At 66.1% G+C, this 57,671-nt stretch carries 49 protein-coding genes and 1 pseudogene (2 of these 50 cut by a window edge); 25 read left to right on the top strand and 25 right to left on the bottom strand.

The genetic code is table 11. The features are described 5' to 3' along the window. Together ACMAUO_RS00510 and guaA are read right to left on the bottom strand one after the other, a co-directional pair. Positions 1–1,944: the 5' portion of a site-specific DNA-methyltransferase gene (locus ACMAUO_RS00510; RefSeq protein ID WP_420355053.1), read on the bottom strand. The gene continues 33 nt to the left of window position 1, outside the view; only the first 1,944 of its 1,977 coding nucleotides appear in the window; the start codon lies at positions 1,942–1,944; the stop codon falls past the left edge of the window. 279 nt (positions 1,945–2,223) lie between these two features. Further along, positions 2,224–3,843, bottom strand: a complete 1,620-nt coding sequence (gene guaA, locus ACMAUO_RS00505; RefSeq protein WP_420355052.1) for a glutamine-hydrolyzing GMP synthase — start codon at positions 3,841–3,843, stop codon at positions 2,224–2,226. 186 nt (positions 3,844–4,029) lie between these two features. Here guaA and ACMAUO_RS00500 point away from each other — a divergent pair, with 186 nt between their 5' ends. The 4 genes from ACMAUO_RS00500 to ACMAUO_RS00485 all read left to right on the top strand — a co-directional run bounded on the left by ACMAUO_RS00500 (position 4,030) and on the right by ACMAUO_RS00485 (position 7,511). After that, entirely contained in the window at positions 4,030–4,515 is a 486-nt protein-coding gene (locus tag ACMAUO_RS00500) for a hypothetical protein (protein WP_420355051.1), read from the top strand. Between the two features lie 126 nt (positions 4,516–4,641). Next, positions 4,642–6,606, top strand: a complete 1,965-nt coding sequence (locus tag ACMAUO_RS00495; protein ID WP_420355050.1) for a CocE/NonD family hydrolase — start codon at positions 4,642–4,644, stop codon at positions 6,604–6,606. Between the two features lie 54 nt (positions 6,607–6,660). Then, on the top strand, positions 6,661–7,158 hold the full coding sequence (locus ACMAUO_RS00490; RefSeq protein WP_420355049.1) for an NUDIX hydrolase: 498 nt from the start codon (positions 6,661–6,663) through the stop codon (positions 7,156–7,158). Next, entirely contained in the window at positions 7,155–7,511 is a 357-nt protein-coding gene (locus ACMAUO_RS00485) for a response regulator (RefSeq protein WP_420355048.1), read from the top strand. Before ACMAUO_RS00490 ends, ACMAUO_RS00485 begins: the two co-directional genes overlap by 4 nt. Before the next feature lie 7 nt (positions 7,512–7,518). Here the strand turns inward: ACMAUO_RS00485 and ACMAUO_RS00480 are convergent, their stop codons facing one another. The 3 genes from ACMAUO_RS00480 to ACMAUO_RS00470 form a co-directional block, all read right to left on the bottom strand. After that, positions 7,519–8,979, bottom strand: a complete 1,461-nt coding sequence (locus ACMAUO_RS00480) for an ArnT family glycosyltransferase (protein WP_420355047.1) — start codon at positions 8,977–8,979, stop codon at positions 7,519–7,521. Beyond that, positions 8,976–10,067, bottom strand: coding sequence for a glycosyltransferase (locus ACMAUO_RS00475; protein ID WP_420357155.1), 1,092 nt, complete (start codon positions 10,065–10,067; stop codon positions 8,976–8,978). Before ACMAUO_RS00475 ends, ACMAUO_RS00480 begins: the two co-directional genes overlap by 4 nt. A 68-nt stretch (positions 10,068–10,135) precedes the next feature. Beyond that, complete coding sequence (locus tag ACMAUO_RS00470) at positions 10,136–10,630, bottom strand: Lrp/AsnC family transcriptional regulator (RefSeq protein WP_114727977.1); 495 nt, start codon at positions 10,628–10,630, stop codon at positions 10,136–10,138. A gap of 162 nt (positions 10,631–10,792) precedes the next feature. Between ACMAUO_RS00470 and trxB the strand changes: the two genes are divergently transcribed. The 3 genes from trxB to ACMAUO_RS00455 all read left to right on the top strand — a co-directional run bounded on the left by trxB (position 10,793) and on the right by ACMAUO_RS00455 (position 12,983). Continuing rightward, positions 10,793–11,752, top strand: a complete 960-nt coding sequence (trxB, locus tag ACMAUO_RS00465; protein ID WP_420357154.1) for a thioredoxin-disulfide reductase — start codon at positions 10,793–10,795, stop codon at positions 11,750–11,752. Between the two features lie 91 nt (positions 11,753–11,843). Further along, positions 11,844–12,731, top strand: coding sequence for a LysR family transcriptional regulator (locus ACMAUO_RS00460; protein ID WP_420355046.1), 888 nt, complete (start codon positions 11,844–11,846; stop codon positions 12,729–12,731). Between the two features lie 36 nt (positions 12,732–12,767). Next, on the top strand, positions 12,768–12,983 hold the full coding sequence (locus tag ACMAUO_RS00455) for a hypothetical protein (RefSeq protein WP_420355045.1): 216 nt from the start codon (positions 12,768–12,770) through the stop codon (positions 12,981–12,983). 126 nt (positions 12,984–13,109) lie between these two features. Here the strand turns inward: ACMAUO_RS00455 and ACMAUO_RS00450 are convergent, their stop codons facing one another. The 4 genes from ACMAUO_RS00450 to ACMAUO_RS00435 form a co-directional block, all read right to left on the bottom strand. Then, positions 13,110–13,379 (bottom strand): hypothetical protein, encoded by a 270-nt coding sequence (locus ACMAUO_RS00450; RefSeq protein ID WP_420355044.1) that lies wholly within the window; start codon positions 13,377–13,379, stop codon positions 13,110–13,112. 126 nt (positions 13,380–13,505) lie between these two features. Further along, positions 13,506–13,805, bottom strand: a complete 300-nt coding sequence (gene ihfB / locus ACMAUO_RS00445) for an integration host factor subunit beta (RefSeq protein ID WP_420355043.1) — start codon at positions 13,803–13,805, stop codon at positions 13,506–13,508. Positions 13,806–13,825: 20 nt separating this feature from the next. Then, positions 13,826–14,764, bottom strand: a complete 939-nt coding sequence (sppA, locus tag ACMAUO_RS00440) for a signal peptide peptidase SppA (RefSeq protein WP_420355042.1) — start codon at positions 14,762–14,764, stop codon at positions 13,826–13,828. A gap of 36 nt (positions 14,765–14,800) precedes the next feature. Then, a complete protein-coding gene (locus tag ACMAUO_RS00435) occupies positions 14,801–15,286 on the bottom strand; it encodes a Ros/MucR family transcriptional regulator (RefSeq protein ID WP_420355041.1) in 486 nt (161 codons plus the stop codon). 140 nt (positions 15,287–15,426) lie between these two features. On the opposite strand from ACMAUO_RS00435, the gene ACMAUO_RS00430 reads away from it, so the two are divergent. Then, complete coding sequence (locus tag ACMAUO_RS00430; protein ID WP_420355040.1) at positions 15,427–16,377, top strand: ribokinase; 951 nt, start codon at positions 15,427–15,429, stop codon at positions 16,375–16,377. A gap of 10 nt (positions 16,378–16,387) precedes the next feature. Here the strand turns inward: ACMAUO_RS00430 and ACMAUO_RS00425 are convergent, their stop codons facing one another. Further along, positions 16,388–17,800 carry an amidohydrolase family protein gene (locus ACMAUO_RS00425; RefSeq protein WP_420355038.1) on the bottom strand — a complete coding sequence of 471 codons (1,413 nt, stop codon included), beginning with the start codon at positions 17,798–17,800 and terminating at the stop codon, positions 16,388–16,390. Between the two features lie 136 nt (positions 17,801–17,936). On the opposite strand from ACMAUO_RS00425, the gene ACMAUO_RS00420 reads away from it, so the two are divergent. From ACMAUO_RS00420 to ACMAUO_RS00400, 5 genes are all read left to right on the top strand, one after another. Then, positions 17,937–20,123, top strand: a complete 2,187-nt coding sequence (locus ACMAUO_RS00420) for an FUSC family protein (RefSeq protein ID WP_473965172.1) — start codon at positions 17,937–17,939, stop codon at positions 20,121–20,123. A gap of 248 nt (positions 20,124–20,371) precedes the next feature. Next, positions 20,372–21,724 carry a guanine deaminase gene (guaD, locus tag ACMAUO_RS00415; RefSeq protein WP_420355037.1) on the top strand — a complete coding sequence of 451 codons (1,353 nt, stop codon included), beginning with the start codon at positions 20,372–20,374 and terminating at the stop codon, positions 21,722–21,724. Positions 21,725–22,129: 405 nt separating this feature from the next. Next, the gene (locus ACMAUO_RS00410) at positions 22,130–24,337 is read left to right on the top strand and encodes a methyl-accepting chemotaxis protein (RefSeq protein WP_420355036.1); all 2,208 of its coding nucleotides are present in this window, start codon (positions 22,130–22,132) and stop codon (positions 24,335–24,337) included. 144 nt (positions 24,338–24,481) lie between these two features. Then, positions 24,482–26,572 carry a S46 family peptidase gene (locus ACMAUO_RS00405; protein ID WP_420355035.1) on the top strand — a complete coding sequence of 697 codons (2,091 nt, stop codon included), beginning with the start codon at positions 24,482–24,484 and terminating at the stop codon, positions 26,570–26,572. 186 nt (positions 26,573–26,758) lie between these two features. Continuing rightward, the gene (locus ACMAUO_RS00400; protein ID WP_420355033.1) at positions 26,759–27,193 is read left to right on the top strand and encodes a hypothetical protein; all 435 of its coding nucleotides are present in this window, start codon (positions 26,759–26,761) and stop codon (positions 27,191–27,193) included. Positions 27,194–27,250: 57 nt separating this feature from the next. On the opposite strand, the gene ACMAUO_RS00395 is transcribed toward ACMAUO_RS00400, so the two are convergent. Next, entirely contained in the window at positions 27,251–28,207 is a 957-nt protein-coding gene (locus ACMAUO_RS00395; protein WP_420355032.1) for a hypothetical protein, read from the bottom strand. A 435-nt stretch (positions 28,208–28,642) separates the two neighbouring features. Then, positions 28,643–29,080 carry a Fur family transcriptional regulator gene (locus ACMAUO_RS00390; RefSeq protein WP_420355031.1) on the bottom strand — a complete coding sequence of 146 codons (438 nt, stop codon included), beginning with the start codon at positions 29,078–29,080 and terminating at the stop codon, positions 28,643–28,645. Positions 29,081–29,253: 173 nt separating this feature from the next. Between ACMAUO_RS00390 and ACMAUO_RS00385 the strand changes: the two genes are divergently transcribed. Beyond that, the gene (locus tag ACMAUO_RS00385) at positions 29,254–29,874 is read left to right on the top strand and encodes a hypothetical protein (RefSeq protein ID WP_420355030.1); all 621 of its coding nucleotides are present in this window, start codon (positions 29,254–29,256) and stop codon (positions 29,872–29,874) included. A gap of 167 nt (positions 29,875–30,041) precedes the next feature. Beyond that, positions 30,042–30,617, top strand: coding sequence for a hypothetical protein (locus tag ACMAUO_RS00380; protein ID WP_420355029.1), 576 nt, complete (start codon positions 30,042–30,044; stop codon positions 30,615–30,617). 26 nt (positions 30,618–30,643) lie between these two features. On the opposite strand, the gene ACMAUO_RS00375 is transcribed toward ACMAUO_RS00380, so the two are convergent. From ACMAUO_RS00375 to ACMAUO_RS00360, 4 genes are all read right to left on the bottom strand, one after another. Next, complete coding sequence (locus ACMAUO_RS00375; protein WP_420355028.1) at positions 30,644–32,065, bottom strand: GGDEF domain-containing protein; 1,422 nt, start codon at positions 32,063–32,065, stop codon at positions 30,644–30,646. Positions 32,066–32,416: 351 nt separating this feature from the next. Then, positions 32,417–33,910 (bottom strand): helicase HerA domain-containing protein, encoded by a 1,494-nt coding sequence (locus ACMAUO_RS00370; protein ID WP_420355027.1) that lies wholly within the window; start codon positions 33,908–33,910, stop codon positions 32,417–32,419. Further along, entirely contained in the window at positions 33,907–35,145 is a 1,239-nt protein-coding gene (locus ACMAUO_RS00365; protein WP_420355026.1) for a TIGR03862 family flavoprotein, read from the bottom strand. The genes ACMAUO_RS00370 and ACMAUO_RS00365 overlap by 4 nt, the downstream gene beginning before the upstream one ends. A gap of 56 nt (positions 35,146–35,201) precedes the next feature. Then, positions 35,202–36,623, bottom strand: a complete 1,422-nt coding sequence (locus tag ACMAUO_RS00360) for an amidohydrolase family protein (RefSeq protein ID WP_420357152.1) — start codon at positions 36,621–36,623, stop codon at positions 35,202–35,204. A 233-nt stretch (positions 36,624–36,856) separates the two neighbouring features. On the opposite strand from ACMAUO_RS00360, the gene ACMAUO_RS00355 reads away from it, so the two are divergent. Continuing rightward, positions 36,857–37,291 (top strand): hypothetical protein, encoded by a 435-nt coding sequence (locus ACMAUO_RS00355; protein ID WP_420355025.1) that lies wholly within the window; start codon positions 36,857–36,859, stop codon positions 37,289–37,291. 121 nt (positions 37,292–37,412) lie between these two features. On the opposite strand, the gene cysE is transcribed toward ACMAUO_RS00355, so the two are convergent. Together cysE and ACMAUO_RS00345 are read right to left on the bottom strand one after the other, a co-directional pair. Continuing rightward, positions 37,413–38,207, bottom strand: a complete 795-nt coding sequence (cysE, locus tag ACMAUO_RS00350; RefSeq protein WP_420357151.1) for a serine O-acetyltransferase — start codon at positions 38,205–38,207, stop codon at positions 37,413–37,415. Between the two features lie 175 nt (positions 38,208–38,382). Then, positions 38,383–39,618 (bottom strand): UbiH/UbiF/VisC/COQ6 family ubiquinone biosynthesis hydroxylase, encoded by a 1,236-nt coding sequence (locus tag ACMAUO_RS00345; protein WP_420355024.1) that lies wholly within the window; start codon positions 39,616–39,618, stop codon positions 38,383–38,385. 247 nt (positions 39,619–39,865) lie between these two features. Between ACMAUO_RS00345 and ACMAUO_RS00340 the strand changes: the two genes are divergently transcribed. From ACMAUO_RS00340 to ACMAUO_RS00330, 3 genes are all read left to right on the top strand, one after another. Beyond that, positions 39,866–40,204 (top strand): P-II family nitrogen regulator, encoded by a 339-nt coding sequence (locus tag ACMAUO_RS00340; protein WP_420355023.1) that lies wholly within the window; start codon positions 39,866–39,868, stop codon positions 40,202–40,204. Positions 40,205–40,227: 23 nt separating this feature from the next. Next, positions 40,228–41,586 (top strand): ammonium transporter, encoded by a 1,359-nt coding sequence (locus ACMAUO_RS00335; protein ID WP_420357150.1) that lies wholly within the window; start codon positions 40,228–40,230, stop codon positions 41,584–41,586. A 341-nt stretch (positions 41,587–41,927) separates the two neighbouring features. After that, on the top strand, positions 41,928–42,440 hold the full coding sequence (locus ACMAUO_RS00330; protein WP_420355022.1) for a hypothetical protein: 513 nt from the start codon (positions 41,928–41,930) through the stop codon (positions 42,438–42,440). 43 nt (positions 42,441–42,483) lie between these two features. Here ACMAUO_RS00330 and ACMAUO_RS00325 read toward each other — a convergent pair whose 3' ends face one another. Genes ACMAUO_RS00325 through ACMAUO_RS00315 form a run of 3 tightly spaced genes read right to left on the bottom strand, consistent with a single transcriptional unit; the run spans position 42,484 to position 45,402 of the window. Continuing rightward, positions 42,484–43,449, bottom strand: coding sequence for an aspartyl protease family protein (locus ACMAUO_RS00325; RefSeq protein ID WP_420355021.1), 966 nt, complete (start codon positions 43,447–43,449; stop codon positions 42,484–42,486). Next, on the bottom strand, positions 43,433–44,395 hold the full coding sequence (pip, locus tag ACMAUO_RS00320; RefSeq protein WP_420355020.1) for a prolyl aminopeptidase: 963 nt from the start codon (positions 44,393–44,395) through the stop codon (positions 43,433–43,435). Before pip ends, ACMAUO_RS00325 begins: the two co-directional genes overlap by 17 nt. Continuing rightward, positions 44,392–45,402, bottom strand: coding sequence for a tyrosine recombinase XerC (locus ACMAUO_RS00315; RefSeq protein WP_420357149.1), 1,011 nt, complete (start codon positions 45,400–45,402; stop codon positions 44,392–44,394). The genes pip and ACMAUO_RS00315 overlap by 4 nt, the downstream gene beginning before the upstream one ends. A 69-nt stretch (positions 45,403–45,471) precedes the next feature. On the opposite strand from ACMAUO_RS00315, the gene ACMAUO_RS00310 reads away from it, so the two are divergent. Both ACMAUO_RS00310 and ACMAUO_RS00305 read left to right on the top strand, forming a co-directional pair. Next, positions 45,472–47,724, top strand: a complete 2,253-nt coding sequence (locus ACMAUO_RS00310; RefSeq protein WP_420355019.1) for a primosomal protein N' — start codon at positions 45,472–45,474, stop codon at positions 47,722–47,724. 10 nt (positions 47,725–47,734) lie between these two features. After that, positions 47,735–48,067: pseudogene (locus ACMAUO_RS00305) on the top strand (transposase); the annotation flags it as partial. A gap of 529 nt (positions 48,068–48,596) precedes the next feature. Here ACMAUO_RS00305 and ACMAUO_RS00300 read toward each other — a convergent pair. Beyond that, complete coding sequence (locus ACMAUO_RS00300) at positions 48,597–48,788, bottom strand: hypothetical protein (RefSeq protein ID WP_420355018.1); 192 nt, start codon at positions 48,786–48,788, stop codon at positions 48,597–48,599. Between the two features lie 247 nt (positions 48,789–49,035). On the opposite strand from ACMAUO_RS00300, the gene ACMAUO_RS00295 reads away from it, so the two are divergent. Further along, positions 49,036–50,157: an L-dopachrome tautomerase-related protein gene (locus ACMAUO_RS00295; RefSeq protein WP_420357148.1), complete on the top strand. Its 1,122-nt coding sequence runs from the start codon at positions 49,036–49,038 to the stop codon at positions 50,155–50,157. A 113-nt stretch (positions 50,158–50,270) separates the two neighbouring features. On the opposite strand, the gene ACMAUO_RS00290 is transcribed toward ACMAUO_RS00295, so the two are convergent. The 3 genes from ACMAUO_RS00290 to ACMAUO_RS00280 form a co-directional block, all read right to left on the bottom strand. Then, a complete protein-coding gene (locus ACMAUO_RS00290) occupies positions 50,271–51,056 on the bottom strand; it encodes a siderophore-interacting protein (protein WP_420355017.1) in 786 nt (261 codons plus the stop codon). A gap of 19 nt (positions 51,057–51,075) precedes the next feature. Beyond that, positions 51,076–51,663 (bottom strand): PadR family transcriptional regulator, encoded by a 588-nt coding sequence (locus ACMAUO_RS00285; RefSeq protein ID WP_420355016.1) that lies wholly within the window; start codon positions 51,661–51,663, stop codon positions 51,076–51,078. A gap of 296 nt (positions 51,664–51,959) precedes the next feature. Beyond that, positions 51,960–53,054: an NADH:flavin oxidoreductase/NADH oxidase gene (locus tag ACMAUO_RS00280; RefSeq protein WP_420355015.1), complete on the bottom strand. Its 1,095-nt coding sequence runs from the start codon at positions 53,052–53,054 to the stop codon at positions 51,960–51,962. A gap of 88 nt (positions 53,055–53,142) precedes the next feature. Between ACMAUO_RS00280 and ACMAUO_RS00275 the strand changes: the two genes are divergently transcribed. From ACMAUO_RS00275 to ACMAUO_RS00265, 3 genes are all read left to right on the top strand, one after another. After that, on the top strand, positions 53,143–53,505 hold the full coding sequence (locus ACMAUO_RS00275; RefSeq protein ID WP_420355014.1) for an ArsR/SmtB family transcription factor: 363 nt from the start codon (positions 53,143–53,145) through the stop codon (positions 53,503–53,505). Between the two features lie 225 nt (positions 53,506–53,730). Then, the gene (locus ACMAUO_RS00270) at positions 53,731–56,691 is read left to right on the top strand and encodes a two-component regulator propeller domain-containing protein (protein ID WP_420355013.1); all 2,961 of its coding nucleotides are present in this window, start codon (positions 53,731–53,733) and stop codon (positions 56,689–56,691) included. 196 nt (positions 56,692–56,887) lie between these two features. Next, positions 56,888–57,671, top strand: the 5' portion of a protein-coding gene (locus ACMAUO_RS00265; protein ID WP_420357147.1) for an alpha/beta hydrolase. It continues 167 nt past the right edge of the window; the window shows 784 of its 951 coding nt (coding positions 1–784); its start codon is at positions 56,888–56,890; its stop codon lies off the right edge, out of view.

Raw genomic sequence — 57,671 nt, 5'->3', positions numbered from 1 at the left:
CTGGCGAAACACCTGCTCGACGTTGATCTTCACAGCATCCGATACAAAGCCGTTATCACGGAAAACAACGCGCGCCGGTTCGCGACCAGCAAGCTCCTTCACCAACCCTTCAGTCACGCCGGTATCGAAGCAGGCGATCAGGGCATTTTCATCTACGAAGAAGACATTCTTGCCCTGCACCGCCTCGCGCTGGATCGGAAGCGTCAGGTCCACGCCCCAATCGACCAGCACCTGGAATAGCAAATCCTCGGGAGTTCGATCCGGCTTAATGTTATCGACTGCCTGAAGCAGATCCTTTTGATCGACCTGATCGGGACGATAGTACACCTCCTGCATGTTCGATGTATCTACCTTGAGAACGCGGAAACCGATATCAACACGATCGTTGACACCTTCCTCCTTTATCTTTCTCCCGGCCCGCTTTATGCGCTCTTTGGCGATCGATGCGATCGTTGGCACCAGTTTTAATTTCGCGCAAAAATTATAACCAGCTTTCTGATTCTTGTCGGATTCGTCCAATTCCTCCGGCAACTGGACAAGGATAAATCGGACCTCGCTGTCATGTTCTTTATTGAACTCCATCACGCCATGAGCAGTTGATCCTGATCCAGCAAAGAAATCTAAAACAATGTCTCCTTTATCTATCTGAGCTATTTCGCAAAGATATTTGATAAGGGAGGTCGGCTTTGCAAAAGAGAAAGGGACGCCCAAATCTGCCAATTCACGAGAACTGTTTTGATTGATATGTTGCTCAATCAGGCTATTAGGCTTTGCAGACGAATTGGCAATGACGTCATTGAGATAAGTTTTAGTGTATACGTTCCAATTGACTGATTCTCCATCCGCTCCCACCAGATTGGAAGAACGTACCTTCTTGACAACTATTTCATTTCGTTTCGAGAGATAAGCATCTCTACTCCATCGCCACACTTTGTCATCATTTGACTCTGGAAGTACCTGCGCCCCATCAACGCGCTCGTCAGGAAAAACATTTCCTGGAGGGATTAGTAGCGTTCCATCAGGTGCCTCAATGAAGTACCTCTGATTGGGACGGGAGTCCAAGCTCGACATATAGAGACGTACAAGCTGATACTTCTCGCCAGTGCGAGGTCCTTCAGTTTCTACTTGGTCATAAGCATCATAGTTTATACCACCGAAAAAAACGGGGCATTTTTCTCTTGTTTTTGCGTAGGTCAGTATGTAGTCAAAATTCGGAGCCCAAAAATCCCCCTTATTGTTGGCTTTTTTCGAAACCCGGCATGCGCATCCGAGAAAATTGTCAGTGCCAAACACATCATCGCATAGCTTTTTTAGATTTGATTGCTCATTATCAGAGATAGAAATGAAAATCACACCATTCTCTGACAGTAGATTTCGCGCAAGCCTCAAGCGAGAATACATCATACTTAGCCAATCCGAATGGAACCGACCATTGGATTCCTGGTTTGCTACCAATCGATTGCCGTATTCATCTGCTTGAAGAGTGGATATCATGTATTCGTCAAAATCGCCGACAAAATCATCGTCGTATATAAAATCATTTCCTGTATTATATGGGGGATCAATATAGATTAATCTGATCGCTCCGAGATACGCCTCCAAGAGCAATTTGAGAGCTTCAAGATTATCTCCCTCGATGAATAGATTTCTGGTCTGATCGAAATTGATGCTTTCATCGAACGAAGGTCGTAGCGTTTTAGCGATCGGCGCGTTGGCATTTAGCAATGCCTCTCTCTTTCCCGGCCAATTCAGAACGAACCGTTCCTCCGGTCCCTCGACGATCTGGGCGCTCAGTTCCTGCCGAAGCTGATCGAAGTCGACTGCCAGACGCAGCTGCCCGGTTTCATCGTCGTGTGCCTCAGTCACACAGCCAGGGAATAGATCACGGATTTTCGCGATGTTCTCTTGGGTCAGATCGGGACTATGCATTTTCAGCTTTTCCATACGTGCCCTCTTATTTCCTCGCCTTGGCGCCGACGGCTTCGCCTATGGTCAGTCGTTCCAGCTTCTGCTTTGCTACGCGCTTAAAGTGCTCGACATAGTATCAAGAGAAATCATGGCGTCAGACTCATTGAGTGCCATACATTACGCCACAAAAAATTGCTGCCTGGCGATACCGTTCGGTGCCTGAAAATGCCGGACCAAAACATAAAAAAGCCCGCATTTCTGCGGGCTTTTAGGCACTTTCATGTCTGTTGATACCAGCCTATGCCAGACGCGGGATCATTCCCACTCGATCGTGCCGGGCGGCTTCGACGTGATATCGTAGGTGACGCGGTTGATGCCACGCACTTCGTTTACGATGCGGCTGGCGACGCGGTTCAGGAAGCCGATGTCGAACGGATAGACATCGGCCGTCATGCCGTCGGTGCTGGTGACCGCGCGCAGGGCGCAGGCGTAATCGTAGGTGCGGCCGTCGCCCATCACGCCGACGGTGCGGACCGGGAGCAGCACCGCGAAGGCCTGCCAGATCGCGTCATACAGGCCGGCGCCGCGGATTTCCTCCAGGAAGATCGTGTCCACCTGGCGCAGCAGGGCCAGCTTGTCGCGGTCGATCGCGCCGGGGATGCGGATGGCCAGGCCCGGGCCGGGGAACGGGTGGCGGCCGACGATATTTTCGGGAATGCCCAGTTCGCGGCCCAGTTCGCGGACCTCGTCCTTGAACAGTTCGCGCAGCGGCTCGACCAGTTGCATCTTCATGCGGTCCGGCAGGCCGCCCACATTGTGGTGCGACTTGATGGTGACCGACGGGCCGCCGGTGAAGCTGACGCTCTCGATCACGTCCGGATACAGCGTGCCCTGGGCGAGGAACTCGGCACCGCCCAGCTTCGCGGCCTCTTCCTCGAACACCTCGACGAACAGGCGGCCGATGGTCTTGCGCTTTACCTCCGGGTCCGTCACGCCTTCCAGGGCCGACAGGAAGAGGTCCGACGCATCGCGGTGGATCAGCTTGATGTTGAAGCGGCCACGGAAGGTCTTGACCACCTCATCGGCCTCACCGGCCCGCAGGATGCCGGGGTCGACGAAGATGCAGGTGAGTTGGTCGCCGATCGCCTCGTGGATCAGCACCGCCGCCACCGAGGAATCGACGCCGCCCGACAGGCCGCAGATCACCCTGCCCTTGCCGACCTGCTGGCGGATGCGGGCGATTTCCATGTCGCGGAAGCCGGCCATGGTCCAGGTGCCCTGGCAGCCCGCCACGCCGTGGGTGAAATTGCGCAGCAGGGCCGCGCCGTGCGGCGTATGCACCACTTCGGGGTGGAACTGCACGCCATACAGGCGCCGCCCCTCGTCCGCGATGATGGCGTAGGGCGCGCCCTCGCTGACGGCCACGGCACGGAAGCCGGGCGGCAGCTTCGTCACGCGGTCGCCATGGCTCATCCAGACCTGCTCGCGCCCGCCGCGCGTCCAGGTGCCACGGAACAGCGCGCAATCCTCGACGATATCGACATGCGCCCGGCCGAATTCACGATGCGCGTGGGTTTCCACCGCGCCGCCCAACTGGAGGCACATCGCCTGCTGCCCGTAGCAGATGCCCAGCACCGGCACGTTCAGGGCGAACACAACGTCGGGGATGCGCGGTGCGTTGTCGTCCAGCACGCTGGCCGGGCCGCCCGAGAGGATGATGCCGCGCGGGGCGAAGGCGCGGATCTTCGCCTCGTCGGTGGAGAACGGCCAGATCTCGCAGTAAACGCCGCTCTCGCGCACGCGGCGGGCGATCAGCTGCGTGACCTGGCTGCCGAAATCCAGGATCAGAATCCGGTCCTGATGCAACGCCGCGTCCAGCGTCGTCTCCTTGGGCAGGGTCTGGGTGGAACCGGCGGTCTTCACATCGTCGCTCATCGTTGCTCTTTCGGTCGCGGCGTTACGGTCGCAGGGCGCGCTGCGCGGACCGGGCGGGCCGTGCAGGAGCCGGATATGCGTCGACACAGACTATAGTGCAAGCCCGCAGCGGGCAGCACCCTATGGTCCGCCGGCCCGCCCGCGCCCATATTGGCGGACAGACCCAAGGTGTTACGGAGCCCGAACGTGCCCCTCTTCCGACTGGACCGCCCTCTGCTTCCCTCGCGTGCGTACGGCCATGCTCGCGCGGCGATCGCCGGTGCCTTCATCATTGCCCTGTCGGCGGCGGGCCTGTCGCCGGCCGGGGCGGCCGCACCGGCAATCGACGCCGCCAAGGACCCGGTGGGCATCTGGACGGGCACGCTGGTCGTCGATCGCGGCATCTGCCCCGAGACGCGCGCGCCCTCCACCTTGCAGATCGAAAGCAAGCGCATCGCCTTCACGCCCGCCGACGGCGTTCATACCCTGCGCGGGCAGCGCGATGGGGCGTCGGGTCCGTTGCACGCCCAACTCGTGCTGAGCGACATGAACCGCAAGCCCTTTCCCATGGTGTTCGAAGGCACGCCCGACGGTGCCGCCATCCAGGGCACCTACGGCACGCCGCGCTGCCGGGCCCATGTCGTGCTCACCCGCCCGCAATCGCGCGCCATGGAGCATTTCATGGGCCACTGAAACCGCCTCGCCAGACGCATGCGCCGCGATGAAGGCCGGTTGCCTGATCCATTCGGTTGCGACATGGTGCCAGCACGCAAAAAACGTGACATCTCCGCAACGGCGGACAGAGCAGGAGCGCCTGGCTTGACCCTTCCTTTCCATCGCCTGGGCGGCGTGATCGGCCTGGCGGCCGCCCTGTGCCTGACCAGCAGCCTGGGCCATGCCGCTCCGCCTCCGCCGGCTGCTCCCGCCGCCGCATCGTCCCTGACGGTGCAGACGGGCAGCGACATTCCCGCCCATGTCACCTTCCCCACCGCCGCGCGCGACTACGTCAAGCGCGAGGTCATGATCCCGATGCGCGACGGGGTGAAGCTGCATACGGTGATCGTGATTCCGCGTGATGCCCATGAGGCGCCGATCCTGCTGACGCGCACGCCCTATCATGCCTCGCAGCGGCTCAACCGGGTGGAGGACGCGCCGACCATGCGCGCGCTGCTGCCCCAGGGCGACGATGTGTTCGTCGAGTCCGGCTATATCCGCGTGTTCCAGGATATTCGCGGCAAATACGGCTCGGAGGGCGACTATGTGATGACGCGCCCGGTGCGCGGCCCGCTGAACCCCACCCACACCGACGAAGTCACCGATGCGTGGGACACGATCGACTGGCTGGTACACAACCTGCCGCAGTCCAACGGGCGCGTGGGCATGCTGGGCTCGTCCTATGAAGGCTTCACGGTCGTCATGGCGCTGCTGAACCCGCACCCGGCGCTGAAGGTCGCGGCCCCGGAAAGCCCGATGGTCGATGGCTGGATGGGTGACGACTGGTACCATTACGGTGCCTTCCGCCAGGGTGGGCTGGACTATTTCACCGACCAGATGACGGTGCGCGGCTCGGGCTCGTCCATTCCGCGCGTCGATCGCGACGACTACACCAACTTCCTGCGCGCGGGTTCGGCCGCGCAGTTCGCCTCCGCCGCCGGGCTGGACCAGTTTCCGTGGTGGCAGCGCATGCTGGCCCATCCGGATTATGATTCCTTCTGGCAGGATCAGGCGCTGGACAAGCTGATCACCCGCCATCCGCTGACCGTTCCCACCATCTGGGAACAGGGGTTGTGGGACCAGGAAGATATGTGGGGTGCCATCCATTCCTGGCAGGCGCTGAAGGCGACCAGCCCGAACGTGCCCAACGTGCTGGTGATGGGCCCGTGGCGCCACAGCCAGGTGAATTACGATGGCTCGGAACTCGGCCCGCTGCACTGGAATGGCGACACCGCGCACCAGTTCCGCGCCGAGGTGCTGCTGCCCTTCTTCAACCAGTATCTGCGCCCCGGATCGCCCGACGCGCACCTGCCGGAAGCCATCATCTACAATTCCGGCGAGAACCACTGGGACCGCTTTCCGCACTGGCCGCTGGCATGCGACGACAAGGGCTGCGACCAGAAGCTGAAGCCGCTCTATCTTCAGGCCGGCTACAGCCTGTCGTTCGACCACCCGGCCACCGGGCAGGATTCCTACGTGTCCGACCCGGCGCATCCGGTGCCGTTCGTGGAGCGCCCGTTCAATTTCGCGAGCGACGGGCCGCGCTGGAAGACCTGGCTGGTGCAGGACCAGCGGCCCGCCGAGAGCCGCCCGGACGTGCTGACCTATGAAACGCCGGTCCTGACCAAGTCGGTCCGTGTCAGCGGCGTGCCGGTGGCCGACCTGTTCGCGGCGACCAGCGGCACCGATTCCGACTGGGTGGTGAAGCTGATCGACGTGATGCCCGCCACCGACGGCGACCGGCCGGAAATGGGCGGATACGAACTGGCGGTGTCGATGGATATCTTCCGTGGCCGCTACCGCGAAGGGTTCGACCATCCGGTGGCCGCGGTGCCCAACGCGACGGCGCGCTATCGCTTCACGCTGCCGGCGGTCAACCACGTGTTCAAGCCCGGACACCGGATCATGGTGCAGATCCAGTCCTCGCTGTTCCCGCTCTATGACCGCAACCCGCAGACCTTCGTGCCCAACGTGCTGCGTGCCACGGCGCATGATTATGTCGCCGCCACCCAGACCATCCATCGGGGTGGGGAGCAGTCGACGGCCATCTGGCTGCCGGTCGTTCCCTGACTGACCCGGCCGGTATGGTGGCGCCGGAGGCGGGCATGCGGTTAAGATCGCCGCATGACCGCTTCTTCCATCGTCTCGGCTGCCATTCTGTCCGTTGTTGTCCGTGGGCCGCGCCTGCTGCTGATCCGGCGCGCCAACCCGCCGGATCAGGGGCTGTGGGGCTTCCCTGGCGGGCGGATCGAGCATGGCGAGACCCTGTTCCAGGCGGCGGAACGCGAACTGCGTGAGGAAACCGGCTTCGTGACCCGCGCGCAGGGCGTGCTGACGGCATTCGACGTGCTGGACCGCCTGCCCGAGGGCGGCCTGCGCTTTCATTATGTCATCGCCGTCGTGCGCTGCGCCGATTCCGGCCAGACCGACATCCGTGCCGCCGATGACGCCGTTGCCGTCGACTGGTTCACCCTGGAGCAGATCCGCGCCGCACCCGAACGCATGAGCCCGGGCCTGCTGGAACTGGGCACGCTGGCGCTCTCCGACCGGGGAGTGGCGCCATGGCCCGTTCCCGGCGGCGACCCCCGCCGTCTTATCCCCGCAGAGGACCATGCATCATGACATCTGGCCGCCATATCCTGCTGGTGGAAGACGAATCCGCCATTGCCGACCTGATCTGCACGGCGCTGGAATCCTCCGACCTGCGCGTTACCGCCTGCGCGGGCGTGCAGTCGGCCCTGGACGCGATGGAGCGGGGTGCGGTCGATCTGGCCATTCTCGATCTTTCGCTACCCGATGGGCCGCCGGACCGCCTGGTCGCCCGGTTGAGGGCGGCGGGCGTTCCCCTGATCGCCATCAGTGGCGACCCGGCACGGCTGGCGGCCTTCGCGCCCGGCCCTACATTGGAAAAACCCTTCCGGGTCCGCGCATTGATGGATCTGGTGCGCGCCACGCTGGCCGGCGCGGCGGGATAGGGGCGCGCTATTCCCCTGCCGGCAGGCGCGCGGCGCCGGCAAGTGAGCCGGACGCCAGCGTGACGCGGAAGATGGCATAGCGTTCCGCCACATTGCCCTTGCGCGCCCGCTCGACGGTGCCGATCCGCGTGGCGCTGCTGAATGGCGACAGATCGAGATCGCGCAACCGCCGCATGCTGCACAGGAACACGCCGCTGCCCCCCGCCGGGCGGGGCAGGTCGAACAAGGCCCAGCGCGGCTCGATGCCGATTACGGTCCGGCGCGGGAGGGCCAGGGCCAGTTCCGAGGCCAGCCCGTATTCGTCGGCCGCCACGAACGTGCCGGGCGCGGCCAATTCGTCGACCGCCCGTGCCAGCCCCTGCCAGCCGGCCATCTGCCGCAAAGTGATGTCGAGATGCGGCGAGAGCGAAACCGGCGCGAGCGTGGACTGGACATAGACCAGCAGCGTGAGCGCGAACCCCAGGGCCGCGCCCGCGCGCCAGAAGCGCCAGACGGGTGACGCGGCCAGAATGGCCATGGCGGGATAGAGCAGCACCGGCCAGTTGGCCTGCACGCGGTCGCCCAGCGCGTGCTGCGCGAACACGAGGCCGGCCGGCACGATCCACCATAGCAGCACCGTCGCACCCGGATCGCGGCCGGCCCGGCGCCACGCCCGCCACAGGCCGCCACCGAACGCCAGCGCGACCAGCGGCGTCATCAGGCCAAGCTGCCCGCCCGCCAGTTCCGAGAGGAACTGCACGGCGCGCGCCGGCCGCCAGTCCCCTGCCCGGCCGCCCTGGCGCACGAAACTGGCCCAATGGTGCGCCTCGTTCCAGCCGATGACGGGCAGGAATAAGAGCGCGGCCAGTACGGCCCCGCACCACGGCCACGGCGTGCGCAGCCACGGCCGGCCGGAGCGGCTGCACAGACACCACAGAACCAGGCCGCCGGCCGGCAGCACGGCGGTATATTTGCTGTCGCACGCCAGGCCGAGCGCCGCCCCCAGCACCTGCCACCATACGCCCCGGCCGGTGGCCAGCAGCCGGCCCAATGCCCACAGCGCCAGCGTCATGAAGAACAGCAGCGGCGTATCCGGCGTCATCATCACCGCGCCGATGCCCAGCGCCAGCGTGGCGTTGAGCAGCACGCCCGCCCGCACCATCCGGCCGGCCGGCGGCCCGTCGCCATATCCCAGGTCGCGGGCGGCCAGGGCCAGAAACAGCGTGCCGACCGCCGCCGAAAGCGGACCCAGCAGCCGCACCCCCAGGGCGCCGTTGCCCAGCAGGGCGGTGCCCGCGCGGATCCACAGGGCCACCATCGGAGGGTGGTCCAGATAGCCTGGAGCCAGCGCGCGCGACCAGACCCAATAATAGGCCTCGTCCGGCGAGAGCGGCGTGCAGGCCGCCACCAGCATGCGCGCCACCGTCACCCCGACAAGGGCCAGGACCCATCGCGACAGGTCGGGGCCGGCCCGTTCGCCGCCGGTCATCGCACGCGCCAGATCAGGGTCGAGGACACGGCATAATTCCACACCACCGCGATCGCGGCCCCGGCGGCCCCCGCCAGGCCCCATTGGCCGTCACGGCTGAAAATCGCCCGCGCGATGCCGACATCGGCAATGGCACCCGCCGAACAGATGACCATGAACAGCCCCAGCCCCAGCCACATCCGGGCCCCGCGCAGTCGCCGGTCGCGATAGGTCAGGGCGTTGTTCATCCAGAAATTGGTCACCATGGCCACCAGCGTGCCCAGCCACTGGCCGGTCGTGAAATCGGCGCCGAAACGCCGGCCGACCTCCAGAACCGCCAGATTGACCAGGATACCGACCAGCCCCACCAGCGAGAACGCGACGAACCGGGTCGGCAGGAACCCCCGGCACAGCTTGTCGGCCAGCATCGCCACGAACTGCACCAGTACCAGGATATCCAGCTTGCTCTCGCCCGCCGCGCGGGGGCGGAAGACGAACGGCACCTCCAGCACCCGGGGCCGCCGGGGTGCGGAGAGGAACACATCCAGCAGGATCTTGAAGCCGGTGCCGGAAAGGCGCGGCACCGTGCGCGCGAACAGGTCGCGGCGCATGGCGAAGAAACCGCTCATCGGATCGCCCAGCCTGACCGGCAGGGTCATCTGCACCAGGCGGATGCCGGAGTCGGAGAGGAATGTCCGCCAGCCATTGGCCAGGCCGGCATTGTCGCCGCCGGCCACATGGCGGCTGCCCACCGCGATGTCGTAGCCGTCGCACGCCACGGCGTCGATCATGCGGCCCAGGCACGATTCGTCATGCTGCATGTCGCCATCCATGACGGCGACGATCCGCGCGGAAGACGACAGCACGCCTTCGATCACCGCCGAGGACAGGCCGCGCCGCCCCACGCGCAGCAATCCGCGCACGCGGCCGTCACGCTCCGCCAGGGCCCGGACCTCGTCGATCGTGCCGTCGGGCGAACTGTCATCGACGAAGATCACCTCCCATTCCCGCCCCGTCAGAGCATGGGAGAGTGCCGCGACCAGCGGGCGCACATTGGCCCGCTCGTTATAGCAGGGCACGACGATGCTGACCTCCGCCGCCGGACGCATCGGGCCGGCGATCGCCGCGTCGTCAGCGCCATCCCCCGATGCGGGGCCGACCGGGCCCCGGACGGGAATCATGCGCCGTCTGTATCGCCGAAGGGCTGGGCCAGCGGCTGCACCGGCACGCCGGCGCGGCTGAGGGAGGTGCGGATGGTCTGCAAGGTCTGGACCCGGCTGACATGCGGGCTCTCGGTCAGGCGGCGCGTCAACTGGTTTTCATGCGCCGCGTCGCGCGCCACCAGCCGGACCAGGAAATCGCCGCCGCCCCGGATCATGTGGCACTCCCGCACCTCCGGCCAGCCGGCGACCTGGGCCTCGAAGGCGGTCAGGACCGTTTCCTTCTGGCTGTCCAGCCCGATCAGGGCGAACAGGGTGATCGTCCACCCCAGAAGTGCGGCGTCGGTGTCGGCATGGTAGCCGCGAATCAGCCCTTCCTCTTCCAGCCGGCGTACGCGCCGCAGGCACGGTGGGGCGGAAATGCCAACCCGACGCGCGAGTTCCACGTTGGTCATGCGGCCATCCGCCTGGAGTTCCGCTACGATCCGACGGTCAATCGCATCCAGATCCATCACGTCAGTTTTGTCCGTCCCTGAATATCAAACCACAGGATACGGTATGCGCCCCGCGCCGAAAAGAGTATCCCGATCCCGACATCGGATCCCGCAATGGCTTGTGCCTGGCGCGCCGCGCGGCCATATCCCATGCAGCTTGAACAGACCTGTGCCGAGTCCATGACCCATACCCATTCGACCGACCTGCTCGTGATCGGCGCCGGCCCCGCCGGCTACACCGCCGCCATCTACGCCGCCCGCGCCAACCTGAAGCCGATTCTGGTTGCCGGCCTCCAGCCCGGCGGCCAGTTGATGATCACGACGGACGTGGAGAACTATCCGGGCTTCGCCCGGGGCATCCAGGGCCCCGAGCTGATGGAGCAGATGGCCGCCCAGGCCGCCCATGTCGGCACGCGCATCATCCACGACATCATCACGGAATGTGCGCTGGGCAAGCGCGAGGCGGACGAGCCCTTTCGCCTCGTCGGCGATTCGGGCGATGTCTATCTTGCCCGCTCGGTGGTGATCGCGACCGGCGCGCAGGCGAAATGGCTGGGGATTCCCGGCGAATCCGAATATCAGGGCGCCGGAGTCTCGGCCTGCGCCACCTGCGACGGGTTTTTCTATCGCGGCCGCACGGTGGCCGTCATCGGCGGCGGCAATACCGCGGTCGAGGAAGCGCTGTACCTGACGCATCATGCCGAGCATGTTTATCTGATCCACCGGCGCGACAGCCTGCGTGCCGAGAAGATCCTGCAGGACCGGCTGTTCGCGCACCCCAAGATCACGATGAAGTGGAACCGGGTGGCCGAAGAGATCATCGCGGACGGCGAGCCGCCGGTGGTGACCGGCATCACCCTGCGTGACACCGAAACCGGCGCCCGGGAAGAGCTGTCGGTCGACGGCGTTTTCGTCGCCATCGGCCATGCGCCGCATACGGAAATCTTCCGTGGCCAGGTCGAAACCGACGACGAGGGATATATCGTGACGAAGCCTGGCGGGACCCGTACTTCGGTGCCCGGCGTGTTCGCGGCCGGCGACGTGCAGGACAAGATCTACCGCCAGGCGATCACGGCTGCGGGAACAGGCTGCATGGCGGCGCTGGAAGCGGAACGTTTCCTGGCCGGAATCCCGGGCTGACCTCCATCAAATCCTTGACCGAACGGCCGGTTTCGGTCACCAAAAGTAACTTTGGTTTCACTATCCCTCCTGTCAGGATCGGAGCGTAGCATTGGACTGGGACAAACTCCGTATTTTTCATGCGGTGGCCGAGGCCGGTTCGTTCACGCATGCGGGCGACGTGCTCAATCTTAGCCAGTCCGCGGTTTCGCGACAGATTTCGGCACTGGAGGAAGCCCTTCAGGTTCCGCTGTTCCATCGCCATGCCCGTGGCCTGATCCTGACCGAGCAGGGCGAGACCCTGAACCAGACGGTGCGGGAAGTGTTCTCGAAACTGGCGATGACGCAGTCCCTGCTGACCGAAAGCAAGGAAAAGGCCGCCGGCCGCCTGCGCGTGACCACGACGACGGGCTTCGGCACCTGTTGGCTGACGCCGCGCCTGCACCGGTTCATGGAAACCAATCCCGACATCACGATCACCCTGATCCTGGAAGATAACGACCTGGACCTGGGCATGCGCGAGGCCGATGTCGCCGTGCGGATGCATCCGCCGCGCCAGCCCGACCTGATCCAGCGCCACCTCGCGGATTTTCCGCTGCCGATCTATGCCGCCCCCAGCTATCTGGAGGAATACGGCACCCCCCAGACCCTCGACGAACTGTCGGCCCACAAGCTGGTGCTGTTCGGCGGCTATCATCCGCCCGTCCCGCACATCAACTGGCTGGCGGAAGCCGGCGTGCCGTCCGACGAGAAGCGGGGCGCGCGGCTTGAGGTCAACAGCCTGCCGGCGATGGCATCGGCCATTTCGGCCGGAGTCGGAATCGGCTCGGTACCGCTTTACGCGACCGGACCGCATTCGAATCTGGTCAAGATCTTGCCCGAAGTGCCGCTGCCGACCGTCGATGCCTATTTCGTCTATCCGGAAGAACTGCGCACCTCGAAGCGGGTCGCCGTGTTCCGCGACTTCCTGCTGTCGGAAATCAATGGCCGCCACCACTAAGCGGGCCGGCAGCGTCCGCAAGGGACCGCAGGACCGATGAGCAGCCGCGACAAGCAGGGAAGCGCCCCGGGGAAACAGGCCTATGAAGCCCGCCGGGCCGCGAAGGCCGGCGTGAGCCTGGATAACTGGCTGGCCCGCAAGGAAGATACCCGCAAGGCCGCCTCTGCCCCCCAGGCGCAGCCCAACCCCGTGCTGGCCCAGGCGCGCTCGGTCTGGCGCCGCCTCATCGACCGCGCCCACCGACCCCTGTAAGAGGCTGGTTCACCTCGCCGGGAGCGGTGGCCTGACGGCTATTCCCGCGTTTCCGGCGACAATGGCTGAATATCGCATAGCGACAACACGCAGGGAACGGCGCGCTGCCATTCCCTGCCCTGGCTTTCAGCTATGGCGGTGGGCCGTGCGCCCGAGCCGGCAGCGATGCGATTTGTCGCGATAATACATGGCCTGCCCGATCGGGGCGAAATAATGCCGCTGGCCGATGGCCCGCAGCCTGTGGCCGTGCGTCCCGATCACCGCGTCATGCGAGGCGCAGAGATGCGCCGCCAGGCCGCTGCGATGATGATGCGTGCGGGTGCCGGCCAAGGCCGGCACGGCAACGCAGGACGCCGAAACACATACCACAAGAAGACCAGAGATTACGTCCCGCACGCTTACGCACCCCCGCCGTCCGGCGCCGCTCATGGAGAAGAATTGATAGCAGCCAAGCCCGGAACGTATCAAGAACATTTCGCCGGACACGCAAAAGCGCGTCCCGCCGCAGTCCCGCGTGAGCGCTCAGTCGTCCCCGGAATCGACGCCGCCATTGACCCGCTCGCGCAGTTCCTTGCCGGCCTTGAAGAACGGGACGACCTTTTCGTCCACGGCCACCATTTCGCCGGTGCGGGGATTGCGGCCGGTGCGGGCATCGCGCTTCTTGACCGTGAACGCGCCGAATCCGCGCAGCTCCACCCGGTCTCCCCGTGCCAGCGCCGCGCTGATCTCGCTGAAAATGGTCTGCACGATCAGTTCAACATCGCGGCCGAGAAGGTGCGGATTCGCCGCAGCCAGTTCGGCAATCAGCTCCGATTTGGTCATCCGTCTTGTCCCGTTTCGATTCAAGGTTTCCAGAGCGCGACCGCTCCGTCGAGCGCAACACCTTGCGATACCACAGATCCTGCCCATTCCTCACCAAGAATGACGCTGAGCATGCTGCGAGTCAGTCGCGGGATCCATTTCCCATCGGCCGGCGCCTTCAGATCGACAACAGGAACCGTCTCGGGCAGGTGCAGTCTGCGGGCCAGCCAGGCCACGGCATCGCGCTCGGTGCCGATCTGGTCGATCAGCCCCAGAGGCAGGGCCTGCCGGCCGGTATAGGGGCGGCCATCGGCCAGCGGGCGCACCTTGTCGGCCGGCATGTGCCGCCCGTCCGCCACCATCGTGACGAACTGGTCGAACAGGTCGGCCACCACGCCCTGGAGCATCTGTCGCCCTTCAGGCGACAGCGGCTGGACGGCCGACGGCTGCCCTTTCAGCGGGCCGGACACCAGTTCATCCACCCGTACGCCCACGCGATCCAGCAGGCCGGAGACATCCGGTGCCTGCATGATCACGCCGATCGACCCGGTCAGGGTCGACTGGCCGGCGAAGATGCGCTGCGCCGGCACTGAAATCATGTAGCCAGCCGAAGCCGCGACCCCGCCCATCGTCACCACGACCGGCTTGCGCGCGGCGAAGCGGGCCACCGCGTCATGCAGGGCCTCGCCACCGCTGACCGAACCGCCCGGACTGTCGACCGACAGCACCAGCCCCCGCACGGCGTCAGTCTTCGCGGCACGGTCGATCAGGTCGATCAGCTTGCGGTTGTCCGACCCGATGATCCCGCTGACCCGGACGCGGGCCAGATGGTCGCGTCCGATCATGGCGCCATGATGGAACAGCGCGTGGCCGCCCAGTCCCAGCCAGGCCAGAACGAAAGCGGCCACCGCCCCCACCCGCCAGAAGATCAACCGGCGGCGCAGGCGCAGCCGGTCGACCACCAGATCGGGATCAGCCATGGGACCGCCGGGCGATCCGCGACTCCGGACGCACCATTACTCCTGCGGCGCGGCCGGCTTGCGCCCGCGACGGGCCGGCTTGGCGGCCGCGCCGTTATCGGCCGGCGCTTCTTCGACCGTCGCGGTGATCTTGCGGCCCAGCCCGATTTCCCGCGCCAGGGTGGAGCGGCGTTCGGCGTAGTTGGGGGCGACCATCGGGTAATCCGTGGGCAGGCCCCAACGCTCGCGATACTGGTCCGGCGTCATGCCATAGGCGCTCTGCAGATGCCGCTTGAGCATCTTCAGCTTCTTTCCGTCTTCGAGACAGACGATGTAATCCGGGAAGACCGACCGCTTGATCGGCACTGCGGGCTGCAGCTTCTCAGGCTCCGGCGCGGCCTGGCCGAGGGAGGTCAGCGCCTGGTAGACCTGGCGGATCAAATCAGGCACGCCATCGGCGACCACGCTGTTGTTCGAAACATGCGCCGACACGATCTGCGCCGTGAGTTCCAACAAAGAGGCACCCTGCTCGATTTCCGACATACCGAAATTCCATTCTGTTATTATGACTTCTTACGACATCATCGATTCGCGTCGCTTCTTTATCATAAGTATCTTGAAATGACAGCGAACACAAATAATCCTTACGGAACATTTTTTATTTTTAACGGGAACGACGGGCGATGAGCGTTACAAGAAGTAATAAACCGTCAATCATCGCGTTCGGCAGCGTCAATATCGACGTCAGCGCGCGCGTGAAGCACTTTCCCGTTCCAGGCGAAACCTTGCATGCATGCGATGCAGGGCTCGGTCTTGGCGGCAAAGGCGCCAATCAGGCGGTCGCGGCGGCCCGGCTGGGCGCGGACGTGCGGCTTGTGGGCCGGACGGGAAACGATTCGCTGGCTGATTTCGCGACCGATTCGCTCCGGCGGCACGGTGTCGGAACCGGGCATCTATACCGCTCGGCCGGCGACCTGACGGGACTTGCGATGATCTGTACCGACTCCGGCGGCGAGAACACGATCGTCGTCGTGGGCGGCGCCAACATGGCGATCGACGGCACCGACGTCGCCCGACTGACGCCTCTTCTGACGCCGGGCACGATCGTGCTGATGCAATGCGAAATTCCCCTGGACGCACTGCGCGCCGCCGCCCGGGCCGTCATGCAGGCCGGCGCGCGGCTGATTCTCGACCCGGCGCCAGTGCCCCAGGATGGGCTGCCCCCCGACCTGTTCCCTCTCGCCGAACTGATGACCCCGAACGAGACCGAAACGGAACGCCTGACCGGCCTGCGCCCGCACGACCCGGAAAGCGCGCGCCGGGCGGCCGAAAAACTGCACCGTCTGGGATTGCGGCGGGCCATCGTGAAGTTGGGCGCGCGGGGTGTGCTGTATTCGGACAAATATGGAGATGGATTCGTGCCGCCCTTTACTGTCGATGCCGTGGACAGTACGGCGGCCGGCGACTGCTTCAATGGCGGCCTGGCGGTCGCGCTGTCATCGGGCATGGATCTGGCGGGCGCCACACGCTACGCGGCGGCCTGCGGTGCCCTGGCCACCACACGCCGGGGCGCCTCGGACGCCGCGCCGACCCGGCCGGAGGTCGAGCACTTGCTGGCCACGCAGCCGGCGTAGGCCGGCCGCATTATTCGGGCCGTGGCGCCTGCCCCGTCTGCTGCCCGTCGGTCCAGACATGGGTGATATTGGCGCGCGACGCCGTATAGAGCGCCGTGGCCAGCAAATCCTCGTCGCTCTCGTCGCCCCATAGCCGCATGGTGCCCAGCGGCGCGTCGGGGTCGATGCGCAGGGCGTCGAAATGCTGGCCGGGGGCGAAGCGGCCCACCGGAAGGTCCAGCGCATCGCCGCCGCCCGCCGTGGCCAGATGGAACGCCGTCATCATGTCCACCGCGCTCCCCGGCCGGCCGCGCTTCGCCGCCGGCCGATCGGGGTCCACGCCGTCGCGCAGCAGGCGCGACGCGGCCACCGTCATGCGCATGGCATCCATCATCGACGCCGAAGGGCCGCCCGCGATATCGGTGCCGAGCCCCACCCGCACGCCCTTGTCCAGCGCGGCGCGCAGCGGAAAGACCGCGTTGGCGAACCAGGCGTTCGACAGCGGGCAATGCGCCACCGCCCCACCCCGCCTGGCCAGCAGGTCCATGTCGGACCCGGTGATGAAATTGCCATGGGCCAGCACCGTATGGCGGGTCAGCAGGCCGAAACGGTCCAGCGTTTCCATATCGCCGCGCCCGAAACGGGCCTGGCCGTAGTCGCGCGCCCAGTCGCTTTCGGCGCAATGGGTCTGCACATGGCAGCCGCATGCCCCCGCCAGATGGCCGAGCGCCCGCAGCATGTCATCGGTGCATGAGGGCAGGAAGCGCGGGGTGATCACCGGCCGCACCCATCCGGCATTGCCGGGATGGGCCGCGATATGCGCCGCCACCGCCTGCGTGGCGGCCACGCCCTCGGCCACCGAGGCGTCGCGATAGAAATCCGGGCACTGGTCGGGATTGTCCATCACCACCCGCCCCACCAGGGCCCGCTGCCGGGCCGCGATGCAGGCATCGGCCAGTTCGCATGTCGCCTCGACATGCCGGCTGGCGAAATACAGCGCCGTGGTGGTGCCCCCCGCCAGCAGGTCGGCCACGAGGCGCCGATAGACCGACCGCGCGAACAGGCGGTCGGCATAGCGCGCCTCCAGCGGGAAGGTATAGCGTTGCAGCCAGACCTCCAGCGGCTGGTCCAGCCCCTTGCCCAGTTGCGGATATTGCGGTGCGTGAACATGCAGGTCGACCAGGCCGGGGATCAGGAGTCCGTCCAGCGTCACCAGCCGGCCCGCCCGTGCCGCCTGCCGTGCCATCGTCCGGTGCCCTTCGCTGCCCGCATGGCAGACCGCGACGATCCGGCCATCGGCGCCGATTTCGAGCAATCCGCCCGCCATCCGCTCCAGTCGGCCGGGTGCCGGGGCATGGAACCAGTCGCCGGCCACCACGCTATTTCGCAGGTCCGCCCACGCATGCGGGCCCGAACGAGGCAGGCCGGGCCATTGATCGGTCATTCATCTCTCCCCGTGACGAATCAGCCATGCGACTTCCGACGCTTATGACTGATATACACGGCTTGGCTATCGTCCCGGAGAAGCGTGACCTAGTGTAATCGTGATTAGCCCCCTGCCGCCGGATACCCCACGCGCCGTGCCCGTCTTGCCCGCCTTTGCCCTCAGCATGCTGGATCGCCTCCTGTCATGGCGCCCGCCGACTCTCCGGCCACCCGGAGCCGGGCGGCTGAGCCATCTGCGATGGCTGTATGCCCCCAAGGCCGAGGCGGTCGGCTTCGCGCTGCGCACCACCGCCGCCGCCATCCTGTCGCTGATCCTGGCGATGTGGATGGAACTGGACGACCCGCAATGGGCGCCGATGACCGTGTGGATCGTGGCGCAGGGGTCGCGCGGCGAGAGCCTGTCGAAGGCGCGATGGCGCCTGGTCGGCACCGCCATCGGCGCCGTTTCCGCCGTCACGCTGGTGGCGGCGTTTCCACAGGCGCCGTGGCTGTTCTTTCCGGCGATCGGCATATGGATCGGCCTGTGCTGCAGCGTGGCGACCCTGGTGCGCAACTTCCGGTCGTACGCGCTGGTACTGTCGGGCTATACCTGCGCCATCATCGCGCTGGATGCCGTGCGCGACCCGAACAACGTGTTCATGATCGCGATGTCGCGCTCGACCTACATCGTGCTGGGCATTGCGTGCGAAAGCCTGATCGCCGGCCTGTTGTCGCACAATCTGGCCGATACCGCGCGCCGCAATATCCGCGAGAAGCTGCTCTCGGCCCTGACCAGTTCCTCCGGCGCCATCGCCGAGCTGCTGGCCGGCAACGAGGAAGCCTTCGTGCGCTCGCGCGCCCTGTTCGGCACCATCCTGACGATCAACGACCAGATCGAGTTCAGCGAGATCGAGATGGGTCCGCATGGGCACGAGGGCGACCATGCCCGCGCCGCCCTGGCCACGGTCTCGGTGCTGCTGTCGCGCGGGCTGGGCATGACCGCGCGCCTGCGCGCGCTGGGCACGGCCCATCCGGGCTTTACCGAAACGTCGCTGCTGGTGCGCACCTTTCTCCAGGGCCTGCCGCCCCGCCTGAACCAGGATGAGGACCTGCCGGCGGTGCTGGGCGACCTGCGTTCGCTGCGCGGTGTCTGCCGCCAGCAGATCGTGAATGCGCTGACCGAGGAAAGCAACGGCCAGCACCCGCCCGACAGTCCCGAGATCCAGTCGCTGCTCGACGGACGCATCCTGCACAGCGCGCTGGAGGAATTGCTGGCGGAACTCCAGCAGGCGCTGGAGGAATTCGATGCCAGCCACCGCGTCATCCGTGGCGACCGTTTCCATTTCCGCCTGAAATCGCATCGCGACCTCAAGGAAGCGGCCCATAACGGCATCCGCGCCGCCGTCGCGATCACCTCGGCCGGGTTGATCTGGGAAATCACCGCCTGGCCGAGCGGCCTGGCCTTCATCATCATGGTCGCCCTGACCTGCGGCCTGTTCGCGACCCGCGAAAACCCGGTCCTGGGCACCATGAACTTCCTGCTCGGCGCGGTATGGGCGGTCGGGGTCTCGTTCGTGCTGGTCATGCTGGTCCTGCCGCATCCGGCGGATTTCGAGGTTCTGGCGGCCTGTCTGGCGCCGCCGATGATCGCGGGCGGGCTGGCCACCCGCAACCCGGCCACCGCCGGCGCCGCCGCGTCCTATACCCTCTTCCTCTCCAACCTGATCGGCCCGTCGAACCAGGGCCGGCTGAACGAGATCGCGTATTTCAATTCCTCGCTCTCGCTGCTGGCCAGCATCGGCTTCTCGGTGCTGATCTTCCGCACCATCCTGCCCTTCAGCAGCCGGGCCGAGCGCCTGCGCATGCGCGAACATAATCTGTACGACCTGCATCACCTGGCGTCGGCGATGCCGATTCCGCAGACCCATGACTGGATCGGGCTGAACACCGACCGGTTCGCCCGGCTGATCCGCCATGCCGGCCCCACCCCGACACCGACCATCGAAGCCTATCTGCAAGGCACGCTGTCGGTCATGACGATCGGGCTGAACATCATCCGCGTGCGCACCGTGCTGGCCCGCGACCAGCTCCCGCTCCAGGCGCATCGCCCGCTGCTGCTGGTCCTGCGCCGGATGGCGCGATTGACCGGAAAGCATGGCCGCACCGCGCAGGCGGCCCGCCTTGCCGTGGCCAGCCTGCGCGGCATCGAGGCCCGCGAGCCCAATATCGGTGCCCGCATCGAACTGACCCGCGCCATCGCGTATCTGCTGGTCATCTCGAACGAACTGGACGCCAATGCGACGTTCCTCGATGCGTCGTCGTCCTATCGTCCTCCCACCTGAGAGGCTGCTTCAAAAGCCCCGCTGGCGGCGGCCTGACGGCGGTTTCCTGCGCTTCGCGGCGGGCGGCCATCAAGGCCGCTCCGCTCCGATGCTCGCAAACCACCGCCAGACGCATGGCTTAAGCCATGCTTCCACTCACCATCAGAGCTTTTGAAACAGCCTCTTGAGCCTGGTCACCGGCGCGCCGCCTTTTCCTGTCGGCATAAACAGGCAACACTGATCGGATAAAGCCAGACCGAGTACCGATCATGATTCCGTCCCTGCCCCCCACGCCCGCCCGCCATGCCCTGCGCGGGCGCGCCGTTACCTTCGGCGCCAACCCGTTCCTGGACGATCCGGCCCGGTCGCTGGTGTATGAACCAGACGCGCTGATCCTGATCGAGGAAGGGCGCATCACGCGGTTCGGGGCCTTCGATGCGCTGCGCGACACGCTGCCGCCCGGCACGCCGGTCACGCACTGGGGCGACAGGATCATTTCGGCCGGGTTCGTCGATACCCATGTCCATTATCCGCAACTGCCCATGATCGCGGCCTATGGCGAGCAGCTTCTGGAATGGCTGGAGCGATACACCTTCCCCACCGAGGCCCGTTATGCCGACCCGGATTACGCATCGGACGTGGCGCGGCGCTTCCTGCGCGAACTGCTGCGTGCCGGCACGACCAGTGCCGCCGTGTACTGCACGGTCCACCCCCAATCGGTCGATGCGTTCTTTACCGAATCGGCGCGCCTGAATACCCGCATGGTCGCGGGCAAGGTGCTGATGGACCGCAACGCGCCCGCCAACCTGCGCGACACGCCCCAGGGTGGCTATGACGACTCCCTGGCCCTGATCGACCGCTGGCACCAGAACGGGCGGCAGCTCTATGCCGTTACCCCGCGCTTCGCCGCCACCAGCACCGAAGAACAGCTCGACCTTGCGGGCAGCCTGCTGCGCCAGCGCGAAGGGCTGTTCATGCAGACGCACCTGTCGGAAAACCTGGCCGAGATCGAATGGATCCGCCATCTGTTTCCCAACCGTGCCTCCTATCTCGACGTCTATGCCCATGCCGGGCTGGTCGGGCCGCGCAGCGTGCTGGGCCACGGGGTCCATGTCGATGAAGGCACGTTCCATACCTGCCATGCGGCCGGCTGCGCGCTGGCGCACTGCCCGACCTCCAACCTGTTCCTGGGCAGCGGCGCCTTCCGCCTGTTCGACGCGCTCGATCCACGCCGGCCGGTGCGCGTGGGCCTGGGCACCGATGTCGGCGCCGGCACCAGCCTGTCGCAATTGCAGACGCTGAACGAAGCCTACAAGGTCGCGCAATCGACCGGCCGGCGCCTGCACCCGGCCCAGGCCTTCTGGCTGGCCACGGCCGGCGGCGCCCGCGCGCTGTATCTGGACGACCGGATTGGCACCATCGCGCCCGGCATGGAAGCCGATCTGTGCGTGCTCGACCCGCGCGCCACGCCGCTGATGGCGCAGCGTGCCGAACAGTGCGAAACGATCGAGGACCTGCTGTTCGTGCTGATGATGCTGGGCGACGACCGCAGCGTCCGCGCCACCTATGTGGCGGGCACGCTGGTTCACGATCGCGACGCCCCGGCCGGCCAGCCGGCCTGAAGGAACCGCACGCCAACGGCCGGTTTCCCGTGCTTCGCGGCGGGGGCGGTCGGTCGCGGGCTCACCGGCTCACATATCCGGACGGGCTCGGAGAGCGGGTGCATTACTTCATTTACATAAGCGAACGATATGTTAGGTTAGCTGACTGTTAACATTCAGGATCGTCATGTCGGACTCACTCCATGACATGCCCGTTTACCACCGGCCGCCCGGCATGACGCGGCGGGCGGTTCCGAACCTCTCCGTCGAAGCCTGGTACGGTCAGCCGTTGTCCTGTCCGTGTCGTCTGGCGGATATGCCCTGATTCCAACACCACCGACGCAATGATCCGCATCGACAGGCCCGAAGAGGGAATGTGATTTCGTTCCCGGAAAGTCACGAGACCAAAAAAGGATAATGCTTTTTATGCCCGGTCATTCAGAACGTCGTTCATGGAACAACCTGTCTGCACGAATTGTTCTGATATGCGGGCTCGCCTTCATCGCCATACAGGTCGTGGCCATGACGATCTCGGCCTGGATGATGAAGTCTCAAGTTGAAAAAAGCGTTTTTTCGGAGGCGACCTCCCGCAGCCAGATCCTGGTCGACCAGATCACCCGGCGGCTGCTGGACCAGAACGATATCGCGCGCGCCAACAAGGTGGCCCTGGAAGCAAGCCACAAGGCCGGAACGGCCAGCCGGGCCGAGATCGTCAGCCTGCTCCGCGAGGCCGAGGTCCGCTCGCCCAACCTCTATGCCGTGTGGATGGAGGAAATCCCCGGCGGGTTCGACGGGCAGAAGATGTTCAATGCGCCGGGAACCAACAGCCACGGCATTCTCAATCCCTATTATGTCCGCAAGCCGGACGGATCGATCGATTTCAACGCCGTCGACGAGCATTACAGCCAGAGCTGGTTCACCCAGCCGATGGCAAGCGGCACGCCGATCCTGACGGAGCCTTATATCGACGAAGGCAGCGGCGTGGAGATGATCTCGTTTTCCTATCCGCTGGTCTTCGACGGCAAGAAGATCGGCGTGACCGGGATCGACACCCCCCTGGACTGGATCGTGACCCTCCTCGGCAGTTCCGACGTCTTCGGCAGCAAGAGCATCTCGCTTCTGTCGCAGGACATGGTCTGGATTTCACATCCCGACAGGAAACGCCTGCTCCAGCCCTACCGGGATGACGGAAAAGCCGAGCTGTCGCAGGCAATTTCCAGCCGCAAGGTCCGGATCATCCGCGGCTTCCATGACGGCGATCTGGAACGGGTGATGGTTCCCTTCCAGATCCCCGGCTTCAGCAATGTCTGGACCCTCGTCGTCGACATTCCCCGCGCCGCGCTGGATGCGCCGGTGACGGACAACATCGTCGCGCTGCTGATCTCGGGCGTGGTGCTGATGATTCTTTCCGTTCTCGTCGTCTATTTCATCTCGCGGAAACTGATCAAGGCGCCGTTCCGCAACCTGCTGGCGGCGGTTTCCGATCTGACCATGGGCCAATACGACAAGAGTGTTCCCGGTACCGGGCGCGGCGACGAAATCGGCAGGGTCGCCCAGGGGCTGGAAGGCTTTCGCAAGACGCTGCTGCGCGGCCGGGAGGCGGAAACGCGCGCGGCGGAAGCCCGGGCCCAGCACGAGCAGCTCCAGAAAAAGACGCGGCAGGAAGAAGAAACCAAGATCAGGAATATCAACAACGTCATCAAGACCATGGGCGAGGGCCTGGACAAGCTGGCAAGGGGCGACCTCTCCTGCCAGATCGACACCGCCCTGCCGCCCGAATTCGAGCCCCTGCGGCAGAATTTCAACCAGTCGGTACGCCGGCTCGCCGAGGCGCTGTCCGAAATCGCCGGCATGGGCCGCAGCATCAGCAAGAGCACCGCGCAACTCGCGACCGAAGCCGAAACCCTGGCCAAACGGACCGAGCAACAGGCCGCCTCGCTGGAGCAGACCGCGGCGGCAGTCAACGAGCTGACCGAAAGCGTCGGCGAATCCGTCCAGCAGATCAGCGATGCGCAGAAGATCGGCGTGCAGGCGCGCGGTTCCGCCAGCAGTTCGTCCGACATCATGCAGCAGACCCAGGCGGCCATGCTGCGGATCGAGGACAACGCGCAACAGATCGTCGCCATCATCGAGACGATCGACATCATCGCCTTCCAGACCAATATCCTGGCGCTGAACGCCGCCGTCGAGGCCGCGCGGGCCGGCGATGCGGGCAAGGGCTTCGCCGTCGTCGCCAGCGAGGTGCGGGCCCTGTCGCAACGCTGCGCCCAGGCCGCCAAGGAAATCGGCACCCTGGTCAGGACCACGACATCGGACATCAAGACCGGCTCGAAACGTGTGACCGAAACAGGCAAGGCGCTTCATGATATTTCACGATTCATCGCCGAAATCAGCGATAATCTGAACCAGATCCTGACGGCCGGACAGGAACAGTCCGCCACCCTGACCCAGATCAACATCACGGTCAGCGATATGGACCAGGTGACGCAGCGCAATGCCGCCGTTGCCGAACATTCCCGCACCGCCTCCCGCCGCCTGGCGGGCGAGACGGACAGGATGACCGCGCTCGTCGGCCGCTTCCGCCTGCCGGACAGCACGAATCTCGTTCCCTACCGGCCCCGGAACAAGGCATGACAACGCCCTGACGGGAAGGGTCGCGCCCACCCCACGCATGACGCGACCGATGGGGCGGCCCGTCTCCAAGGAGGATTCGCGTGTTGGCGCGCGATATGAACTCGTGCATAACGTTATATTATAACTTAATGATGAGATGCGCGTATGCCATTCGCAAAATCATATCTTCTGCTGTCGGGTGCGATGCTGTCCCTTCTGGCGGGCTCCGTCAGCGCCCGTGCGGACGAAGGCATGTGGACATTCGACCACCTTCCGAAAGCCACCTTGCAGAAGAGCTACGGGTTTCAGCCGGATGCGGCATGGATCCAGCACGTCGTGCAATCGTCGGCCCGGCTGGCCGAAGGCTGTTCCGCCTCGTTCGTCTCGGCGGACGGGCTGGTCATGACCAATCACCATTGCGCCAATTCATGCCTGTCCGCCTTGTCGGACAAGACGCATGATTATTTCCGTGACGGGTTCCACACGCAGTCGCTCGCCGAGGAACGCCAGTGCCCCGGCATGGAACTCGACCGGCTCGACGGCATCACCGACGTCTCGTCCCAGGTCGCGCAGGCGACGAAGGGGCGGCAGGGCGCGGCCTATAACGCCGCCGTGCAGGAGGTCGAGGGCCGGTTGACCAAGGATTGCGCCGCTGGCGACGCCGAACATTGGCGCTGCGACATGGTGGCCCTCTATCATGGCGGCCAGACGGCGCTGTACCGCTATCGCCGCTACAAGGATGTGCGGGTGGTGATGGCGCCCGAGCAGGATATCGCGTTCTTCGGTGGCGACCCCGACAATTTCAATTATCCGCGCTATGATATCGATCTGTCGATGCTGCGGGTGTACGAGGACGGCAAGCCGGTCCACACGCCCTACCTACAGTTCGACCCCAAGGGCCCCAAGGCCGGAGACCTCGTCTTCACCTCGGGCAATCCGGGCCGCACCCAGCGCGGCCTGCCCGCGGCCGCCCTGGCCTTTCAGCGCGACATCGCCAATCCGGCCGTTATCGACATCTTCTCGGTGCGCGAAGGCATGCTCTGGCAATATGCGCGCGAAAGTGCCGAACATGCCAGGCAGGCCGAGGACACGCTGTTCGGTGTGCAGAACGCGCTGAAATCCTATTCCGGCACCGAAGCCGCCCTGCGATCGAGCGATATCGTCGCCCAGCGGGCGAAGGAGGATGCGGCCCTGCAAGCCTGGATCGACGCGGACCCGGCGCGGCGCGCCGAATATGGACAGCCTTTCGCGGTCGTGGACAAGGCGATCGCCGTGCAGAAGGATTTGTTCGCCCGCAATCTCGCGCTGCATATGGCCCTGCACGGTCTGGCCAGTGACGCCATGACGCTGGTCGAAGGTGCGCGCGAGCGCGCCAAACCTGATGCCAAACGGCATGCCGGCTATCACGATGCGCAACTGGGCGAAATCGAAACCGAGCTTGCCGCCAGCGAGCCCGTCTATCCGGAACTGGAAACCGCGTCTTTCGCCCTGGCATTGACGAGCCTGCGCCAGATCCTGGGCGCGGACGATCCGCTGGTTCGCACCGCGCTGGGAACCGACAGCCCGGACGCCGTGGCGGCGCGACTGGTGAAGGAGACCCGGCTGGCGGACCCCGCCGTACGCACCGCATTGTGGCATGGCGGCCAGGCGGCGATCGACAAGGCGACCGATCCGATGATCGTCTTCGCCCGCACGCTCTTCCCTGCCTATGACGCGCTGCGCGAGCGCATGCTCAACGAGGTGTCCGCGCCACTGCACAAGGCCGAGGGAGACATCGCCCGCGCCCGCTTCGCGCAGGCACAGGCGGCCGGCCGCCTCGATGCGATCTATCCCGATGCCACCTTCTCGCCGCGCCTTTCCTTCGGCACGGTCCAGGGCTGGCGGCAGGACGGCGCGAACATTCCGCCCTTTACCGATTTTGCCGGCATGTATCGCCATGCCACCGGCAGCGAGCCTTTTGCCCTGCCCAAACGCTGGCTGGACGCGAAGGCCCGGCTGGACCTGTCCACCCATCTCGATTTCGTCTCGACCAACGATATCGTGGGCGGCAATTCCGGCTCGCCGGTGCTTGACCGTCAGGGCCATGCGGTCGGGCTGATCTTCGACGGCAACCTGCCGAGCCTGGCCGGTGACCTGTATTACGACATCAGCAACAACCGCGCCGTTTCGACCGACACCAGCGCCATCATCGCCGCACTCCGCACGGTCTACGCCGAACCCGCGCTGGCGGAGGAACTGGTGCGCGGCCATCGCTGACGGGCCGCCCCGTAACCGGAAGGCCGCGTTGTGGCATGCCCCGCTCCCGGGGCATGGCCATCGACCGGCCTTCCTCTCTTTTTCGTGGCGGCATAAGAAGAATTCGCCTTGCCGCCATCCGCTAACCACCGCCCCATCGCGGCGACGTCTTCCTATCGGACGGGTTTTTCCAGAAGGCACGCCGCCATGCCCGCTTACAGCGACGATACCGAGATCAACGATATCGTCTCGGGGTTTCTGAGCGGCACCCTGCCGAAGGCGAAATGGACGCACGCGGCCCATTTCGCCGTGGCCCTGTGGCTGCTTCGCCATCGGCCCGAATGGGCGGAACTGCCCATCATGCGCGGCCTGATCCGCGCCTATAACGAGGCAAGCGGCACCGCCAACACGCTTTCAAGCGGCTATCACGAAACGATCACCATCGCCTCGATGCGCGCGGCAGGCGCTTTCCTCGCACGTTATCCGGCGGAAATGCCGCTCTGCCCTGTCCTGGATGCCCTGATGGCGGGGGCACCCGGCCGGAGCGACTGGCTGCTTGCGCACTGGACGCAGGAGACGCTGTTCGGCCCCGAGGCACGATCACACTGGGTCGAACCCGACAAAGCCGCGCTGACGGTCTGACGATCCGACCGGGGGGGGGCGGCACACCATGCGGATTTTCGCCCAGGTTCCCGAAGGTCATGGGACGCACTGATCGAGCAACGCCTCCAGTTTCGGGCGCTGGAGCGAATCAATCGACCGGCCGACATACAGGCGCGCACGCTGCCTGATGACATCGACCACACGCTGGCTCATTTCCCGCGCGCTGCCTTCAGCGAGCAGGCTGGCGATGGCAATCCGCCGCTCGACCGCATGCCGCACGATCTTGAAGGCGATGGCGTTCACGATGGATTCGAATTCCGCCCGGCCGAAACGGGACTGGCACGCCGAAAGCTGGCTCATCGCATCGAGATAGAGCCGGACGATCAGGCTCCCGCCCGTGCGGTGGAAATGCTGGCGGTGCCAGCTTCGCGCCCATGCATGTTCGCGCTCGGCGGCCAGATGCTCGCGCATGTTCGCACAGACATGGCCAGCCGGGCAGTGATAGGTCCATGCCGCCAGCCACGCGCTGACGAAATCGGGGTAGCTGTGGCGATACCATTCGATCGCGCCACCGCTGGCCCCGGTCGTGAAGCGAAAGGATTTCTGGCCGTCGACGCCATAGAGAATCGACAGCGTGCCGCTGCTCTCGGGGTCCCGGCCCAGAACCAGGATATGGCCCGGATCGCCCCCGTGCATGTGACGCTGCACGGTGAAGAGATCGAGCAGCGATTCATCCTCGACCGACCGGGCCGCATGCGCCTTCACGTAGGTCATGAACAGCGGATTGCGCACCCCCGTCAGGCCCAGCGGGCAGAAATCGAACCCCCACCAGCGCGACATCTTGACCAGATGGAAGGCCAGTTCGTTGCGCAATTCGGTCAGGCGCGCCGGCCCCTCGCCATTCTGGCACACGGCCTGGACCGTCTGGAACCGGCTGACCAGCCTGTTGATCTGCCCGGCAAATCCACGGCCGGGATCGAAATAATCCACCAGCAGCGGCGGCTGTGAATGCATGAGGTGCCAGGAGGCGTCGCAACCGATTGTCTCGCTCATCGTCAGCAGCTTCCCGTCATGAGGCGAAAAGAGAACAGCGGCATCGGACAGCGAAAGCGCGCCATCGATGCCGCCTGAGTTTCCACGGGAACGGGTTGGGAAATCGACGGTCGGGCGACTGCCGGATGCCCCGTGGGCCTCCGATCATTATTGCGACCGCATCGCAATTGCAATACGAAGAATGAAGACACCCTTCACCTCGCCGGAAGCGGAGCCTTCATGATCGCCTGCCTGGAACCATCTCAGAGCCTGACCTGAAATGTGGGCTGGCGAGCGAGAGCGGCCCGGAACGGGCCGCGCCCGGCGTGTGTTTCCGAGCATCGGAGCGGAGCGGCCTTGATGGCCGTGAGCACCGAAGCACAGGAAACGCGCGCTGGATCGCCGCCAGCGCGCATTTCAGGTCAGGCGCGTAGGGCCGGCCTTATACCAGCCGGATTATCGGCCTTTTTTCTTCTTGCGGCGGCCGTAGAGTTCCAGGCGGGTCGTCGCGACCTCATAGCCCATCCGGGCGCTGATTTCCGCCAGAAGCGTCTTCAGTTCGTCGTCGTCGAATTCCATGACGGTACCGGTGTCGACATCGATCAGGTGGAAATGATCCCCGTGGTCGGTCGTCTCGTACCGCGCGCGGCCGCCGCCGAAATCGCGGCGGCGCAGGATGCCCTTTTCCTCGAACAGCCGGACCGTCCGGTACACTGTCGCAATGGAAATATGCGGATCGACGGCCGTGGCCCGGCGATAAAGTTCCTCAACATCGGGGTGATCGTCGGATTCGGACAGGACATGCGCGATCGTGCGGCGCTGCCCGGTCAGTTTCATGCCCTTCTCGCGGCACATCGCGGCGATCGGGGAGTCCAGCCTGTCGTCTGTTTTCATTGCACCCCCAGCATAGCCCGATCCGGCGAATCGCGTCCAATGGATTGGCGTGGCCCATGGATGGGGCGGGCATCATCACGATGTGCGTATTTCATGTTTGCAAATGATAATCGTTCGCATATAGTGCGGCGATACAGCAACAGATCGGCGGCTTCGCCGGCCAGGAGTGCCCAATGAGCCACGCAATGCATGACGTGAACGACCTCTCGTGCAGCGAAAAGCTGGCCATCTGGATGATCCGGTGCGTCACCCGGCGCGAGGTGCCCGCCTGCACCGGCGCATCGGCACGCCCGGTGGCTTCGGGCCTGTTCATGGCCGGGTTCCGCTCGGAACTCGAAGGGGTCGTGGAGGCGTTTCGCGCGGCGATGAGCCGGATGGCCGGATTGCGCATGGAGCGTCTGGACGTGGGCATGCCCGGCACCGTGATCCTGACCACCACCGAACAGGGTTTTCTGGACGCGACATCGGCGGCACAGAACGGAAACGAGGCGGCGGTACGCTCCGCGTTGCGGCGGATATTTCCCCATCATTACGTCCAGTCGCGCTTCGCAGCCGCCGTCACGGTGCTGGCCGCATGCCTGGCCGGCGCGGGACACTGGCTGCCCAGCCGCCGGCCCTCCCCCGGCGTCCAGCCGCCCCGCCTGATCGACATGCAAACCGGTGAGGCCGATGCGCCACGGCCGCAGGATGCGGATACCGCAGCCCTGGTCGCCATGGCGCGGTGGCAGGAACTGGATATGGGCATGAGCCATCACCACTGGCCGCATCCGGAAAATCTCGGACTCGTCCATTAGGCGCCGGGTCGGCCGATGGCCGGACGCCCTCCCCTGTTTCGTCATGGGTGTCCTGCCATCTTGATAATGCAAACGCGACGCATCTGCATATAGCCTTGCAAGGCACAGGCAGGAGGCCCCGGAAAGAACCTCCAAGGGAGCCGACACGGCAGTGATCGGAAATAATCATGACCCATCAGCACACATCCACGAACGATCTTTCACGCGGCGAACGGCTGGCGGTGCATGCGATGCGCCACTTCATGCCGGGCCGCCCCGTGGCCGGCCTGTCGCGCGAAGAGACGCTGGCGCGCCTGCCGCTCTCGCTGCTGTCGGAGGATTATCCGTATCTCGCCCGGATGCTGGCCGATGCCGCGGCCAGGATGCCGCATGGCACGATGGGGCTGGCCGGGATCATGCCGCTCCAGGCGCCCATGGTCACACCGGTCGAACATCATCTGCTCGACGCCATCGAGATCGCGCAGAACGGCCGCGTCACCGATCTCAGGCGGGCATTGCGTCCTCTCTTCCCGGAAGGGGATATTCCCGACCTGTTGATGGCCGCATTGGCCATGCTGGGGGCCTGCCTCGCCGGCGCGGGCTATATCCTGCCCCGCCGGAATGCCGGCGGCGCGGACCGCCAGTGGTGGCATGAACCGGTTTCCGTGGCCGACTGGCTGCGCGAGGTGACGGCGAACGAACGCCCGTCGCTGGGTGCCGTCCTGGCGCGCCCGGCGGATGATCCGCCCGTCCGGGCCCTTTAAACCGGTCGGACCATCCACGCGGCTTGTCAGGTGATGAGCGTATATCCGTTCCGTCCGGCGGCCTTCGTCTTGTAGAGCGCGAGATCGGCCCGCCGGAGAATGTCCTTGATACTCTGACGTCCCGGCCCGGACAGCGTGGCCCCGATGCTGGCGGTGACCGAGCCCCCTACCTCCGGCAGGTCGTAAGGCAATGTCAGTTCATGACGGATCTGGATGCATAGCTCCTCCAGGTCCGATACCGTCTGCACGCTGGGTGTAAAGGCCACGAACTCATCTCCGCCATAGCGGGCGACCAGGCCGTGCACGTCCCGGAGGACCATGATCAGGCGCTGGGAGAAGGCGCGCAGCACGTCGTCCCCCACACCATGCCCGTGCGTATCGTTGATGCGCTTGAAATGGTCGAGATCGACGATCAGCAGCGCCCCCGATGAGGACAGTTTCATATGTGCCTCGACCGCCGGCTCGAACGTCCGCCGGTTCATCGCCAGTGTCAGCTCGTCATGCGACGATGCCTGCCGCAGCCGATCCTGCACGAAGAGCATCCGGCGCAGGTAACGCCGGTTTTCATCGACCGATACATTCGCGGGCAGGACCGTGAGGACGAGCGACACGAGATAGGCCTGTATTCCGACCTCGCGCAAAATGAGGTCGTCACCTGAAAAGAGCGCGATGGGCCCCAACCCCCGCCGCGTGAATGCCGACGCGCAGACCGCCACCAGAAAGACGGTTCCCGACGTCCATACCGGGCTTGCGCGGAAGCCGACGATGGTCAGGAGGGGATAGCTGAACAGCAGCAGCGGCGAACGCCCCCATATGAAACTGGCGATCGAAACCGCCAGGCACAGGAGCGAGAGAATCATCGACCGGCCTCGCCGGTAATCATTCTCCCCGCGCACATTGCGGACCAGATGGATGATGACCGGTGTGGCGAGGATCAGGCCGAGCGCGTCGCACGCGACCCATTGGATCCAGTCCCGGAGCAAGGGGGCCGGATCGCCCATGAGGAAACGGTCGCCCAGGACGCCAAGCCCGGCCTCGATCGCGGATGCCGCAACGGCAATGATCGAAAAACAGATGAAACGCGGCAGGCGCGCCAGGTCCGTCCGGGCTCCGCAGAACCGCCGCGTCAATGGGGCCGCTATCGCAACCTGCACGATATTCAGCAGACTGGCCTCAACGGACTCGCCATTGGCCCATCCCGCACCATAATTGGCGCACAGATTGAGCGCACAGCAGCCGGCCACAACAGCCAGGCTGCGTCGCTCCGGCAGAATCAGCAGAGCGACCAGCATCACCGCGTTGGCAGGCCAGAAGGCCGAAAATCCGTCATTATCCTGGGTGAGGAAACGGGTGGTCACGACGAGACCGCCAAACAGCACAAGAAACAGCAGGGTCAGGTCATGCCCGTGCGACTGCTCGGCCGGCCGGAAGGGTCGCCATCTGCTCAACAGCCTGGAGTTCCTGAGCCATGGACGCGAAGGTCTCACCATTCAACATCGTTCCTGCCGGCACACGCCGTCTCGGCCGTCGAACGGTTGAGAGGTCAATGGCTGTTATCGGCAGAATATAGAGCCGGCGCACGGAAAACTCCATACGTTATCGTTATAACATTTTTCCGGACGGCGTCGTGCGTCACCTCCCCCGGCCGCCACTTGTTTTTAAAAATTTTCCCGACGAAATTGAGATATTCCCGATGTCGCGACGTTTTTTCGCTTTACCGCCGTGCATGCTGGGACGGTCGCGGTGATTCCATCTTGGAATGCATACGACCAGCCCGCCCGCCCCCGGCAGCGGGGCGGCTACGCCGCGTCGTTGGGATCGGACGGTGCGGTCTCCCATCCCGGCCCGATCACCGCCGCGCTGCGCCGCCCCATGCCGTCCATGCGCAGGACGATGACGTTCTGCTCTTCCAGGTAGGTCAGTTGCCGGCGGGCGCGACCCAGCGAATGGGTGCCGTAGACCCGCGCCACCGCCGCGTCCGACGGGCAGGGCTGGCCCTCCATCGCGGCGCGGGCGATCAGCAGGAAGATGCCGCGCACATCGTCCGGCAGCGGGGCGGCGATGCGCTCGGCCTGCATCCAGCGGTCGGATTCGGCGGTCTCGGCGTCCACGCCGGCCCGCGCGGTCGCCAGCAAGCGGCGGAAGCGTGGCATGTCCAGCGCCTCGCGTCCCATGCCCTCGATCCGGCAGCGGACCAGGAAATCCTGATACAGCACCGGCGGCGGCCGGAAGCCCGCATCTTCGTCCCGCAGGATTTCGGTCAGGATGGTCAGGAAGCGGCGCTTCTGCTCCGCCTTGTCGGCCGGGGTTTCCACTACCGGCGCCTCCGTCTCGGCTTCCACCGCCGCCGAGGCGGCGTGCGCCGCAAGCTGGGCCAGGATATCGGGCGGCGGCGGGGCGGCCGGGCGGACCGGACGGGGCAGGCTCTCGCGCTCGGGCAGTCTGGCCAGGATCAGGTCGCGGATATCCTCGGGCGGCGCGGCCGGCGCCATGGGCAGCAGCGTCGGCCCGGCGGAGCGGCTTTCGGTCTCCACGTCGCCGATGCGCACCGGCACCGGGCGACGATAGAGCGCCGGGCCCAGCGCCACGAAATAGCCCCGTTCCAGGTCGCGGAAACTCTCGGCCTGCCGGCGCTCCATGCCCAGCAGGTCGGCGGCGCGCATCATGTCGATATCGAGGAAGGTGCGCCCCATCAGGAAATTCGACGCCTCGGCGGCCACGTTCTTGGCCAGCTTGGCCAGGCGCTGGGTGGCGATGACCCCCGCCAGCCCGCGCTTGCGGCCACGGCACATCAGGTTGGTCATGGCGCCAAGCGAGGCACGCCTTGCCTCGTCCGTCACCTCGCCCGCCGCGGCGGGGGCGAAAAGCTGCGCCTCGTCCACCACCACCAGCACGGGGTACCAATATTCGCGCCCGACCTCGAACATCCCGCCCAGAAAGGCGGCCGCGCGGCGCATCTGCACCTCGGCATCCGCGCCTTCCAGGTTCAGCACTACCGATGCCCGGTGCACGCGCATGCGCTCGCCGGCCGCCTGCAACTCGGCCTCGGTATGGGCCGCGCCGTCGATCACCAGATGGCCGAACCGTTCCGCCAGGCTGACGAAATCGCCCTCGGGGTCGATGATCGCCTGCTGTACCAGCGTCGCCGACTGCTCCAGCAGGCGCCGTAGCAGGTGGGATTTGCCCGACCCCGAATTGCCCTGCACCAGCAGGCGGGTGGACAGCAGTTCCGCCAGGTCCATGACCGCCGGGCCGCCGCCCCGTATATCCCCAATCGTGATCGAAACCGTCATGGGCAGGACGGATACCGTTCCTTGCCCCCTTCCTGCAACCAGTCGAGCACGCCATGGGCTGCCGCACGGCCGGTCGCGAAGCAGGCCTGCAACAGATAACCGCCCGTGGGCGCTTCCCAATCCAGCATCTCGCCCGCCACGAACACGCCGGGCAATGCCCGCAGCATGAAGCGCGCATCCACCGCATCCTGGCGCACTCCGCCGGCGACGGAGATCGCCCGGTCCAGCGAATCGGGCGCGGTCAGCGTCACCGGCACCGCCTTGACCAGCCGCGCCAGCGAGGGCGCGTCGCGCGGCGGCGCCTCCGGCCCCTCGCGCAGCAGCGCCACCGCGACGGGCGGCAGGCGCAATGCCTTGCGCAGCGTGTTCGACAGGCTCTCGCGCCCCCGCACCCGGGCCAGCCGCTCGGCCAGCGCCGCCTCGGTCATGTCCGGGCGCAGATCGACCATCAGGCGGGCCTGCCCCTCGGCGGCGATCCGGTCGCGCAGCAGGGCCGAGAGCGCGTAGACCGCCCCGCCCTCCAGCCCCCGCGCCGTCACCACCGCCTCGCCGCGCACGGTGGGGCCACCGCCCTCGGGTGTCAGCGCGATGCCACGCAGCGGGGTGCCGGCGAAACGCGCGCGCAGCGTGTCGCTCCAGTTGGTGCGAAAGCCGCAATTGGCGGGGCGGAACGGCGCGAGATCCACGCCCCGACCGGCCAGCAGGGCGGCCCATGCGCCATCGGACCCCAGCCGGGCCCAGCTTGCCCCGCCCAGCGCCAGCACGACCGCGTCGGCGGCCAGCACGCGCTCGCCCCGCGGCGAGAGCACCCGCACCCGTCCTGGGCCGTCCCAGCCGGTCCAGGCGTGGCGGGTCAGGATCGTCACCCCCTGCTCCGCCAGTCGCGTGCCCCAGGCCCGCAGCAGCGGCGAGGCCTTCATCGCCTGCGGAAACACCCGCCCGCTGCTGCCGACGAAACAGGGTTGGCCCAGCGTCGCCGCCCAGTCGCGCAGATCGTCGGGGGGAAAGGCCCGCAAGGCGGGTTCCAGCCATGGGCGCGCGGCGCCGTAGCGGGTCAGGAATCGGTCCAGCGGTTCGGAATGGGTCAGGTTCAGCCCGCCCCGGCCGGCCATCAGCATCTTGCGGCCGATGGTCGGCATGCGCTCCACCACCGTCACGGCGCATCCGCCGGCGGCCAGTGTTTCGGCGGCGGCCAGACCGGCCGGTCCGCCGCCGATCACCACGATATGGGCCATGCTGTTCCTGCTCCCTCGCGCGCTACCCGCCGGGCCGGCGCGCGGGGCGGCCGGGATCAGCGGGGGACCAACGGCCCTTCGGTCCGCGCACCGCGATGCCAGACCTGCTCGATCCTGTCGACTGCGGTAATGTCGGCCGCCGGATCGCCCGAGACCACCACCAGGTCGGCCCAGCGGCCCGGCAGCAGGATGCCCCGGTCATCGAGATGCATCAGCGCCGCCGCATTGCCGGTCGCGACCGCCAGCGCCTCCATGGGCGTCAGGCCCGCCGCCACCATCAGTTTCAGTTCGCGATGTTCGGCAAAGCCGGGGATGCGGGTGGCCGAGGCGCCGGAATCGGTGCCGAAGCCGATATGGATGCCCGACCGGTAAAGCGTGACCAGATTGCGCTCGTTGAGCGCCAGCGCCTTCTTCGCCGCCTCTGTCAGGGGAGCGGCCAGGATCTTGGCCCGCCAGGCCGGATCGGCGAACTGGGCCCGCAGCTCGGGGTTCAACCCGGCCGACAGGAACGGATCGTCCAGCCACTCGGGATGTTCGGCGAAGATGTAATTCGCCTCGTCCAGATCCAGGGTGGGGATGTACCATGCCCCCTTCTGTTCCATCAGCATGATGAAATCGGTATCGACCGGCAGGTCGCGCACCCCGTGGGCGATGATGTCGGCCCCGGCAGTGACCAGCGCCTTGGCATCGGCCAGATCGTGGATATGGGCCGCGACGCGGAGCCCGCGCGCATGTGCCCGCTCGATCACCGCGCCGTAGATCGCCGGGTCGATCTTGGGATAGCCCTTGGCCCCCGGCACGCCGTTGCGGAAATCATCCACCCAGACCTTCACCAGGTCGGTGCCCTCGTCGGCCATGCGATCGACGGCGGCCTGGGCCTCGGCCACGCTGGTGGGGCGATAGACCTGGTCCGCCCCCAGATGGAACATGCCCTGCGGCGGCACGCCGTCGGGCGCGCCAATGCCCTGATCGACCCCGAACAGGTCGGCCCCCGGATTGCGCCCGGCATGCTGTTCCTGCCGCAACTGGTCGAACAGCGGCGATTTGTTGAGGCCCAGCGAGACGACGGTCAGCACGCCATAGCGTTCGTACTGCTTCAACTGCGCCAGGATATTCTCGCGCGTGTAATTGGCGGTGTCGTCCTTCGTGCCCTTCACCAGCCCGGTATGGCTGTGATCGGAAATCAGGCCCGGCAAGATCGTCAGCCCGGTCAGGTCGATCCGCTTCGCCCCCGGCGCCGCCACCGTGCCGGCGGCGCCCACCGCCACGATCCGTCCGTCGCGGATCAGCAGCGCGCCATCGGCCAGCGGCGCCCGGCCTGTGCCGTCGATGATCGTGGCATGGTCCAGCAGCACCGGCTGCGCTGCCCGCGCGCCCGATGCCGGGGCCGCCAGCAGGGCGCCCAGCGACAGGACCGTCCATAATGGAGCCGTCCAGAACCGGGCGCGCGTCCCGCCAATTCGTGCTGCATGCTTCATGTCGGCCGCCTGCCCTTCCTGTTCCATTTCACTGTCCCGCCCAGTGTTCAGTGCGATGGCCGGCCTGTCCAGATCGGCCGCATGCCCCCGATGGAGTCAGGCGGGCGATATCCGTCAAGGCCGAAAGCGAAAAAACGCTGCCCGCACCAATTATTTCGAATATCGAACAAGATTGCACGCCTGCCGGATATTATGATATTTTTTAAAAATACAGACGCGAGCAAAGGCTGCCGATGATGACATTTACGCACAGAATTATATTATTCTATCTGGCCGCGTGGCTCTCCATGCTGATTTTTGTTTTATTCTTTTATGACAGGCAGGGGGTTTTCACGCATTTCCTGCTCCCCACCATCCGGTCGGCGGGAATATTTTTCGTCATCGTCCTGTTCTACACCCATGTCCTGAAACGGGAGCGACGGCTGATCAAGCTCTATCGCCGCCTGCTGCATTTCCGATCGTTCCAGTTCTTTCTGCTGCTTTTTCCCGCCCTGACCTTCGCATCCCTGGGCTGGGATGTTGCCGGATCGGGTCATCCCATGACAAGTCCGGCGTTCCTGAAGATATTCTCGGTGATCCTGTCCGTTCTTCTGAACGAATATCTGAGCCTGCGCGGGACGGAGCCCGGTTCCGGGCAGGTCTCCCGCCCCACGTCCCCATCACAGTGATGCTTCATCAGGCGGATCACTATTTAGTTATGACAGAACGGAGGACCGATCATTTCCACCGCCAAAGCCTGCACGGAAACGCGCGCCGGATCGCCACCAGCGCGCAGTTAGGGTCAGCCCTTCAGATCATGTAGTCGATGGGGGGAAGCATCTGATCCATGGTGAAGGCCGGCAGCGCGCTATGGCGCGTGCCGACCGGGCGCGCCGGATTGCCGACCACGGTGGTGAAGGGCGGCACCGATTCCAGCACGATCGACCCGGCGCCGACCTTGGCGCCCTCGCCTAGTTCGATATTGCCCAGGATCTTGGCGCCGGCGCCGATCAGCACGCCGCGTCGCACCTTGGGGTGGCGGTCGCCGACATTCTTGCCGGTGCCGCCCAGCGTCACGCCCTGGAGCAGCGACACATCGTCTTCCAGCACCGAGGTCTCGCCGATCACGATCCCGGTGCCGTGGTCGAACAGGATGCGCCGCCCCAGCCGTGCCGCCGGGTGAATGTCGACGGCGAACAGTTCGGAGGTGCGGCTTTGCAGATGCAGGGCCAGATAGCGCCGGCCGTTGTTCCACAGCCAGTGGGCCACCCGGTAGCACTGCACCGCGTGATAGCCCTTGAAGAACAGGAACGGCGTTGCGTGGTTCGCCGTCGCAGGATCGCGCTCGCGGATCGCCACCAGGTCGGCGGCGGCGGCGGCGACGATTTCCGGGTCGGCGGCGAAGGCCTCGGTGACCAGTTCGGACAGCGCGTCATCGGCCACCGAGCGGTCGCCCAGCTTGCGCCCGATCAGCGCGGCCAGCCCGTTGGCGAAGGTGGCGTGGTTGCGGATGCCGGTGGCCAGCAGGCCGCGCACCAGCGGATCGTCACAGCCCTCGCACCCCGCCGCGATGTCGGTCCACAGCCGCTCCTGGTCGATGGGCATCAGGGTGGGCTCGATCACGGCGCGCGCGCCGCGTGCCGCAGCAAGCGAAGTCGGTGAGATATCAGGCATGAAACCGGTCCTGTCAGCGGAAGGAACGATATGGGAGTGCGCCGCCCGGTTGACCAGAGGCGGCGGGAACGATGCGGCGGCCTGGAGCGGCGGCCTGGAGCCGCGATCAGATCCCCATGGCGTGCTTGACGAAGGCCCGCCGCAGGGCGGGCATCCGGTGCACGCCGGCCAGCCCGAGGTCGCGGGCGCGGCGCAGCACGGGATTGTCGTTGCCGAACAGCCGCTCCAGCATGTCGGTCGCGGCCAGCATCAGCATGTTGGCGGGGCGACAGCGCGCCTGATACTGGCGCAGCAGGGACGGCGCGCCCAGATCCTCGCCCCGCGCATGGGCGGCGATCAGCACGTCGGAGAGCGCCGCCACGTCGCGGAAGCCCAGATTGAGCCCCTGCCCGGCGATGGGGTGGATGCCGTGCGCGGAATCGCCCACCAGCACCATCCGCGTGTCGAAATAGCGCTGGGCATATTGCGCCGATAGCGGGTAGACCCAGCGCCGCCCGATGGGTGTGACCCGGCCCAGCCAGTCGCCCATGCGGCGCTGGACCTCGTGCGCGAAGGCCTCGTGCGGCAGGCCCACCATGCGCTGGGCCAGCGCGTCGCTTTCCGACCAGACGATGGCGGAGAGATTCGGGTGCTCGGGCGTCGCGGCCATCGGCAGTTGCGCGAACGGCCCGGCGGGCAGGAAATGTTCCAGCGCGCGGTTGTTGTGCGGATGCTCGTGCGCCACGGCGCAGACGATGCCGCTCTGATGATAGGGCAGCCGCGTGATGCCGATCCGCGCCTGGTCGCGCAGCGCGGAGCGCCGCCCCTCGGCCGCCACGACCAGCCGCGCGCCGAAGCTGCGGCCCGACTGCGTGCGCACCCGCGCGCCCTCGGCGGTGCGGGTGATCGTGGCTTCGTCCGGCGCCAGCACCGTGATCAGGTCATGGGCATAGAGCGCGCGGTTCAACGCCACACGCAGCGCCCGTGCCTCGATCATCCAGCCGAAGGGCTGATCGGCGTCCTGCCGCCCGAATTCCAGGAACAGGGGTGACGGCGCCTCGCCCGGACGGCCGTCGGAGACGCGGATCTCCTCGATCGGGCAGGCCTGGAGCGGCAGCAGGCCCCACACCCCGGCCTGCTCCAGCAGGCGGCGCGGGCCGGCGGCGATGGCATAGGCGCGGCCGTCGAACGCCGGGTCTTCCATCGGCGGCAGGGAAGCGCGATCGACGATGGCCACGCGCAGGCCCGCCACCGCCAGCCGGCAGGCCAGCGTGGCACCGACCGGCCCGGCCCCCACGATGCAGACATCCACATCGCCCTGCCCGGCGCCGGTCTGGGGGTGGGACATCGTGCCTGCGGTCATGACTGTGGTCCTGTGATGGCCGTTTCGGCCCGATGGCCCCGCGGCGAGAATGATCCGTTCCGGTGCGCGCGCCCATAATTCAGGCACATAATGCCGCGTACCGATGGCGCAAGGCACACCAGACACCGCGCTCCGTCAACCACGCGCGTGGTTGGCACGGTTTTTGTATTGCCCTTATCGCGATTTGGATCATCATTCCGCACCAGGAAAAACGGACGACAACAATGAACCAAGGAGACGTGGCGCGATGAAGCTTGTCACAGCCATCATCAAGCCCTTCAAGCTCGACGACGTGCGCGAATCCCTGACGCCCCTGGGCATCCAGGGCCTGACCGTCTCGGAAGTGAAGGGATTCGGCCGCCAGAAGGGACAGACCGAAATCTATCGCGGCGCGGAATATCACGTCAGCTTCCTGCCCAAGGTGAAGATCGAGGTCGCGGTATCCGACGACATCGTGGACCAGGTGGTGGACGTGATCCTTCAGTCCGCCCACACGGGCAAGATCGGCGACGGCAAGATCTTCGTTTCCAGCCTGGACAGCGTCATCCGCATCCGTACGCGGGAAATGGGAGAAGACGCGCTGTGACCATTCCGGGCGCTTGTCGCGCGATGCCCCGCCTGCCGGCCGCCGTCGCGGCGGCGGCGGCGATTTCCCTGATTGGCCTCTCCACCCCCGCTCTTGCCGCCGATGCCCCGCCGCCAATCGACACCGGTGATACGGCGTGGATGCTGGTCAGCACGGCGCTGGTGCTGATGATGACGATCCCGGGCCTGGCGCTGTTCTATGCCGGCATGGTCCGCCGCAAGAACGTGCTGGCGACGCTGATGCAGTCGTTTGCGATCTGCTGCATCATCACCGTGGTGTGGATGGTGGCCGGCTACAGCCTGGCCTTCGGCAACGGCACGCCCTATATCGGCGACCTGTCGCGCTTCATGCTGAACGGCATCGGCGCGCATATCGCCAAGGGCGCCGATATCGGCTTCACGCTGGGCGCGGGCACCCCCAACGCCACGACGATGACGATCCCCGAGAGCATCTACATGATGTTCCAGATGACGTTCGCCATCATCACCCCGGCGCTGATCACCGGCGCCTTCGCCGAGCGCATGAAGTTCAGCGCGCTGTGCGTCTTTACCGTCCTGTGGTCGCTGCTGGTCTATGCGCCGGTCGCCCACTGGGTGTGGAGCCCGCTGGGCTGGGTCGCCGGCCTGGGCGCCATCGACTTCGCGGGCGGCACCGTGGTGCATATCAATGCCGGTGTCGCCGGCCTGGTCACCGCGCTGGTGCTGGGCAAGCGCGTCGGCTACGGGCAGGACGACCTGTCGCCCTTCAACCTGACCTATGCCGTCATCGGCGCATCGCTGCTGTGGGTGGGCTGGTTCGGCTTCAATGCCGGCTCGGCCCTGGGGGCCAACGGGCGCGCCGGCATGGCCATGGCCACGACGCAGATCGCCGCCGCCGGCGCCGGCGTGGGCTGGATGCTGGCCGAATGGGCGCGCACCGGCAAGCCGACGGTGCTCGGCATCATCTCCGGCGCCGTGGGCGGGCTGGTGGCCATTACCCCAGCGGCGGGTTTCGTGCTGCCGGGCAATGCGCTGATCATCGGCCTGCTGGCCGGCGTGATCTGCTTCTGGACCGCCACCTCGCTGAAGCACATGCTGGGCTATGACGACAGCCTGGATGCCTTCGGCGTGCATGGCATTGGCGGCATCATCGGCGCGCTGCTGACGGGCGTGTTCGCCTATGGTCCGCTCTCGGCCACCGATGCCAACCCCGCCGGCATCAGTGGGTCGCTGGCGCAGCTTGGGGTGCAGGCCGAAGCGGTGGCCGTTACCATCGTCTGGTGCGCGGTGGTGTCGTTCGTGCTGCTGAAGATCATCGATGCCGCCATCGGCCTGCGCGTCAGCCGTGACGACGAACAGGAAGGGCTGGACATGACCCAGCATGGCGAGCGCATCAATATCTGAGCGCCTGACCTGAAATGCGCGCTGGCGGCGATCCAGCGCGCGTTTCCTGTGCTTCGCGGCGGGCGGCCATCAAGGCCGCTCCGCTCCGATGCTCGGAAACACACGCGGGGCGCGGCCCGTTCCGGGCCGCTCTCGCTCGCCAGCCCACATTTCAGGTCAGGCTCTGACTCTTCGCCATTTCTTCTTTGGCCGACCAGAACTGGCCGGGCCGGGCATCGCCCTGGTCCGGCCTTTTTCTTTCCGTATTCAGATCATGATGTTATGAACCATGATGCAGACCCGATGGCCCGTCGCGGCATGATGCCCGCCGGCCCGTTCTGAACGGAAAGGATCGCACTTCCATGGCTATTGCGCTTCGTGGCCGGATTGCCGTTGCCCTGCTTCTTGCCGCGCCGGCCGCGCCCCTGGTCGCCCCCCAGGCCCACGCCGTCAGCGCGGCGCAGGCGTGCTACCAGAAATTCAACGCCGAGCGGAAAGCCGGCACCGTCAAGGGCCAGACCTACAAGGAGTTCAAGGCGGCGCAGTGCGCGACGCCCGAGGCCGCGACCGCTGCCCCGGCGACAGCCGCCGCGCCGGCTGCGCCTGCGGCCCCGGCAGCACCAGCCGCACCCGTTGCGGCGGCGGCTCCGGCCGCCAGTGCTGCTCCGGCGGCTGCGGCCGCTGCCGCCGGCAGTGCGGTCCTGCCCAACGCGGTCTCGTCGCAATATGCCAGCGAGAGCGCCGGCAAGGCCCGCTTGCACACCTGCCTGGACCAGTACAAGGCCAACAAGGCGACCAACGCCAATGGCGGCCTGAAATGGATCCAGAAGGGCGGCGGCTATTACAGCGTCTGCAACACCCATCTGAAGGGCTGATGCCGGCCGGTCGCGACGGGGCACCCCGCCCTGTCGCGACCCGCTACCGCCGGGCCGGCCGCACGAACATCCGGCTGCCGGCATAGGATATCCAGACATCGTGCCGGGCGAACCAGTCCGCGCCCAGCAGCATGTCCACCCGGTCCCGCAATGGCGCGACCGTCAGCACCGGCGCCTGCTCCACCTCGCTGCCCACGCGCAGGCTGGCGAACCGGTGCCAGTGATACCAGTTCGGCCGACCATCGACGCCGCTGGTCTCGCCCCCCGGATCGACGGCCAGACGCTCCTCCGACACGCCCGCCCGCGCCGCCGCGTCAATCGAGAGAATGCGCGACCGCGCGCCACTGTCCACGAGGGCGGTCAGCGCCTGCCCGTCCAGTTCCACAGCAGCCGCCACGCGATGGCCGTCGCGCACCAGCGGCACGGTGTCGTAGGCGCCATGCCAGGCCGGGGCGGCATGGCATGCGCCGTCATCGCCCTGCATGCGCCACAGCGACAGCCAGCCGCCCGCGACATCGAATTCCACATCGAAATGCGACAGCACGTCGCCGCCCAGCAGCCCCACCACCGGCGGCGTGATCATCGGCTGCCCCGGCAGGTCGCCCACGGGCGTCGAGAGCGGGCCGAGATCGAGCCCCCGCCCGTCTTCGGTGGTCAGGCGCAGATCGGCGATCAGGACGTTGGGCACCATGCCGCCGGCGCCCCCGGTGCCGAACAGCACGGTGCGCCGCCCGGAATCGATCGCCAACCCCAATACCTCGGCCACCCGGCCGCCGATCAGCCCGCCTTCGGCCCCGGTATCGACCACGAGGCTGTACGCCCCTTGCGCCTTCCGCCCGGCGATCGAAACCGGCACCGACAGATAGCCGCCGTCATCGCGCAACGGCACCCGCGCGATGCGGGTGACGGCACAGGGAGCCGGCACCCCTTCCCGCGCCGGCGCGGAGGCCGGCAGCAGGCACAGCAGTGCCGCCGCCAGCCAGCGCGCGCGGTCAGCCGCCGTCGGCAAAACGGTCGGTGGCGTCCAGCAGCGCGGTCTGGATGCCCGGTTCCGAAACGGCATGGCCGGCATCGTCCACCAGACGGAAATCGGCTTCGGGCCAGGCGCGGTGCAGGTCCCACGCCGTTCGCATCGGGGTGGCGGCGTCATAACGCCCCTGCACGATCACCGCCGGAATATGGCGGATCCGCTCCACGTCGCGGATCAGTTGCCCTTCCTCCAGCCAGCCGGCATGGACGAAATAATGGTTCTCGATCCGCGAGAAGGCCAGGGCATAGTCCTCGTCGGCATGCTGGGCGGAAAGCGCCGGCGCCGGGCGCAGGGTCAGCGTCTCGCCCTCCCACACGCTCCAGGCCACGGCGGCCTCGACCCGCACCGCCCGGTCGGGGTCGGTCAGGCGGCGGCGATAGGCCGCCATCATGTCGCCGCGCTCCGCCACCGGGATCGGTGCCTGGAACCGCTCCCATTTGTCGGGGAACAGCCAGGAGGCGCCCTCCTGATAATACCAGAGCAGTTCGGCGCGCCGCAGGGTGAAGATCCCGCGCAGGATCAGCCCCGTCACGCGCTCGGGGTGCGTCTCGGCATAGGCCAGGGACAGCGTCGATCCCCACGAACCGCCGAAGACCAGCCAGCGTTCCGCGCCCGTCAGCACGCGCAGGCGCTCGATATCCTCGACCAGATGCCAGGTCGTGTTGTTGTCCAGCCCGGCATGAGGCGTCGAGCGGCCGCAGCCGCGCTGGTCGAACAGCAGGATGCGATAGCGCGCCGGGTCGAACAGGCGCCGGTGCGCCGGGGTGCAGCCGCCGCCGGGGCCGCCATGCAGGAACACCACGGGAATCCCGTCCGGATTGCCGCATAATTCCCAATAGACACGGTGCCCGTCGCCCGTGTCCAGGATGCCGGTGCGATAGGGCTCGATCGGCGGATACGGCATGCGGCCGGCGGCGATGGTCATGGGTCGTTCTTCCCCGTTGTTGTTGTTTCCACATCCCGCGACGGGCCGGGCCCGGCGGCGCGCGGATGGGCACCGGCCCAAACCTGCATCAGCCGCGCCTCGTCCGCCAGCGTATAGCGCTGGGTCGTCGACAGGCTGGCATGGCCCAGCAGATCCTGGATCACGCGCAGATCCGCGCCGCCCTCCATCAGATGCGTGGCGAAGGAATGCCGTAGCGCATGTGGCGTCGCATGATCGGGCAGGCCCGCCATGTCGCGCCACCCCCGCATGGCCCGCTGCGCCACCGCCGGCTGCAACCGGCCGCCGCGCACACCGGGGAACAGCGGCGCGTCCGGCAGCGGCGCGGGGTGCCGGACGCGCCAGTCCGCAAGGGCGCGCGCCACCACCGGTACCATCGGCACCAGCCGTTCGCGCCCGCCCTTGCCACGGATCAGCAGCGTGCCGCCGGCCGACAAAGCCCGGTCGAGATCGCGGATATCCAGCCCCAGTGCTTCGGAAATACGCAGGCCGCAGCCGTAGAGCAGCAGGAACAGCGCCCGGTCTCGCTGCTCGGCCAGCGGACTGGCGGCGATGGCGCCCAGCCCGTCCGGCACCTCCAGCGCCTGGTCCGTCGTCAGCGGGCGCGGCAGCGAGGCGCGGAAACGGGGGGCGGCCAGCAGACCGGGCGCCGGATTGGTCACCCCATGGTGCCGCGCCAGATACCGATAGAAGGAGCGCATGGCCGAGACCCTGCGGGCACGGGTCCGCGCCGCGCGATCCGCGCCGCCGGCGCGGCGGCCACCCTCGGCTTTCTGCGCCCCGGCGTGTTCCGATGCCAGCCAGGCGCGCAGGTCGGTCAGCGACAGCCGGTCCAGCACCGCCAGGTCCACCGTGCCGCCCACATGGGCGCCGACAAACGCCAGAAACCGGTCCAGGTCGCCCCGATAGGCGGTGAGCGTCAGCGTCGCCGCCCGTTTTTCGTCGCGCATCCAGTCCAGGAACGCATCGCGCAGTTCGGCGCCGGTCATCGGGGCAGCCGCGCGGTACGCGACGATTGCCGGAGAAGACAGCGGGCGGCTGGGGCGATAGAAAACCTCATGGTCCACGCGAGTCTAGACAAACGCCCCCCCGTGCGAAAGCCGGAAAGCGCCGGCCGGCCGCGCGTCGCGGTGCTGCTGCCGCTGCCCTTTCCCGGCCCGTTCGACTACGCCGTGCCCCCCGCGCTGGCCGACCTGCAACCGGGCGACATCGTCAGCGTGCCGCTGGGCCGCCGGACGGAAACCGGCGTGGTGTGGGACCCGACCCCCGCCCTGCCGCCCGAATTCACCCCTCCGCCGATGAAAGCGGTGGCGGACGGGCGACTGAAGCCGGTGATCAGCCGGCTGGACCAGCCCCCCTTGCCCGACGCGCTGCGTCGCTTCGTCGACTGGGTCGCGGCCTATACGCTCTCGCCCCCGGGCATGGTGCTGGCCATGGCGCTGCGCACCGCCGCCACCGCGCCCATCACCCCGACCACGGGCTGGGCCGTCGCCGAACCGCCGGCCGACCTGCGCGAAACCCCCGCCCGGCGCCGGGTGCTGGAGATTGCCGCCGGCGACGGCCCGCTGCCCGGCGCCGAACTGGCCCGGCGCGCGGGCGTGGGTGCCAGCGTCGTGCGCGGACTGGCCGATGCCGGCGCGCTGCGGGCCGTGGTGCTCAAGCCCGCGCCGCCATTCGCCGCGCCCAACCCCGCCCATTGCCCTCCAACCCTGGGGGACGGCCAGAGGGAGGCGGCGCAGAGCCTGCGCGACCTCGCCGAGGCGGGCGGTTTTTCCGTCACGCTGCTGGAGGGGGTCACCGGATCGGGCAAGACCGAGATCTATATGGAAGCCATCGCCGCCTGCCTGGAACGCGGCCGGCAGGTGCTGGTGCTGCTGCCGGAAATCGCGCTCTCGGCACAATGGACCGGGCGCTTCGCCCGCCGTTTCGGTGCCGAACCCGCGCTGTGGCATTCCGACCTGAGCCCGCGCCTGCGCCGCGTGACCTGGCACGCGGTGGCCGAGGGCACGGCGCGCGTGGTGGTGGGCGCGCGCTCGGCCCTGTTCCTGCCGTTTGCGGAGCTGGGGCTGATCATCGTCGATGAGGAGCATGAAAGCGCCTTCAAGCAGGAAGATGGCGTGACCTACCACGCGCGCGACATGGCGGTGGTGCGGGCGCGCATGGACCACGCGCCGATCCTGCTGGTTTCCGCCACGCCCAGCCTGGAGACGCTGGCCAATGTCGGCGCCGGCCGCTACCGCCATCTGGCGCTGACCGCGCGCCATGGCGGGGCGACGATGCCCGAGGTGCGCACCATCGACATGCGCGCCCACCCGCCCGAACGCGGGCTGTTCCTCTCCCCCGTGCTGACCGAGGCGATGCAGGCGACGATGGCGCGCGGCGAGCAGGCGATGCTGTTCCTCAACCGTCGCGGCTATGCGCCGCTGACGCTGTGCCGCACCTGCGGCCATCGCCTGCAATGCCCCAACTGCACCGCCTGGCTGGTGGAACACCGGGCGCGGCGGGTGATCACCTGCCATCATTGCGGCTATCAGGAACCCACGCCGCCCACCTGCCCTTCCTGCCATGCCGAAGCCAGCCTGACCCCGATCGGCCCCGGCGTGGAACGCATCACCGAGGAAGCCCGCGCCACTTTCCCCGATGCCCGCCTGCTGGTGATGGCCAGCGACACGCTGCCCGGCCCGGCGGCGACCGCCGACGCGGTGGCGCAGATCGCCCGGCGCGAGGTCGATCTGGTGATCGGCACGCAGATCGTCGCCAAGGGCTGGCATTTTCCGCACCTGACACTGGTCGGCGTGGTCGATGCCGATCTCGGACTGGGCGGCGGCGACCTGCGCGCGGCGGAACGCACGGTGCAATTGCTGCATCAGGTCGCCGGCCGCGCCGGCCGTGCCGAGGCGCCCGGCACCGTCCTGCTGCAAAGCTACTGCACGGAGCACCCGGTGATGCAGGCCCTCGTCTCGGGCGATTTCGCCAGTTTCATGCGGCAGGAGGCCGAGCAGCGCCGCCCCGGCTTCTGGCCCCCCTTCGGCCGCCTCGCAGCGTTGATCGTCAGCGCCGACACGCCGGAAGCCGCCGATGCTACCGCCCATGCCCTGGGGGCCAGTTCGCCGCGCGGCGACGGCTTGCAGGTGCTGGGCCCGGCTCCGGCTCCGCTGGCCATTCTGCGCGGCCGCCACCGCAGGCGGCTGCTGCTGCGCGCCCGGCGCGAAATCGCGCTGCAACCGATCGTGCGACAATGGCTGGAGCGCGTGCCCGCCGAACGCGGCGCGCGGATCGACGTCGATATCGATCCGGTTTCGTTTCTTTGAAGGTCGGACTGAAGCTGCCGCCATCGGTCGTTCACGTGACGGGTTGACGACCAAATTGCATGCAATCGTCGATGTAAACGGCCCACCGCTCCGGATTCATCCGACACCAGGACAATACGGCGACCGGCCACTGGCCGAGGCGCTCCTGTCCGGTTTGCAGAGCGTTGGCCATGTCATTGCCGATGCCGCTTACGACGCAGGCCCGCTACGCACTTTCATAGCTGATGGCCTCGGGGCAATCGCACACATCAAAGCCAATCCCAGCCGCGCCATCATGCGCCCGATGAACTGGAGCCTCTCCAAGGAACGCCATCAGATCGAATGCAGACGCAACCTAATGCAAGCACCATAAACAGGCTCTTACAATGCAGCTACCGAAGCGGCATCACAATCAGCCGTCCTATGGCTATCTTTGGTTGATAAATGTGGCGCAAGTAGAACGCAACTTCGCATAATTACCTTCAATTGGATAGATGAACTTCTATTCACCTGCCCAAATGTGGAAATATCCGCGATTAAAATTCTAATATTTATTGCGTTTGCTTATATAATAAAAGACATACGCCGACAAATAGTAAAAATAGAGAAATGGCTGCGGATGATTTTTCGGAACTTAAATATATAGGTATATTTTCATTAAATTTATTCCGTCTTGAATAAATCATTACAACAAAGGATATGACAATAGATGTGAATACAGCTATGTAAAAAGACATTTTTATTTTACCTCAATAAAGTGCTACCCCAATGGCCATTCCCGCCAAGACTATTCCGAGAATAGTTCTCCCAAGACGAGATCCAACTCAAGATCGGAACCCCCGCTCACCCGGTTGAGGGCTTACAAGAGAATTTGTCTACATCAATATGTTTCCTCAATCGTTATACGCAACAAAAAGCAACATGCGGCGTGGGATTTTTAAGTCAAGACAGAACCTGTCCAGCGCCTTCACTTTGGCGTTCAGGACAACTGCGCGTCTTCCGCTTTCCTCCGGCGATGCGGCGGCCGTCAGGAACATGAGCCCCAGTATGAGCGTTTTTTCGATCGTTCTCTTCAGAATGCGCACAGCGATCATTCATGATTGGCGGACAATCCAGAATGAACCGCCGAAAACGGACCGGCAAGTTTCCCGGTCAAAGCGGGGCAGGCTTGCAGAAACTAGAACGATCTAAAAACCATTTCATTCGGCGCAACGGGCCCATGACCTTATGAGATGTAGGGACATCATGGCACGCGCCACCCTGCACTCGTCCAAGGGAGAATGACCATTGAATCGTCGCGACCTTTTCACCGCCGCCGCTGGCGCCACCCTTCTGCCCGCTCTGGCCGGCGTGGCACGCGCCGGCACTGTCTCGGGCGACACGGTGCCCACCGGCTCGCTGGAAGTCGTTGCCGAGTTCTATGGTCCCGGCCCCTCGGGAATTGCCGTTACGCCGGATAACCGCATCTTCGTCGGCTTTCCGCGCCATGCCGAGAATCATAAAAAGGCCACGCTCGCCGAACTGAAGGGCGATGTGCTGGTGCCGTATCCCGACAAGGCCCTCAGCCTGCCCTCCTCCGCCAGCCCGGACCAGCGGCTGATCTCGATCCATGGCATGACGACCGACAGCAAGGGGCGGCTGTGGGCGATCGACGATGGCAAGATCGTCGGCCGCCCCATCGCGCCGGGTGCGGCGAAGGTGATCGGCATCGACCCGGCGACCGACAGGCTGATCGCCAGCGTGGTGCTGAAGCCGCCGGCCATGCGGCCCGACAGCCATATGAACGACCTGCGCGTCGACCTGACGCATGGCGCGCTCGGCACGGCGTATGTCGCGGATTCCTCCTTCGGCACCTCGCCGGCGCTGGTGGTGGTCGATATCGCGACCGGCCGGCAGCGGCGCGTGCTGGCCGATCATCCATCGGTCCAGGCCGAGAAAGGGTTCCTGACGGTGCTGGACGGGCGGCCGCTGCGCTACGACCCCGCGCACCCGACCTTTCCGATCGGCGGCGTGGACAGCATCACGCTCAGCCCGGACAGCACGCGGCTCTATTACTCGCCGTTGACCAGCCGCCGCCTCTACAGCATTCCGACCGCGCTGCTGTCGAATTTCGACGCCACCGAGGAACAGCTTGCCGCCGGCGTCACCGATCACGGCGAGAAGGTGATGACCGACGGCATGGCGACCGATGCCCAGGGCCGGATCTACCTGACGGCGGGCGAGCATGATTCCATCATGCGCTGGCTGCCGGAAGACGGCACGATCGAGGTCGTGGCGCGCGACCCGCGCATCGTCTGGCCGGACGGCATCTTCGTCACCGCCAGCCATGTCTATTGCACGCTGGGCCAGTGGAACCGCCTGCCAGGATTCAATGGCGGCAAGGATCTGCGCCAGCCGCCCTATCTGCTGATGCGCGCGCCGATCACGCCGCCCATCCGGGAAGACCAGCGCTGAAGGTTTAACGGAAAAGCCGCGCTGACGGCGATCCGACGCGCGGAAAACCGCCGTCAGACCGCCGCCAGCGCGGCCTTTGAAAGAGTCCCGGCACAGCGCGCGAGCACCTGCGGTCAGGTGCCCTCGCCCACATCCTTCACCGACGCATCGGCCGTGCCCTTGAGCCAGTAGCCCGATGCCTTGATCCATGCGGGGGCGATTCCGCGCTCTTCCAGCAGATAGCGGCGCACGGCCTTCGCCACGCTGGCCTCGGCGCCGACCCAGACGAAGGTGCGGTCCGGAATTTCGATCCCGGCCAGCACATCCAGAATACCCCGCGCCTGGTCCGCCGCCTCCATGGGCCGATGGACCCAGTGCGCGTCTTGTCGGGCGGGTGTCGTGAACCTCTGCTCGTCATCGGCGCCCGGCACGGCCACCACCGTCGTTACCCTGTCATGGGCCGAAAGCTCCTCGACCCGGCGGCCGATGGCGGGCAGTGCCGTTTCGTCGCCGATCAGAAGCCAGCCAGCCACCGGGCCGGCAATGATCTGCGACCCGCGCGGGCCACCGATTTCCAGCCGGTCCCCGATTCTGGCGGCCCGCGCCCAGGCGGCGGCGGGGCCGCCATCATGGTTCACGAAATCCAGGATCAGGGTCCCGGCCCGCGGGTCGTAGCGGCGCGGCGTGTAATCCCGCCGCGTCATTTCGCCATCGAGGTCGGGAACGAAGATCTTGATGTGGTCGTCAGGCGACGCGCTGACTAAACCGTCCAGGTCGGCGCCGGTCAGCGTTACCCGGATCATGTGCGGGGTCAGGCGCTCGACGGCCGCGACTTCCAGATCGCGGCGCTTCAGTTCATGCCTTACCCGCTGAATCGCGGGGCCATCGCCGCGCGGTTGAAGAGATTCGATCCTGTTCATCTCCCTTCCTCCTGTGTCTTCAGGCCTGCCCGATTTCGCGGGCGGCAGTGTCGAGCAGATCGGCGATCTTCTGTTCCGCTGCGGGGTCCAGCCCGCCATTGCGCAGGCGCAGGCGCAGCGCCGTCTTCAGGTTTTCCATGGCGCGCATCACCGGCACGGGGATGTTCCGGCGCCCGCCGCCTTCCGCGCCGGCGGCTGCCGAGCGGGCGAGAATTTCATCGAGCCCTGCGCGGTTCGCGGCCAGGAACGCCTCGCCTTCCGGGGTGATGTGATAGCTCTTGCGGCCGTCTTCCTCGGCGAGGCGCACATAGCCCGCTTCGTCCAGCCAGGTGAGCGTCGGGTAGATCACGCCGGGGCTGGGCGTGTAGCTGCCGCCGAACCGTTCCTCGATGGTGCGGATCAGCTCGTAGCCATAGGTCGGCTTGTCGGCGATCAGGCTGAGGACCAGCAGGCGCATCTCGCCGTAATCCAGAAGCCGGTTGCGGCCCCCACGGCGACCACCGCCGCCCCGGCCGTGATGCCGGCCCGGCCCCATGAATCCGGAGGGGCCTTCAGCGGAAAAGAAGCGGCGATCGCGACCGCCATCATGTCTGTTTCTGTGTTTCATGATCCCGATATGCATCCAGATATATCGGACGTCAAGATATATCGGGATGTATTTTCTTCATTCGGGCCGATGGTGCCTGACGCAGCCCCCGACGTCGGATCGCCGCCAGCGGCACTTTGCAGGCAGCTTTTTGGAGCCTGATCGAAAATGTGGGCTGGTGAGCGAGAGCGCCGCGCAAGCGGCGCGCCCGGCGTGTGTTTTTGAACACCGAAGCGGAGCGGCCTTGATGGCCGCGAGCATCGGAGCGCAGGAAACGCGCGCCGGATCGCCACCAGCGCGCATTTTCGGTCAGGCTCCTAGCGGTATCGGGCCAGCCAGTGGGCGTAAGGCGGCGGCAGCACCCAGGCGGCGTCCTGACGGCCCAGCGCCTTCGCCGCCGCATAGGGCCAGTGCGGATCGGCGAGCAGCGGGCGCCCGACCATGACGACATCGACCTCGTCCTGACGCACCATCGCATCGGCAAGCTGCGGCGCGCTGGCGGCGTTCCAGCTCGTGGCCGTCGGCAGGCCCGTCTCGCGCCGGACCTGCCCGGCAATCGCCCCCAGGAAGCCGGGGCCCCAGGGAATCTGCGCCGTCGGGGTATTGAAGCCCATCGACACATCGACGAAGCCCAGCCCCTCCTGCTTCATGACCCGGAGCATGGCCAGCGCCTCGGCGAACATCGCCTCGTCATCGCCGGCGAACTCGATGACCCCCAGGCGGATCGATAGCGGCAGGTTTTCCGGCCACACCGCGCGCACCGCGCGCAGGGTCTCGACCAGGAAGCGCGCCCGGTTTTCGGCGGAACCGCCATAGGCGTCCGTCCGTTGATTGGCGAATGGAGAAAAGAAGCTCTGCGCCAGATATCCATGCGCGAAATGCAGCATCAGCCATTTGAACCCGGCATCGCGCGCACGGATGGCGGCCGACACGAAATCCTGCCGCACCCGTTCGATGTCCGCGATCGTCATCGCGCGCGGCAGGCGGGGCAAGTTGGCGCCGAAGGCCACGGCCGAGGGCGCGATCGTCTGCCAGGCGCGCGGATCGGATTCCGGTAGATGGTCGTCGCCTTCCCACGGCCGGTTGGCGCTGGCCTTGCGGCCGGCATGGGCGATCTGGATACCCGGCACCGCGCCGGCTTCGGTAATGGCGCGCGCGATCGGCGCCAGGGCCTCGGCCTGGTCGTCGCGCCAGATCCCCACATCGCCGGGCGTGATCCGGCCTTCGGGCGACACGGCGGCGGCTTCCACCACCACCAGCCCCGCGCCGCCGCGCGCCAGCGTGCCCAGATGCACATGGTGCCAGTCGTTCACCATGCCGTCCTCGGCCATATACTGGCACATGGGCGAAACCGCGATCCGGTTGCGCAAGGTCACGTCGCCCAGCGTGTAGGGGGTAAAGAGATGAGTCATCCCGTCTTCCTTTTCCTCGACCTTCCCGTCCGGGAGGGCTTAGTTCTACTTTTATCGAACAAATGGCATATCGGGTAGAGTGGGCGCCATGGCAAGAGTTGAATGCGGCTATGCTCATCCGGATGAAGAGACCGTGTCGCTGGAAGCGATCTTCCACGCGCTGTCCGATCCCTATCGCCTGCGCATCGTCCGGGCCCTCGCCGCCAGCGCCGTGCCCATGAATTGCGGCGACCTGAGCTTCGGCCGGCCGAAATCGAGCATGTCGCATCATTTCCGTATCCTGCGCGCCTCCGGCGTGCTGCACACGGCCAGCCAGGGCGTGGAGCACATGAACAGCCTGCGCCGCGAGATGCTGGACCGGCGCTTCCCCGGCCTGATGGCGGCGGTTCTGGGCGAAACCGGGCGCCCCGCCGACACCGGGGCGTCCACACGTCCGCTCACACCCGCCTGAATGCGGCGTCCTCGCCTGCTATTGACGCCCCGGCCATGATGGAACATCTGTGCCATTCAGGACGTGAAGTACGGATCTCGGACGCGGAGGCTCAATCCCGATGCCCACGGTGAACGGCGCCCCGAGCTAAGGGCGATGGATTTCGCTCCGTCTCCCCCCATGCAGCCATCAGGGTCCGGGTGGCGTGTCCTTTCCTTCCTTGCCGGAAAAGCCCCGCGATGGCGGGTGCTGGTCGCCTTCCTCTGCGGCATGGCCGGGCTGGTGCCGCGCGCCTGGGCGGCGCCCCCGCCGCCGCCACTGGCCAATTACGTCATTGATCACTGGTCAACGCGCGACGGTCTGCCGCAGAATTCGATCCGCGACATCGCGCAGACGCCTGACGGCCGGCTGTGGTTCGCCACCTGGGAAGGGCTGGCGTCCTATGACGGCATGGAGTTCACCGTCTATGATCGCGGCAGCCGCGTTCCGCTGCTCGATAACGGGATCGGCACCATCGCCACCGATCCGGCGGGCAATCTCTGGTTCAGCGATTCCCGGGGCAATGTCGGCCGGCATGGCGCCGACGGCACGTGGCACCTGTGGCCGCATCCCGCCAGTGCCCCCTCCATCACCGTCCACTCCCTGGAGATCGACCCGACCGGCCGCCTGTGGCTGGTTTATGAAGGCAATGGCCTGGGCAGCATGACGACGGATGGCGTCTTCCATTATGTCCGCCCGCCCCCGAAATCGCCGCTGCTGAATCTCTATCGCCGGATGGCGTTCGACAGCAGCGGTGCGCTCTGGCTGGGCAGCTATGACGGTGTCGTGGTCCGAGATGCCCATGGCCACGTCCATGCCGCCCCGACCGACTGGCACCTCCCGCCGGGCCTGAGCTGGCCCTATCGCGGGCCGGACGGCACGTTCTGGATCGTCGCAGGCAGTCGGATCTTCCGCATCGACGCCGCCGGCGCCACCTTGCAATATGATTTGCACGATACCGGATGGATCACGGCTCTGGCGCAGGACCGGCACGGCGCGTTGTGGGCGGCCACCGAGGATCACGGGCTGCTGCGTCTTTCCTCCGCCGGCATCGAACGCCTGCCCGATAGCATGACGCCGGCATCCGGGCGCATCCTCAGCCTGATGGAGGACAGCGAGGGCAGCCTGTGGATCGGCTCCAACGGCGGCCTGTACCGTCTGCGCGAAGCCCTGTTCAGCACCCTCACCCGGCAGGACGGCCTGCCCGACGATTTTGCCCGGGCGGTTCTGGAAGATCGCGACGGCCGGCTGTGGGTGGGCACGGATAGCGGCCTGTCGCGTGAAGGCCCGGGCGGCACGATGGCCACCGTGCCGCTGGCCGCCGAGCACGATCACCAGCCGGCCGTCCTGAGCCTTGCGGAGGACAGGGATGGCAATCTGTGGATCGGCACCTATTCAGACGGGCTGTACGAGCACCTGCCGGACGGCAGCTTCCGCCATTTCGGCACGGCGGAAGGATTGCCTGCCGGCAATATCCGGGCGATCAGCACCAACGAAAACGGCGCGGTCTGGGTCGGCACGCAGCACGGTGTCTTCCGCGTGGATAACGGGCCGCCGCGCCCGCTCGAAGGGGCGGGCGCCCCGCATGGCGGGATTACCGCCTTGCGGGCGCAAGGAGACGATCTGTGGATCGGCACGCTCGACGGGGTACGCCATCTGCATGACGCCTCCATCCAGACGATCCGTTTCCCTGGCCCGCAAGGGGCGCATACGATCTTCGGCTTCATGCCGCTGGGCCGCGACATGTGGTTCATCAGTGACCGGGGCCTGTATCGCGACCGGGACGGCGCGATCGTGCATGTGGCGCGCGAACAGGGGCTGCCGGTCGATTCCATCTTCGCCATGCTGCTCGACCGGCAGGACCATGTCTGGCTCACCAGCAATCGCGGCATCATGCGCCTGCCCCTGTCCGATATCGAGGCCGTGGCCGATGGCCGGTCGCAGCATCTGACCCCTTTGCATTTCGACGAGGCCGACGGTCTGCTCAGCAGCCAGGCCAACGGCAGCGCGACTCCGCCCGCAATCCTGCGCCGGGACGGCACGATCTGGATCGCCACCGCCATCGGCGTCGCCCATGCCGACCCGGCCCAGGTGCATGTCTTCGTCACCCGGCCGCCCCCGCCCTCGGTCGCGCTCGGCTCGCTCGATCTCGACGGCAATCCGCTGCCCCTGCCCTCCAACGGCGCGGCCATTCACATTCCCGCCGGTCATGGCCTGACGGTGCGCTACGCGGCACTGAGCTATCTGCTGCCCGACCGGATCATCTACCGGACATTGCTGGAAGGCATGGACCCGTCATGGACGGAGCAAGGCAACACGCGCAGCCTGCGGTTGGTCGGCCTGCCGCCGGGTGACTATACGCTGCGCGTCTCCGCCGCCCATCCCGGCGGCGCCTGGTCCACGCACGACATGGCGGTGCCGATCGTCGTTGACCCGATGTGGTGGCAGCGCCAGGAAGTGTGGATCGGCGCGCTTGTGGCGTTCGGCGCGCTGCTGATGGCGATCTATCTTGGCATCGCCTATCATTATCGGCGCCAGGCCCGCTTCCTGTCGCGCATCATCGCGGAGCGGACGGGCGAACTGACGCAGACGGCCGAACGGCTGCAGGCCGCCGACCGTGAAAAGACCCTTCTGCTGGAACGCCTGCGCCAGCAGGCCGATGTCGCGACGCGGCAGGCCCGGGAAGATTCGCTGACCGGCCTGCCGAACCGCCGCGCCTTCAACGAACATCTTGCCGCAGTGCTGAAGGGCGTCATGGCTGGCGAGCCGGATTTCTGCCTGGCCCTGATCGACGCCGATCATTTCAAACGCATCAACGACGAACACTCCCACGCGGCGGGCGACACGGTGCTGCAAGGGATCGCGGACGTGCTGCGAGCCTCAACCCGCACACCGGATATCGTCGCGCGCATCGGGGGCGAGGAATTCGCGCTCCTGATGCCGGAAACCACGCTGGAGGAAGCCGAAGCCACCTGTGAACGCCTGCGCGCGGCTTTCCATGCGAAGAAGGACTGGGGCGGCGCGCTGGCCCTGCGGGTGACCTTCAGCGCCGGGGTCGTCAGTTCCCACCGGGGAGAGCCGAGCGCCGCGCTGCTGCTGCAAAGGGCGGATGCCGCGCTCTATCGGGCGAAGAATACTGGGCGTGACAGGATCTGCGTGGAAGCGTGAAAGAAGGCTTGAAAGGCGCTCCCGCGAGTAGTTCTGCGTTTCAAGGCGATTGTATCGTTACAGATATGGCAACGTTCGCCTCACAGCAACTGCATGGAAGCCGAACTGCCTTGCCTAAATCCCGCCATTCATCCAGCGTGTCGGGCGCCAATACTGATTTAGGTCGGCACTGCTGGAGATATAGATCGTGCGGGTGATGCTGCCAATCATAGTTTGTGTCATTGGTATTTTAAGCGTGGTTGCCAATGTGGCCGGGGCTACAACACCCGGCGATTGGCAACCACCTCCAGGCTTCAAGCAGATTCTGATTTGGCCCAGCGGCGCGCCAGATATGCCGGGTGCCTCTTGGGTGTCCGAACATGTCGAAATCACCAAGGCTCCTGATGTCGTTGCCGGACAGCCATATACTGCCGTCTATGACGTAACTTCCCCGACGATGACCGTATTTCCCGCAAAGGGGAAGAATACTGGTGCAGCGATAATAGTCTTTCCGGGCGGCGGGTTTCAGATACTCGCGATCGACCTTGAGGGCACTGAAATCTGCGATTGGATGACATCGAAGGGCATTACATGCGTCCTGCTCAAATATCGGGTTCCAAAGAGCAACGACTACTATGACAGCCATTGTCATTGCCGCATCACACCAAAAATCCGCCGTTCCCTGCAAGATGCTCAGCGCACCATCCGCTTCGTGCGGTCAAGAGCGGGAGAACTCAAAATCGATCCGCATAAGATTGGCGTGATAGGCTTTTCAGCGGGCGGTTATCTCGTGGCCGAAACCAGTAACGTCTTTGAATCCGCTTACAGACCGGTCGATGCGATAGATGAGGTCAGCAGTCGCCCCGATTTTGCGATTGCCGTTTATCCGGGCCACATATGGCGCGGTCATGGCTGGGATATGGATCCTTCGCTTCACGTCACGAAGCAAACCCCGCCGACATTCATCGTGCAAGCGTGGGACGATAAGGTCGACGGTATTC

Source organism: Gluconacetobacter brunescens (assembly GCF_048695475.1).
Lineage (GTDB): Bacteria > Pseudomonadota > Alphaproteobacteria > Acetobacterales > Acetobacteraceae > Gluconacetobacter.
The sequence above is the reverse complement of the archived record's forward strand: the minus strand, read 5'-3'. Positions and strand labels throughout refer to the sequence as shown.

Bases quoted from the DNA above. Each gene is read 5' to 3' on its own strand.
- sppA (WP_420355042.1), bottom strand. From the start codon at position 14,764: ATGGCTGATCCCGATCTGGTGGTCGACCGGCTGCGCCTGCGCCGCCGG.
- ACMAUO_RS00400 (WP_420355033.1), top strand. From the start codon at position 26,759: ATGCCCGCTTACAGCGACGATACCGAGATCAACGATATCGTCTCGGGG.
- cysE (WP_420357151.1), bottom strand. From the start codon at position 38,207: ATGCCCATCGACCAGGAGCGGCTGTGGACCGACATCGCGGCGGGGTGC.
- ACMAUO_RS00315 (WP_420357149.1), bottom strand. From the start codon at position 45,402: ATGACCGGCGCCGAACTGCGCGATGCGTTCCTGGACTGGATGCGCGAC.
- ihfB (WP_420355043.1), bottom strand. From the start codon at position 13,805: ATGACCAAATCGGAGCTGATTGCCGAACTGGCTGCGGCGAATCCGCAC.
- ACMAUO_RS00485 (WP_420355048.1), top strand. From the start codon at position 7,155: ATGACATCTGGCCGCCATATCCTGCTGGTGGAAGACGAATCCGCCATT.
- ACMAUO_RS00480 (WP_420355047.1), bottom strand. From the start codon at position 8,979: ATGACCGGCGGCGAACGGGCCGGCCCCGACCTGTCGCGATGGGTCCTG.
- ACMAUO_RS00425 (WP_420355038.1), bottom strand. From the start codon at position 17,800: ATGACCGATCAATGGCCCGGCCTGCCTCGTTCGGGCCCGCATGCGTGG.
- ACMAUO_RS00475 (WP_420357155.1), bottom strand. From the start codon at position 10,067: ATGCGTCCGGCGGCGGAGGTCAGCATCGTCGTGCCCTGCTATAACGAG.
- ACMAUO_RS00365 (WP_420355026.1), bottom strand. From the start codon at position 35,145: ATGGCCCATATCGTGGTGATCGGCGGCGGACCGGCCGGTCTGGCCGCC.
- ACMAUO_RS00330 (WP_420355022.1), top strand. From the start codon at position 41,928: ATGGCTATTGCGCTTCGTGGCCGGATTGCCGTTGCCCTGCTTCTTGCC.
- ACMAUO_RS00280 (WP_420355015.1), bottom strand. From the start codon at position 53,054: ATGACTCATCTCTTTACCCCCTACACGCTGGGCGACGTGACCTTGCGC.
- ACMAUO_RS00340 (WP_420355023.1), top strand. From the start codon at position 39,866: ATGAAGCTTGTCACAGCCATCATCAAGCCCTTCAAGCTCGACGACGTG.
- ACMAUO_RS00490 (WP_420355049.1), top strand. From the start codon at position 6,661: ATGACCGCTTCTTCCATCGTCTCGGCTGCCATTCTGTCCGTTGTTGTC.
- ACMAUO_RS00275 (WP_420355014.1), top strand. From the start codon at position 53,143: ATGGCAAGAGTTGAATGCGGCTATGCTCATCCGGATGAAGAGACCGTG.
- ACMAUO_RS00335 (WP_420357150.1), top strand. From the start codon at position 40,228: ATGCCCCGCCTGCCGGCCGCCGTCGCGGCGGCGGCGGCGATTTCCCTG.
- ACMAUO_RS00345 (WP_420355024.1), bottom strand. From the start codon at position 39,618: ATGACCGCAGGCACGATGTCCCACCCCCAGACCGGCGCCGGGCAGGGC.
- ACMAUO_RS00430 (WP_420355040.1), top strand. From the start codon at position 15,427: ATGAGCGTTACAAGAAGTAATAAACCGTCAATCATCGCGTTCGGCAGC.
- ACMAUO_RS00395 (WP_420355032.1), bottom strand. From the start codon at position 28,207: ATGAGCGAGACAATCGGTTGCGACGCCTCCTGGCACCTCATGCATTCA.
- ACMAUO_RS00455 (WP_420355045.1), top strand. From the start codon at position 12,768: ATGAGCAGCCGCGACAAGCAGGGAAGCGCCCCGGGGAAACAGGCCTAT.
- pip (WP_420355020.1), bottom strand. From the start codon at position 44,395: ATGACCATCGCCGCCGGCCGCATGCCGTATCCGCCGATCGAGCCCTAT.
- ACMAUO_RS00390 (WP_420355031.1), bottom strand. From the start codon at position 29,080: ATGAAAACAGACGACAGGCTGGACTCCCCGATCGCCGCGATGTGCCGC.
- guaA (WP_420355052.1), bottom strand. From the start codon at position 3,843: ATGAGCGACGATGTGAAGACCGCCGGTTCCACCCAGACCCTGCCCAAG.
- ACMAUO_RS00385 (WP_420355030.1), top strand. From the start codon at position 29,254: ATGAGCCACGCAATGCATGACGTGAACGACCTCTCGTGCAGCGAAAAG.
- ACMAUO_RS00405 (WP_420355035.1), top strand. From the start codon at position 24,482: ATGCCATTCGCAAAATCATATCTTCTGCTGTCGGGTGCGATGCTGTCC.
- ACMAUO_RS00290 (WP_420355017.1), bottom strand. From the start codon at position 51,056: ATGAACAGGATCGAATCTCTTCAACCGCGCGGCGATGGCCCCGCGATT.
- ACMAUO_RS00310 (WP_420355019.1), top strand. From the start codon at position 45,472: ATGGTCCACGCGAGTCTAGACAAACGCCCCCCCGTGCGAAAGCCGGAA.
- trxB (WP_420357154.1), top strand. From the start codon at position 10,793: ATGACCCATACCCATTCGACCGACCTGCTCGTGATCGGCGCCGGCCCC.
- ACMAUO_RS00360 (WP_420357152.1), bottom strand. From the start codon at position 36,623: ATGAAGCATGCAGCACGAATTGGCGGGACGCGCGCCCGGTTCTGGACG.
- ACMAUO_RS00370 (WP_420355027.1), bottom strand. From the start codon at position 33,910: ATGACGGTTTCGATCACGATTGGGGATATACGGGGCGGCGGCCCGGCG.
- ACMAUO_RS00285 (WP_420355016.1), bottom strand. From the start codon at position 51,663: ATGAAACACAGAAACAGACATGATGGCGGTCGCGATCGCCGCTTCTTT.
- ACMAUO_RS00435 (WP_420355041.1), bottom strand. From the start codon at position 15,286: ATGTCGGAAATCGAGCAGGGTGCCTCTTTGTTGGAACTCACGGCGCAG.
- ACMAUO_RS00410 (WP_420355036.1), top strand. From the start codon at position 22,130: ATGCCCGGTCATTCAGAACGTCGTTCATGGAACAACCTGTCTGCACGA.
- ACMAUO_RS00355 (WP_420355025.1), top strand. From the start codon at position 36,857: ATGATGACATTTACGCACAGAATTATATTATTCTATCTGGCCGCGTGG.
- ACMAUO_RS00380 (WP_420355029.1), top strand. From the start codon at position 30,042: ATGACCCATCAGCACACATCCACGAACGATCTTTCACGCGGCGAACGG.
- guaD (WP_420355037.1), top strand. From the start codon at position 20,372: ATGATTCCGTCCCTGCCCCCCACGCCCGCCCGCCATGCCCTGCGCGGG.
- ACMAUO_RS00470 (WP_114727977.1), bottom strand. From the start codon at position 10,630: ATGGATCTGGATGCGATTGACCGTCGGATCGTAGCGGAACTCCAGGCG.